We start from the raw sequence: 57012 nt of genomic DNA, 5'->3' as shown, positions 1-57012 counted from the left end.
CTCCGCGCCGTAGGGCGTCAGCTCGACGCCCGACGTCTTCCGCTCGAACAACGGGTCGCCCAAATGCCGTTCGATGCGCCGGAGTTGAGAACTCATCGCCGGCTGCGAGTATCCCAGCTCCGACGCGGCCCGTCCCACACTCCCGGCATCGGCGATCGCACACAGCACCCTCAGGTGTCGAAGCTCCAGCTCCACGCCCACACCCCTCCCATCCGGCCGGCGCATGACGCACACCCGGCACGCTCGACGCGTACGTCATACCGTGCAACTCCAGCGCGGGTCCGTACCGTTCAGGCGGAATTATTGGCGATCGCCACCGGAGGGCAAGTGCCCGCGGGCGGGGCGAGCCACCAAGCCGCCCCCGAACGCACCGCCGACCGAGGCAGGGTCCGGGAGCCTGGCGATCGTGGCTATCCCCAGAGCCCCTGTGCCAGTGCGGCCCCCACGAAGGCCGAACCCAGGCCGGCGGTGATGCTGCCCACGACGTTGGCCCCGGCGAAGAACCACGCGCCGTCCTCGGACAGCCGCAGCGTCTCGTAGGAGAACGTCGAGTACGTCGTCAGGGCCCCGCACAGCCCGGTGCCGACGAGCAGTTGCATCGAGGAGGGCGCCGCTCCGGCGGCCACCGCGCCGGTGACCAGCCCGAGGACCAAGCTGCCGAGGACGTTGACGGTGAAGGTTCCCCAGGGGAAGACGGTGTCGTGGCGCCGTTGGACGGCCCGGTCGGTCAGATACCGCAGCGGGGCTCCGATCATCGCGCCGATGAGGACGAGGACCCAGTTCACGCCTTGTTCTCCTGTTGGCTGGTGTAGTGGACGGCGTCGACCTCGTCGAGGGTCGCCACGCCCCGGTCCATGAGGTCGTCGAGCCGGGCGAGGAACGCCCTGGTGGGGGCCTCGTCGTCGACGATGACGATCGCCACCGGTAGTTCCTCGCTGAGCGAGAGAATCCGCATCGTTCTCCCCGACGAAGATCGTCAGCCGTAGTGCGTTGCTGTTCGGCCGGGTCATCGCCTCCTCCGCTTGATCATGCGCCGGGTCGGCGCGGCGCCCAGCCACACGGCCGCCAGTGCGGACAGGGCGGTCAGGGCCAGGTAGGCCAACGCGGCGCCGGCACGGTGCTGCCCGACCAGGACCCGGATGTCCACCACATACGTCGAGAACGTCGTGAAACCCCCGAGGACACCGGTGCCGAAGAAGGGCCGGACCAGCCGGGGGGCGGTCCACAGGTCGGTGATGACGACCATGAACACGCCGATCACCGCGCATCCGAGCACGTTGATGACCAGGGTGGTCCAGGGGAAGGCGCCAGGCACGGTGGGCCAGGTCAGGGACGCTCCGTAGCGCGCGGCGGCGCCCAGCGCCCCGCCGACGCAGACCGCACCGACCACCGGCCATTGACCCGTACGCGAAGGACGCCGCGGCCGGCCCGAATGATCTCGCGGGCCGCTCTCGGGCTCGACGGGCTCCTGCAGGGCCTCGACCTGAGGGGGTTCCACGCGCACTTCTCCTACTCGCTGGGCACCCGTGAGTGGGCGCGCTTGATCGCAAGTAGGGACCGTTGGCGGCACGAGGTGCTGCGGTTCGGGTACGGCGGGCCCCACCGCCGCACGGCAACGAAGAGCGGTTGCCGTCGGGGTCAGCGTAACGGCTGACGGGTGGGACTCCCACACGGACGGTTGTCTGCGATTGCGCCGCGCGGACGTTCGCCCAGCTCAGGTGGTTGTCTGTGGCTGGACGGACTGCGTTGTGACGGCGAGCGGATCGCCGTGCTCCCGGCCGTGCGGCCGAGCGAGGCCGCGGCGCGGTGCCTGGCATAAGGTGCTAGCGACCATCAAGATCGCGTCCGCGCCGTGGACGGATCCCAACTCAAGGAGTTTCCTTGCCGATCGTCGTTGCCACCCTCCGGACCAAGCCCGGCCGCCGGGAAGAGGTACTCAAGGCGTTCCGCCGGCACGCCCCTGCCGTGCACGCCGAGCCCGGCTGCCTGCTCTACGCCGCCCACGCCGGCGAGGACCGGGTCACTGTCGTGGAGAACTGGGCCGACCAGGCGGCCCTCGACGCCCACTCGTCCGGGCCGGTGCTCGCCACGCTGGGCGGGGAGATCGCGGACGCGCTGGACGGCCCGATGGACGTCGCGGTGCTGGAGCCGGTGCCCGCCGGCGAACCGGACAAGGGCCGGCTGCCCAACACCTGAGCCGGATCGGCCCACCGGCCGGGGCGGGTCCCGTCCGATCCGACGGCGGATGGGTGTGCGGCGTTCCGGGCGCGTTCAACTCCCGGCCACGCGTACCGAGCATCCTTCGGAACGAGAGATTCCGATTGGTGACACCGCTGTGGTCGGGCGCGCCCGCCACCGCACGGAGGGCCCCATGGCCGGAATTGCATCCACCACCGACCGTCGTCGATTCCTCCTCAGCTCCGGTGCCGCCGTCGTTGCGGTCGGCGCCGCCTACGTACTCCCGGGCCAACGCAGCAGCGCGCACCCGGTCGCCGGCCCGGCACCGGGCGACACCGGCGCGGCACCCGCCCGCCCCGCCGTGAAGCGGGCCGCACCGTACGGCGCCACCACGCTCCAGACCACCGCCCGGCTCACCGGCAGCGGAGGCTACCGGCACCTCGTCTCCGGCCCCGGATGGCCCCTGGTCGTACGGGGCGAACTCGCCGCCGCCCGGCGCGGACGCGAGGACCGGCGGGCCGCGCTGGCGTGCTTCGTGCAGTTCACCGACCTGCATGTGGCCGACGTCCAGAGCCCGTTGCGGACCGAGTACCTGCGCGCGGGCTCGCCCGGATCGTGGCGGGGGCAGGAGGCGCTGTCGGTCGCCGGCGCGGTCTCGCTGGTCGAGCAGGTCAACGCGCTCGGCGGCGGCCCCCACACCGGTCGACTCCCGGCCTTCGTGATGTCGACCGGCGACAACATGGACAACAACTCGATGGTGGAGCTGGAGTGGTTCCTGACGCTGATGAGCGGCGGCCGGATCACCCCCAACACCGGTGACCCGGCCGCGTACGAGGGCGTCCAGAACTGCGGCCTCCCGCTGTACTGGCACCCCGACGCCGGCCTGCGCGACCAGGACAAGCTGCGCGGGATGCCACGGATCCCCGGCTACCTGGAGGCCGCGATACGCCCCGTCACCAGCCCGGGCCTGCGCATCCCCTGGTACTCGACGCCCGGCAACCACGACGATCTGCCGGGCGGTTGCCTGGCCCCGCAGGACCCCTTCCTGAGCGACTACGTCACCGGGGCGCGCAAGCTGTTCTCCGTGCCGGATGCCGACGTGGCCGCCTTCAACAAGGTGCAGGAGTCGGGCGACGACCCCAAGAGCACCGTCCTGAAGGAGATCCTGCGGCACAACGCCCGCCGGGCGCGGACCGTCACCGCCGACCCGCGCCGGCGCCTGGCCACCCCGCACGACTACCTCAGGGCACACCTGGACCCGGCCTACGCCGGCGCGGGGCCGATCGGGCACGGGTACACCGAGAACCACCTGGACGGCGACCGGATGTACTACACCTTCCGCATCGCGGACGGCGTCGTCGGCATCAGCATGGACACCACCTACCGCAGCGGCCACTTCGAGGGCTCGCTCGGGGCCGGGCAACTGCGTTGGCTGGAAAGGACCCTGGCCGCCCACAGTGCGCGCCACTACGACGCCGACGGGCGCCTGGTCCGCAACCCCGCCGCCGACGACGCGCACGTCCTCGTCTTCAGTCACCACCACAGCCCGAGCATGACCCGGCGCCCCGACGCGGCCCGCACCGACGAGATCCGGCACGACGGCGCGGAGGTGATCGAGCTGCTGAGCCGGTTCCCGAACGTGGTCGCGTGGATCAACGGGCACAGCCACGTCAACCGCATCACGCCGCACGCCCATCCGGTGCCGGCCCGCTCCTTCTGGGAGGTCAACACGGCCTCCCACGTGGACTATCCCCAGCATGCCCGGCTCCTCGAACTCGTCGACAACCAGGACGGCACGCTGTCGCTGTTCACGACCCTGGTGGAGTCCGCCGCCCCGCACCGGGCGGACTTCGGTGACCTCTCCGCCGTCGGCCTCGCCTCCCTCTACCGCGAGCTCGCCTACAACGCGCCCGGACTCGCCGTGGGAATGGGTAGCGGGGTCCATGAGGAGATGGCGGGTACGGCGGCGGACCGCAACACCGAGCTCCTGGTCCGGCGGGGATAGCGGCGCCGTCGCGGTCCGCTCGGACCGGAACGCGGGTATCTCGCCGGGGCTCGAATGGGGCTTATCGGATGGGTTTTTGGACAAGCCCTTGTGTGAATTGGTGTTTCTCGCGTGATATTCCTGAGATCGCCGAGAGTGTGGGTTATCCGATAAGCGGGGCGGATTCGGGTCGTGGCAGTCGTGAAATTCAGCGTGTCACTGACGAGTTGGGGCAAATTACGCACTAGTTTGCATAGCCGTACGAAGTCGATCAACTTCTGATCGCTTCCGTTCGACCTACCGGAGATGAAATGCGCAAGCTTCGTAAGGCCGCCGTTGTGATCGCCGTACTGGGCAGCGTTGGCCTCCTCGGCGCCGGCACCGCAAACGCCCATGGCGGAAACCAGGGCGGGACGAGCTCCTTCTCCAGCGACGGGGAGGACGGCGGAAAGAAGGGTGGGAAGGATGGGATGTTCAACGTCTCCCAGGGCACACAGTGCCGCTCGCACGACCTGAACATCGACATCCTCGGTGCGGTCGGTGTCCTCGACGGCGCGCTGGGCAACGCGCTCAACGGCGAGGGCGCCGCGGGTGCGCAGGAGACCAAGCTGGGCTCCAGCATGGGTTGTAACAACGAGGCCTTCCACAAGTAAGGGCAGAGCGCCCCGGTATCGAGTCGCGGCTCGATACCGGGGCTTCCGCTTGCCCGGCGGCGGGCTCCGATGCCACGTCAGGGGCCCCGCGCGGTAACTCCCTTGCGCAGGAGGGATCTTGCAACTGCCAGGCAACCCTGGCCAGAGCTGTCCCGTTGCTCCTACGATGCCAGGGAACGGGGAGGGGGACTCGACGTGGGACAGCGTGTGGGGCGGGTGGAGTTCGTCGTCGCATGGGCGATCAGAAACCTGGACGGGCTCATCGCCGTGGGGCTCGGCCTGACCATCGGCCTGATGGACGTCTTCGGCGACGTCATCAGCGACAAGGTGTCGTCCGGCGCGACGCTGCTGGTGCTCGGCACGCTCGCGGTCGGCACGATGACGGAGCGGCTGCGCCGCAAGTCCGACATCCAGGGGGCGTCCGCGGAGACCCGTCGCGCCCTGGAGGACCTCGCCATGGTCCGCTCCCTCTCGGGGGACCAGGTCGGCGACGCGCTGGAACGGGCCCGCGCACAGACCAACCGCTGGTACTTCAAGGGCGGTACCGGCACATATCTGCGCGCCGTCACGCTGCCCCGGTGCGTCGAGGCCGCCACCCGCCAGCGCTCCCAGCTCAGCATCAAGATCGACATCATCAACCCGGCGGAGGAGCAGACCTGCGCCGCCTACGCCCGCTTCCGCCAGACCTTCGCCCGCCGCCGCAACGACGAGTCGGCGCACGCCTGGACCGCCGACCGCACCCGCAAGGAGGCGTACGCCACGGTCCTGGCCGCCTGCTGGTTCCGCCAGCGGCTGGACACCCTGGAGATCAGCGTCCACCTCTCCTCGGGCGTCCCCACCCTCCGCTTCGACCTCTCCGAGTCCTGCCTGGTCATCACCCAGGACGACCCGAACCGCGTCAACCTCCTGGTCGCCCGCGACCAGCCGCTCTACGACTACTACGTCACCGAACTGCACCAGAGCCGCGAACAGGCGGTCCGCCTCGACCTGCGCGGCGTCGCCCCCCTGGGCGACGAGCCCACCGTCGACGAGGTCCGCGCGGTCTTCGACGACGTCGACCTCCCCCTTCCCTCGGTGTTCAGCGACGCCGACGTCGCGGAGATCATCGAGAAAGCCCTGCACGCTGAGGACCCCTACCGGAGGTGAGACGCCTCGGGCGCGGCTCATGGACTACGACACGCTCGACCGACTGCTCCGGCCCGGCACCCCGCGGGAGGCACCCCGCGCCAGCGTCACCGGCGCCCTGGAGGACATCGCCTGCGGCAAAAGGGAGTTACGGGCGGTCCGCCACCCGCTCGGCTTCCTGTGCCTGCCGCTCGTCCGCGACGGCGCCCGCGGCGTCTGCGTCCACCTCTTCGGCACCGGCACCACCGCCGACCCCACCGCGGCCCCCATGCACGCCCACAGCTGGGAGCTGCGCAGCTACGTCCTCTACGGACGGGTCGGCAACCTCCCGGTCACCGTGACGGACGAGGCGCGCACCCCCACCCACCGGATCTTCGAGGTCTTCAGCGCCCCCTCGGGCGTCGACGAACTGCGGCCCACCACCCGCCTGGTGCGCTGCGAACCGGGCCCCGCCGCCTCCAGCGGCAGCGGCGAGACGTACAGCCTGCCGGCCGGGGAGTTCCACGCCACCGTCGTCACCCGCGGGCAGCCCGCCGCCACCTTGGTGCTCGGCCGGTCGCTGCCCGGTCACACCGACCTCTCCCTGGGCCCCCTGCACGGCCGCGGCCACCGTACGGTGCGCCGGCTGTGCGGCGCGGAACAGACCGAACGGACCGTCCGCACAGCACTCAGGAGGATCCATGCCGAGCAGCGCGAGTGACCGGGACGCCGCACCGTACGCCAGCGAGACGCGGGTGGCCGTCGCCGCAGCGGAGGAGGCCGGGGCCCTGCTGCACGGCCGGTTCGGCGCGGCGCGCGCGGTGGGCGTCAAGGACGCCGCGGGCGACGTCGTCACCGACCTCGACCTGGCCGCGGAGAAGCTCATCCTCGCCCGCCTCCAGACGCACTTCCCGCGCGACCGGATCCTGTCCGAGGAGGCGGGCCTCCTCGACGCGGTGGGCAGCCGCACCTGGTTGGTGGATCCGCTCGACGGCAGCAACAACGTCGCGATCGGCCTGACCGTGTACGCCGTCGGCATCGGGCTGTGCGTGGACGGGGCGCCGGTCGTCGGAGTGGTGCACGAACCGGTCACCGGCGCCACCTGGCGGGCCGTCCGCGGCCAGGGCGCGTCCTGCGGCCCGCACCGGCTGCCGGGTCCGTCCGGCGCGGTGCCGCGCAGCGGGCCGGTGGTGGCCTGGACCCAGGGCCACGCGGTGGACCGGGCCGACCCGGTGGCCGCGGGACTGCGGGGCCAACTGGAGCGCCGCACCCGGCGGGTGCTCCAGCTGTGGGCGCCGCTGCTGGGCTGGAGCATGCTGGCGCGCGGCGCGATCGACGGCTTCGTCGGCTACTGCGCGGAGGGCATCGACTTCCCCGCGGGCGCCCTGCTGGCCGCCGAGGCGGGCGTGGAGTTCCGCACCCTGGCCGGCGGCCCCTTCACGGTGTGCTCCGCCGGCCCGGACAGCGACCGCAGCTTCGTCGCCGCCCGCGGCGACACCCTGACCTACCTGCTCGACGTGGTCGCCGCCGCACAGGCGGCCTGAGCGGGGGCCGGCGGTCAGCCCACCGCCAGTGCCGCCGTCGCCGCCAGCGTCGCCGTCACGGCCAGCACGAACCCCGTCCCCATGAAGCGCCGCAGCGGGATGACGGTGCCCTGGCCGCGGCACCGCTCGAACCACAGCAGCGTCGCCAGCGACGCCCACGGCGTGACCAGCGGGCCGACGTTGGTGCCGATGAGCAGCGCCAGCAACTGATGGTGGTTGCCGACCGGCACCGCCGCCTCGCCCGCCATATAGACCGGCAGGTTGTTGAGGACGTTGGACAGGCCCGCGCCCACGCCCGCCGAGCGGAGCATGCCGCCGAGGCCGCCGTCCGGCCCGACCGCCGCCGTCAGCAGCGTGTCCAGCCCGTGTGCGTCCACCGTCTCGACGACCAGGAACATCCCCGGCACCAGCACCAGCAGCCGCCACGGCACCAGCGACCACCGCAACGCGGCCGGGCGCCGCACCGCGAACGCGACGACCACGATCAGCATCGTGGTCAGCGACGCCGACCACAGCGGCACGTCCACGACGAGGATCGCCACCAGGAAACCGGCACACGCCAACGCGCACACCCGGAACAGCAGCGGATCGGCCGACGCCCGCCGCTCCGGCGGTGTGTACCCGTCGGAGCCCCGCCGCCCGCGCCGCCAGTAGAAGCCCCACAGGCACGCCATCGTCACGGCGACGGCGGCCAGTTGGGGCAGGCCCATCGTCGCGGCCATCGCGGTGGGGGAGAGCCCGACCCGGTCCGACGCCAGCAGGTTCGTCAGGTTCGACACCGGCAGCAGCAGGCTCGCGGTGTTGGCGAGCCAGACCGTCGTCATCGCCAGCGGCACCGGCGCGATGCCCACCCGCCCGGCCAGCGCGAGCATCACCGGCGTCAGCAACACCGCCGTGGTGTCCAGGTTCAGCGTGATGGTGGTGAGCGACGCGAAGAGCACACACAGCCCGAACAGCCGCGGATAGCTGCCTCGCCCGGTCCGCGCCACCCACGACGCCACCGCGTCGAACACCTCGGCCCGGCCGGTCAGTTCGGCCATCACGATGACCGTCGCCAGGAAGACCAGCAGCGGCCCGATCCGGGCCATCGCGTCGCCGGCGGGCGCGGCCGGCAGCAGCCCCGTGGCCACGCACACCAGGCCGCAGGCGAGCAGCCCGGCGGCGAGCCAGTCCAGGGGATGCAGACGCTTGAGGAATCGCACGCCCGACAGCGTCGCACACACGGCCGGACGGGGCGGGGGAGAGGGGGAAGATCGGGACCGGCCCGTGCCCGAGCCGCCCACCGCCGCCCGTCCGCGCCCCAACGTCCGTGACCCCCACGCCGGTTGACCGAAATCCCACGTGTCATCCCTTCAACCACCTGCCCCGCCGCACCCCGACCTCCTACGATGGGGACATGGTGACTGACGGGGAACTGCTCGGCCGGACACGTGACTTGGACTTCTTCATCAGCTACTCGCCCGCCGACGAACAATGGGCGTCCTGGATCGCGTGGACCCTGGAGGAAGCCGGGTACCGCACCGTCATCCAGGCGTGGGACTTCGTCGCCGGCACCAACTTCATCGACTTCATGGACCGCGGCGTCAGCGAATCCGTCGCCGTCATCGCCGTCCTCTCCGGCCACTACGGCCGCTCCACCTACGGCCGCATGGAATGGCAGGCCGCGCTCCGCGCCGAACCCGAGGAGCCCGAGCGCAAGCTGCTCACCGTCCGCGTCGAGGACATCCCCATCGAGGGCCTCCTCGCCACCATCACCTACGTCGACCTCGTCGGCGTCGCCGACGCCGCGACCGCCCGCAGCATGCTGCTCACCCGCGTCGGCCAGGCCGTCGAGGGCCACGCCCGCCCCGGTCGCCGCCCCGGCTACCCCGGCTCCGTCACCGCCAGCGGCTCCTTCCCACTGCCCGGGCCCGGCACCCCCGACGACCGGCAGCGTCCGCTCGGCCGCACCGGCTGGTCCGGCCGCCGCCGCCCCGCCCGCGCGCCCCGCTACCCGCAGGCGCCCGGCGCGGCCCGCGACCAGAGCGCCCTGACGGTCCTGCACCTCGCCGGCCCCGATTTCGGCCGCGGCCGCGAACCGGACGCGCTGCGCCGGGAGATCCGCGGCGACCTCGTCGAGCTGAAGGACGCCGGCGCCCCCGCGCCCGACCTCCTCGTCGTCACCGGCGACCTCACCGCGTCCGGCAGCCCCCGCGAATGCGACCAGGCCCTCAGCTTCCTCACCGGGCTGCGCTCCCAGCTCGACCTGCCGCCGCAGCGCGTCGTGGTCGTCCCCGGCAACCAGGACGTCAGCCAGGCCGCCTGCCGCGGCTACTTCCACACCTGCGAGGCCGACGAGGTCCCGCCGCAGCCCCCGTACTGGCCCAAGTGGCGCCACTACACGCGCCTGTTCCGCGGCCTCTACGAGGGCCTCGACACCGTCTTCGACAGCGACCAGCCCTGGACCCTCTTCCCGGTGCCCGAACTCCACACCGTCGTCGCCGGGTTCAACTCCTCCATCGCCGCCAGCCACCGCCCCGACGACCAGTACGGCTTCCTCGGCCGCGACCAGGCCGCCTGGTTCGCCGAGGCACTGCGCGGCTACGAGGAGGAGGGCTGGCTGCGCATCGGCGCGCTCCGCCACCCGCTCACCGGCCGCCGCCGCCCCCAGGACGCCCCCGGCGGCCCCGGCACGCTCCGCGACGTCGACACCTTCACCCGCCTCGCCGCGCCCCGCCTGCACTTCGTCCTGCACGGCCCGAGCGGCGGACCCCGCACCACCGGCGGCGAGCCGTCCCACGACCACCTCCCGCTCCAGAACGGCAGCCTGCCGCTGTACGGTCCGGCCGCCCCCGCCGGGTTCGAGCTGCTGCGCGTCACCGCCGACGGCGTCACCCGCTGGACCGGCGCCGGCGGCACCGAACCGGCCGCCTTCCCCGTCACCTGGCACGGCGCCGGACGGATCTTCACCCCGCCCGGCGAGCCCGTGACCCCGCCCGCCGCCGCCCCGCCCTCCGACCACCGCGCCGTCGACGAACCCGTCGACTCCCTCGCCGAACGCGTCAAGGAGGTCTGCCGCGCCCGGCAGGAAGGCGTCCGCCTCCGCGACGTGCCCCGCGCGGCCCCCGACGACCTCGCCCAGCTCATGGTCACCTGGAGCGACGAGGGCGTGGTACGCCAACAGCGCATCGCCGTCCACCCCGGCACCCCCACCGACGCCGAACTCGACCGCTTCCTCGCCCAGGCGCACGCCACCGACACCGGCTCCGAGGCCGAACTGGTCCACGACGGCCCGCCGCCCGCGCAGTCCCTGCGCGAACGCGCCGGGCGCCGCGGCGTCCGGGTCCGCAGCTTCCTGGAGTTCCAGGGCCTCCTCGACCTGCGCGGCTACGTCACCGCCCAGACCGCCCGGTTGAGCAACGACGACCGCTACGCCCCCGACCTCTACCTCCCACAGCGCTACCGCGACGCCGAACGCTCCGAGGCCGACGAGCGCGACCACCTCGTCGAGGCCATGCTCCAACTCCTGGAGACCGACCACGGCCGCTTCATGCTGCTCCTCGGCGACTTCGGACACGGCAAGACCTTCGCCCTGCGCGAGCTGGCCCGCCGCATACCCGAACGCCTCCCGCACCTCACTCCGCTGCTGATCCCGCTGCACACCCTCGACCGCGCCCACAGCCTCGAAGGGCTCGTCGCCGCCCACCTCGCCGGCCACGACGTCGACACCATCGACCTGCGCGCCCTGCGCTACATGCTCGGCCAGGGCCGCGTCGTCCTCCTCTTCGACGGCTTCGACGAACTCGTCAACCGCGTCAGCTACGACCGCGCCGCCGACCACCTCCAGGTGCTCCTCAACGCCGCCGTCGACAACGCCAAGATCGTGGTCAGCAGCCGCACCCAGCACTTCAAGTCGCAGGACCAGATCCTCACCGCACTCGGCGAACGCGTCGGCCTGCTCCCACAGCGCCGCATCCTCGCCGTCGAGGGCTTCGTCCCCGAACAGATCCGCGCCTACCTCGTCAACCGCTACGGCGACGAGGAGACCGCCGACCGCCGCTTCGAACTCCTCGGCAACATCCCCGACCTGCTCGCGCTGTGCGCCAACCCCCGGCTGCTCAGCTTCGTCGCCGACCTCGACCCCGACCAGCTGCGCGCCGTCGCCGGCGCCGGGCGCGCCCTGAGCCCCGCCCGGCTCTACGAGGACGTCTTCACCGCCTGGCTCGCCCACGAGGAGCGCCGCGGTCAAGGCGGCCCCGGAGCCGCCCCCGGCCTCACCCTCGACCACCTCTGGGCCGCGGTCACCGCCCTCGCCCGCCGCCTGTGGGAGACCGGCCGCAACGGTCTGCACCTCGACGAGCTGACCGACACCGTCGCCGCCGCCCTCGCGGGACTCGCCGGCACCACCCTCACCACCCAGGAGAGTGCGCAGGCCATCGGCGCCGGAAGCCTGCTGATCCGCACCGACGACGGCCTGTTCCAGTTCATCCACGGCTCCGTCGTCGAATGGCTCATCGCCCGCGAGGCCGCCGACCGCCTCGCCGACGGCGACAGCACCCTGCTCGCCGCCCGCCCGCTGAGCGCCCTCGCCGTCGAGTTCTTCTGCGACCTCGCCGACCACGACCTGAGCACCGCCTGGGTCCGCACCGTCCTCAACGCCCCCGGGCCCGGCGTCAGCGACGCGGCCCGCGCCAACGCCGTCCGCGTCATCGACCGGCTCCGCGTCCCCGCCGGCGCCGACCTGCGCGCCGCCCGCCTCTCCGGCGAGGACCTCTCCGGCCGCGACTTCTCCGGCGTCGATCTCACCGGCGCCGACCTCACCGACACCCGCCTCATCGGCGCCAACCTCTCCGGCGCCGTGCTGCGCGACGCCCGTCTCAACGGCGCCCGCCTCGACCACGCCGACCTCTCCGACGCCGACCTCTCCGGTGCCGACCTGCGCGGCGCCCGGCTCACCCGGGCCGATCTGCGCGGCGCCCGCCTGACCCGCAGCCGCTGGCACCGCGCCGCGCTCATCGACCCGCTCACCGACCCGCAGGTCCGCGCCGCCCCCGAACTGCGTACCGCCGCCCTCGCCCCCGGCATGCCCGTCGAGGTCGGCTTCCGCCCCGCCGCCGTCGGTGTCCCGTACGGCTTCGACATGCGCACCAGCCGGCTGCCCGAACCCCTCTCGTACAGCCCCGAGGGCGAACTCCTCGCGGTGGGCAGCGAGGACGGCGGGGTGCTGGTCTGCGCCGCCGACACCGGCCGCGCGATGCGCACCCTGCACGGCCACGAAGGCCGGGTCTACGCCGTGAAGTTCCGCTCCCGGGTCCTGGCCACCGGCGGCGCCGACGGCACCGTGCGGCTGTGGGACCCGGTCTCCGGGCGCCAGCTGCACCGCCTGGACGTCCACCCCGGCGGCGTCTGGCCGGTCTCCCTCGACGAAGCCGGCACCGTCGTCGCCACCGGCGACGCCGACGGCCTGGTCACCCTCTGGGACACCGCGACCGGCGAACCGCTGCACCAGCTCCCCGGCCACACCGCCCCCGTCTACACGGCGGTGTTCGGCCCCGACGGGCACACCCTCGTCACCGGCGACGCCGCCGCCAACCTCCGCATCTGGGACACCCGCACCGGAGAGTGCACCGGCAGCCTCGACGGCCATGAAGGCGCGGTGTTCCGCGCCCGGTTCAGCCCGGACGGCACTCTGTTGGCCACCGGCGACCGGGGTGCCGAGGCCGGCGACGGGCTCCGGCGGCGACGTGGCCACGGCACGGTCCGCGTCTGGCGTCTCGCCGACCGCCGCCTGCTGCACACCTTCACCGGCCACACCGGACGCGTCTACACCCTCGACTTCCATCCCAAGGGCACCCTCCTCGTCAGCGGCGACACCGACGGCCAGGTCCGGTTGTGGGACCCGGTCGTCGGTGCCCCCGCCGGAGCCCTGGAACGCTGCACCGGCGCCGTCTACCAGGTGATGTTCGGCAACGGCGGACGCCTCCTCGCCGCCTGCGACAGCGACGGCACCGTCCGCCTGTGGCGGGTCGCCCTCTCCGGCGGTCACCGCGCCATCAGCCTGCTGCGCCAGCAGCCCGTCGAACACCGCGGCTCCGCCTGGGCCTGCCGCTTCCGCCCGCAGGACAGTCAGCTCGTCACCGTCGGCAACGACGGCGGCGCCCAGATCTGGGACGCCGACACCGGCCAGGGCAAGCGCATCCTGCGCGGCCACGGCCGCCGGGTCAACACCGTCGCCTTCAGCGCCGACGGCTCCCGCCTCGCCACCAGCGGCAACGATGGCATCGTCCGCCTGTGGGACGCCCGCACCGGCCGCCGCACCGCCGAACTCACCGGCCGCGGTGACCGGTTGATCTCCGCGGTCTTCAGCCCCGCCGGCCCGATACTCGGCACCGCCAGCAACGACGGCGACGTCTATCTGTGGAACGCCGTGACCGGTGAGTACCTCCGCGAGATCGACGTGGAGACCGACCACACCTGGGCCGAGGCGTTTAGCCCTGACGGCACACTGCTCGCCACCGCCAACGACGACGACTCCGTCCGCCTGTGGTGGCGCGCCACCGGAGCTCACCTCGCCACCCTCTCCGAGCACCGGGGCCGGGTGCGCTCCATCGCCTTCCGCGGCGACGGCACCGCCCTCGCCACCGGTTGCGACGACGGCCGGGTCCGCCTGTGGGAGCAGGAGAGCGGCCGTCTGGCGGCCGAACTCGACGGCCACGGCGACCGCGTCTACGCCGTCGCCTTCGGCGCAGGCGACGACTGGCTGGCCAGTGCCTCCTGGGACGGCACCGCCATCATCTGGCGCGACGGCGCCCCCCGCCACGTGCTGGCCGGACACTACGGACGGCTCTGGACGGCCGTCGCCCACCCCCGGCTGCCACTGCTCGCCACCGCCGGTGACGACCGCGTCATCTGCCTCTGGGACGCCCGCACCGGCACTCGCCTCGCCCGCCTCACCGGCCACACCGGGCGGGTCTTCTCCCTTGCCTTCAGCCCCGACGGCACCCGCCTGGCCAGTGGCGGCGAGGACGGCACGGTCCGGCTGTGGAACGTCCCCGCACCGGACGGCCCGCCCACCCCGCACGCCACGCTCCTCGGCGTCCCCGGTGGCTGGGCGGCGCTGACCCCCGAGGGCGGCTACAAGTACGAGGGCGAGGTGGACGGCGAGTTCTGGCACGTCGTCGGCATGGCCCGCTTCACCCCCGGCGAACTGGACGAGTACCTTCCGGGCGTTCACCGCCTTCCGCTCGACGCGGAGTTGTGACACCGCGGGACGCGACGGACCGCGCCGCCGCGGTGGGCCGGGCGCATGGGGCGTCCGGCCCGCTCCCGCCCCGGTGAACGGGGCCACTCATCAGGGCCCGGCCGCGTCCGCAACGGGCCGATCGTCGCTGTATCGATCGCTGCTGCACTTGATGTTCGGCGACACCTGCTGATGTCCGCCGGCGGGCTGTGGGCCCTCCGGATCCAGCGCGGACGCCGCAGGTCGCGCTCTCCTCCCGTCCGTCGTGAGGGACGGACGCACAGGCGATGCCGCATCCACGGAATACCCCCCTGGGTATCTCTGTTAGGGTGAAGGAAATACCCCCCGGGGTACCTCATCCGGAAGGAGCCGTCACCGTGTACTTCGTCGACACCCTGGAGATCGCGGGCCTGGGCAACCGCAGCTATCTGGCCGGCGGGCCGCGGACCGCGGTCGCCGTCGACCCGCCGCGCGACATCGACCAGGTGATCGCCGCCGCCGCCCGTCGCGGAGTGCGCCTCGCCTATGTGGTCGAAACGCACCTGCACAACGACTACGTCTCCGGTGGGCTGGAACTGGCCCGAGTCACCGGGGCCCACTACCTGGTCCCGGCCCGGGCGCAGGTGTCGTTCGCCCGCACCGCGGTCGCCGACGGCGACACCGTCACCGTGGACGAGGGACTGGTGCTGCGCGCGATCGCCACACCGGGCCACACCCCGCACCACACGTCCTACGCGCTGGAGGACGAGGGGCGCCCGGTGACCGTCTTCACCGGCGGGTCGCTGCTGATCGGCGCCGTAGGCCGTCCGGACCTGGTCGAACCTCGACTGACCGAGCGGCTGGCCCGTGCCCAGCACGCCTCGGCCCACCGGCTCGCGGATCAGCTCGGCGACGAGGTGTCGGTACTGCCCACCCACGGGTTCGGCAGCTTCTGCTCCGCCACCCAGGCCGAGGGGAGCCCCACCACGATCGGCCAGGAGCGCAGGACCAACGACGCACTCACCCTGGACGCCGACACCTTCGTCGCCCGACTGCTGGCCGGTCTGGACGACATACCGGCTTACTACGTGCACATGGGCCCGACCAACGCCGCCGGCCCCGCCCCGCTCGACCTCACTCCGCCCGAGCTCGCCGACGCCGCGCAGATCGCCGAGCGACTGGCGGCGGGGGAGTGGGTGGTGGACCTCCGCAACCGGATCGCGTTCGCCGAAGGGCACGTTGCCGGGTCGCTCAACTTCGAGGGGGAGGGCCAGCTCGCCACGTATCTGGCCTGGCTGATCCCCTGGGGCAAACCGGTCACCCTGCTCGCCGAGACACCAGGACAGATCGCCGAGGCGCAGCGGGAGTTGGTCCGCGTCGGCATCGAGCGACCGGTCGCGGCCGCCATCGGCACCCCGGCGCGCTGGGTCCCCGAGGGCAAGGCGCTCGCGTCGTTCCCGCGCGCCACCTTCGCCGACCTCGCCGCCGCACTGACCCGCGGCGCGCGTCCGGTGGTCCTCGACGTGCGCCGGCACTCCGAACGCACTCAAGGGCATGTCGAGGGCTCGACGCACATACCCCTCCACCAGCTCCACCACCGCCTGGACGAGGTGCCGGACGGCACGGTGTGGGTGCACTGCGCCGGTGGCATGCGCGCGGCGATCGCGGCCTCCCTGCTCGACGCCGCGGGGCGGCAGGTCGTCGCCGTCGACGACGGTTTCGCCGCCGCGGCCGCAGCGGGACTCCCGCTCGCCCGCCCCTGAACTCCCGCCCCCCCTCACGCGAAGGCACGTCATGCTCCACTTCCGCCGCGGCCCGGACGGCCGCCACATACCCCGACCGGCGCCCGCTCCGACCGGCGTCGGCGCGCCGTCACGACACCCGGTCCCGGAGCCCTGCGGGCGGAGCGGACCGCTCTCGTGACCGCCCTGCTCCTGGCCCTGCTCGCCGGGGCCCTGGTCGGCCTGGCGCTCGGCGCCCTCGGGGGCGGCGGCAGCGTCCTGGCCGTTCCCGCGCTGGTCTACCTGCTCGGGTTCACCCCCGCGGCGGCCACCACCGCCAGCCTGTTGATCGTCACCGCGACCTCGCTGACCGCGCTCTACGCCCATGCGCGCGCGGGCCATGTGCGGTGGCGGACCGGCGTCGCCTTCGCGGTCGCCGGGATCCTGCCCGCCGCCCTCGCCGGAGCCGCCGCCGCGCACCTGCCCCAGGCCGTTCTCACCCTGGCCTTCGCCGTCATCGCCATGCTGGCCGCGGCCCGGATGCTCCGGCCGGCCCGCCCGTCGGAGTCGACCGGGGACCGTCGACCGCGGCCGGCGAAAGCGGCGGGCGTCGGAGCGGGACTGGGGGCCCTGACCGGGCTGCTGGGTGTGGGCGGAGGGTTCCTCGCGGCCCCGGCCCTGGTCACCGTTCTGGCCTTCGACATGCAGGCCGCCGTCGGCACCAGCCTGCTGGTGATAAGCGTCAACTCCCTGGCCTCGCTGGCCACCCGCGCCGCCTCGACGGTCACCCTCGATTGGGCGGTCGTCGGCCCGTTCGCCGCCGCGGCGATCCTGGGCGCCTGGGACGGCAAACGCCTCGCGGCGAAGGTCTCCGGCCGCGGCCTGCAGCGGCTCTTCGCACTCGTGCTGCTGACGGTGGCGGCGTTCATGCTCGTCGACGCGCTGCCCCGACTGGGTCGGCCGACATGACCGGGACCGGGGTCGGTCCGCTGGGTCAGAGCCGGCCCGGGGCCCGTCCGACCCTGACCCAGCGGGCAGACCCTAGGCCAGCGACAGGAACAGCTTCTCCAGGCGGGCCCGCATCTGGTCGCGATCCCCCGGGGCCTGCGCCCCGTCGGCCATACAGTGCTGCAGACCCGTCGCGATGATCGCGAAACCGGCCCGGTCCAGTGCCCGTGAGACCGCCGCGAGCTGCGTGATCACGTCCTCGCAGTCCCGGCCGTCTTCGATCATCTTGATGATCCCGGCGATCTGCCCCTGCGCCCGACGCAACCGGTTGAGCACACTCTTGAGCTCATCGGCCGCCATCGCCATCTCCATGACATCCTCCTGAAATACCCCCCAGGGTATACTACTCCGTGTGGTCCCCCCACCGGACGAAGCGCAAGGAAAGGGAAACCCGCACATGAGCGCCTCCGCCTCCGTCACGACCGTAGACATCGCCCGTGCCGCCGAGCACCTGCACCATTACACCGTCATCGACGTGCGCACCCCCGGCGAGTACGCCGCCGGGCACCTCCCCGGTGCCCACAACATCCCCCTGGACCACCTCGACGCCGCCCTGCCCACGCTCAAGGTCACGGCGGCACGCGCCGGACTCCTGATCGTCTGCGCCTCCGGCAACCGCTCCGGCACCGCCTGCGCGCAACTCGCCGCCGCCGACATCCCGGCCGCCTCGCTCACCGGCGGCACCGCCGCCTGGGCCCAGCAGGGCCACCCGGTCGACCGGGATGATCGTGCCGCAACCAGCTGGCCCATGGAGCGCCAGGTCCGCCTCGCCGCCGGCTCCCTCGTCGTCGCCGGCCTCGCCCTGGGCACCCGCTACCGACGCGCCCGCTGGCTGTCCGCCGCCGTCGGCAGCGGCCTGGTCTTCTCGGCCGTCACCAACACCTGCGGCATGGCGGTCCTGCTCGCCAAGCTCCCCCACAACCAACCCCGCACCGCCGACCTCGACGCCACCCTGGCGGCCCTCGGCCGCTGACCCCCACCACCGGCCGCCCCGACCGGGCCGGCTCAGGGGCGGGGCTGCTGCTGGGTGACGCAGTGGATGCCCCCGCCGCCCGCGCCGAGACCGTCGATGTCGAGCTGTTCGACGACCCGGTCCGGGAACAGCCGCTGGAGGGTCGCCTTGGCCGCGGCGTCGGCGCGGGCGTCGCCGAACTGGGCGGAGATCACGGCACCGTTGCACACGTAGTAATTCGCGTACGCCGCGACGAACTTGGGGTCGGTGGAGCGGATGAGCTTGTAGTCGGGGCCCTGGAGCCGGGTGACCGCGAAGGGCGTGCCGTGGGCGTCGGTGGACGTGGAGAGGATCCGGTACTGCCGGCGGGCGTCCTGCGACCAGGCGTCGGTGTCCGTGGCGAGCGGCATCTGCACGAGCCCGGCGGCGGTGGCCGGGAACCTCGACGTGGCGTCGACGTGGTCGTCGGTGATGTCCCGGCCGGCCACCCCGTCGAACCAGATCACCTGGTGCGCCCCGTAGGCGTCGCACAGCGCGGATGCGATCTGCGCCTGGGTCAGGTCGGGATTGCGGCGGGTGTTGATGAGGCTGCTCCTGGTGGCCATGAGCGTGCCGTTGCCGTCGGTCTCCACGGCACCGCCCTCGCCGACGAAGCCGGCGGCGGTGAAGGGGACTCCGAGGTGGGCCGCGATCCGTTCGGCGACCAGGGCATCGCGGCCGTGGGGCTGCCTGTTGCCCCAGCCGTTGAAGTTCGTGCCGATGGCGTCGAGACCACCGGCGCCGTCGGTGCGGAAGACCGGGCCGGTGTCCCGCATCCAGCAGTCGTCGACCGGGATCGTGTCGAGCACGGTCACGGAGGGCCCGCAGGTGCTCCGGGCGGCCGGGGCGCCGGCGGGGTTGGCACACAGGGTGACGGGTTCGTACTGCGCGACGGTGCGTGCGATCAGGGCGATGTTCGCCTGGACGTCCGGCAGCTTCGGCCCCCAGACGTCGGTGCTGTCGGGCCAGGCCATCCAGGTCCTGGTGTGGGCGACGGTGTCGATCGGGACGGCGAGGCCGGACGCCGCGGCCGGTGCCGGGTCGGCGGCGGCCAGGGCCCTGCCGGCGCCGGACGCCGCCCAGGCGGCACCGGCCGCGGCGAGTCCCGTGGCGGCCAGGAAGCTCCTCCTGCCGAGCGGACGGTGGGAAGGGGTGCGGGGCGCGGAGCGGTCGGTCATCTCGGAACTCCGATCAGTCGTGCGCACGGTGGTCGTGCGCGGGCCGGCGGTGTACGGGGCGGTGGTGCAGGGGCCGGTGGTGTACGGATCGTTCGTACGGATCGGTGGTGTGTACGGGACTCGCGTGCGGTGCCGGTGCGGCTACCGGGTACGGCGGGCCGTGGCGATGGCCCGGGGATCCCACCCGGGGCGGGGGACCGAGTCCAGCAGCAGCTGGGTGTAGGGGTGTTGGGGTGAAGCGAGGACGTCGGCGGTGCCGCCGGATTCGACGATCCGCCCCTGGTGCATGACGACGATGTCGTCGGTGACGCAGCGGACCACGCCGAGGTCGTGCGTGATGAACAGATAGCTGGTGCCGGTCTGCGCGCGGATGTCGGCGAGCAGGTTGAGGATCTGTGCCTGCACCGAGACGTCGAGTGCGGCGACGGCCTCGTCCAGGACGAGGACGGCAGGCTCCACCGCCAGGGCCCGGGCGATGGCGACCCGCTGCCGCTGGCCGCCCGAGAGCTGCCGGGGCAGTGCCCCCGCGGCCCGGGTGCCCAGCCCGACCTGGTCGAGCAGCTCGGCCACCCGACGGGAGGGGTCGGCCCGGGGGAAATGAAGCCGCAGGGTCTCCCGCAGCGCCGCGTCGACGCTGACTCGCGGGTCGAGCGAGAGGTAGGGGTCCTGGAAGACCATCTGCACCTCGCGGGCGCGCGCCAGCCGGGCGACCCGTCCGCGGGCCCGGCCGCCGCGTTCCCGGCCGCGCACCACGACCCGGCCGGCGTCCGCGCCCTCCAGGCCCACGACGATGCGGGCGGTGGTCGTTTTGCCCGAGCCGGACGCGCCGACGATGCCGAGCGATCCACCGGTGCGCAGGGCGAACGTCACGTCGTCCACCGCACGGACCGTGCCGTACGCGCGGCACAGCCCGATCACCTCCAGCGCGGGCTCAGTCATGGCCGGGGCTCCCTTCGAACCGGTCGCTGTGGTGGCAGGCCACGAGGTGGCCGGGTTCGCCCGGCACCGCGCGCTCGCCGGGCGCCTGCTCCGCGCAGACGGCGGTCGCGGACGCACAGCGCGGCGCGAACGGACAGCCGGTCAACTCCGTGCGCAGGTCCGGAGGTTGGCCTTCGAGGGCCGCCAGCCGTCCGCGGGGCGCGTCGAGCCGCGGGGTGGCGGCCAGCAGCGCGCTCGTGTACGGGTGCCGCGGCCGGGCGAACAGCGCCTCGGCGGAGCCGGACTCGACGATCCGCCCGGCGTACATGACGCACACCCGGTCGCTGATGGCCGCCGCCAGGCCGAGGTCATGGGTGACGAAGAGCAGCCCGGTGCCGAAGCGTGTGCGCAGGTCCGCGAGAAGGGCGACCACCTCGGCCTGGCTGGTGACGTCGAGGGCGGTGGTGGCCTCGTCGGCCAGGAGCAGGGCGGGTTCGCCCATCAACGCCGCGGCGATCATGACGCGTTGGAGCATGCCGCCGGAGACCTGGCTCGGGTAGCGGCGCAGCACCGCGGGCGGGAGACCGACGGCATCGAGCATCTCGCCGGCGCGCTCGTCGGCCTCGGCCGCCGGCGCCTTGGTGTTCAGGCGCAGGCTCTCGGTGAGGAAGTCGCCGATGCGGCGCAGTGGATTGATGGCCGCCCTGGGGTCCTGGAAGACCATCGCCGCGGTGCTGGTGCGCAGGGTACGGAGCTGCTGGGGCGGCAGGGTGAGGACGTCCGCGCCGGCGACCTCGATGCGGCCTTCGACGGTGGCGCCCGGTGGCAGCAGACGCAGGACGCTGCGCGAGGTGAGGGTCTTGCCGGAGCCGGACTCGCCGACCAGGGCGACGGTCCCTCCGGCGGCGACGGCGAGGTCCACGCCGTCCAACACCGGTCGGGCGGTGTGGGGAAGGCGCAGCCGCAGACCTCGGATGTCGAGGACGGGCGGGACGTCGCGCGCGGGAGGGGCGAGCGGGGCGTTCATCGTGGATCCCTCCTGGCAACCTCGTCCGCCCAGCGTTCGCCGACCACGTTGAAGGCGACGACGGTCAGCACGATCGCCGCGCAGGGCAGGACCGCCGACAGGGGGTAGCCCTGTTGGACGGCGGTCTGACCGTCGAAGACCATCCGGCCCCAGTCGGGGGTGAGCGCCGGGACGCCCAGGCCGAGGAAGGAGAGCCCGGCCAGGTCGATGAGGGAGTATCCGAAGTTGATGGTGGACTGGGCGAGGACGACGGGGGCGATGTTCGGCAGCACGTGGCGCAGACAGACCTGGACGCCGGAGTGCCCTTGCACCACGTAGGCGCTGACATAGGGGCGTTCGCGTTCGGCGAGGACCAGGGACCGGGTGAGCCGGCTGACGTACGGGAGGTAGGCGACGGCGAGGGCGAGGACGGGCGCCATGAGCCCCTCGCCGTACACCGAGACGATCAGGATCGCGAGCAGCATCCCGGGGAAGGCGAAGACCAGCTCCGCACTGCGGGAGAGGACCGAGTCCAGCCAGCCGCCCCGCCACGCCGCGGTCGCGCCGACCACGACGCCCGCCAGGGACGAGAAGGCGACCACGCCGAGCGGGCCCAACAGCGAGGTGCGGGCGCCGATGAGCAGGCGGGAGAGGGTGTCGCGGCCGGAGGCGTCGATGCCCAGCGGGTGGGACACCGCCGGTCCGGCGAGCGCGTTCCCGAGATCGACCGCGTTGGGGTCGGCCGGGACGAGCCACGGGGCGAGCAGTGCCGCCAGCACCAGCAGGGCGACGCATCCCAGGCACAGCAGATACAGCGGTGCGCCCGCGGTGCGGATCCGGACGAACCCGGGCCTGTGCACGAGGAGGTCCGCGGTCATCCGGCCGACCTCCCGGGAGCGTGGGCGACACGGGGGTCCACCAGTGGATGGAGCAGGTCGACCACGAGGTTCACCGCCATGAACAGTCCGACCATGATCAGGGAGATGGCCTGCACGGTGGGGAAGTCCTTTGTGGTGATGGACAGTTCGAGGAGCTGGCCGATGCCCCCGACGCCGAACGCCGACTCGACCAGGACGGTGCACACCAGCAGGGTGGAGACGATCAGGCCAACGGTGGTGAGCACCGTGCCCAGCGCGTTGCGGAACACATGGCGGCTGATGACCTTGTGCCTGGGCACGCCGCGGCTGAGTGCCACGGTGACATGTTCCTGGCCGAGGACGTCGAGCATGGCGCTGCGGCCGACCCGGGCCAGCATGCCGATCAGGTACAGCGCGAGGGCGACGGCGGGCAGCGTCAGGTGCCAGAGCATCTGTCCGAGGCCCTCTCCGGTACCGCCGGCGGGGAACCAGTGCAGTCGCAGCGCGAACAGGCCCTGGAGCAGGACCGCGGCGACGAAGGACGGGGTGCCCACGGCGAGCGCGGTGGTCACCAGGATCGTTGCGTCCACGACTCCACCGCGGACCGCGCCGATCCGGCCCAGCGTGAGACCCACGACCAGCACCAGGACCAGCGCCATGGCGACCAGGAGCAAAGTGGCCGGAAGCCGGTCCGCGAGGAGCCGGGACACATCGGTGCGGTAGGTGATCGAGCGGCCGAAGTCGCCGTGCAGCAACCGGCCGAGCCAGCGGACGTACCGGACGGCGAAGGGGGCGTCGAGGTGGTACTGCGCGTTGATGGCCCGGAGGGCCGCCGGGGAGGCGGACCGCCCCGCCAGGAGGAAGCTCGCCGGGTTGCCGGGCGCCAGATACATCGCGCCGAAGATCACGAACGAGGCGCCGAGCAGCGTGGCGACCATCTCGGCCAGCCGCCGGAGCGCGAAACGCAGAACGCTCATCGCGCGGCCCCGACGTCCGCGGCCCAGGGGTAGTACAGGTAGGAGATGGTGGTCGGTGCTCCGGTGATCCGCTTGTTGAGGAAGACGGCGGTGGGCCACTCGGCGACCGGGATCCACAGGACCTGCTCGGCCGCCTTCCGCTGTAGCTCGGCCTCGATGCCGAGCCGCCGGGCCGGGTCGTCGGTGGCGCGGGCCCGGTCGACGAGGGCGTCGTAGGCGCGGTCGTGGTAGCCGGCGTAGTTCTGGTAGGCGCCGGTCCGGAAGTTGCTCAGCAGGTCCAGCGGATCGGTGATGGAGTCGTAGTACGTCTCCGGGAACATGTCGATCCCCTCGCGCGCCTCGGGATCGGTGAACAGCGCGGTGAAGGCGTTCGGCGCGATGGTCTTGAGCCGGACCCGTAGCCCGATCTGGGTGCCGGCTGCTTGCACCGCGGTGGCCAGCAACGACACGTCCTGGCCGACGGAACTGGTGGCGATGGTGACCGTCTTGCCGGTGGCCCCCGCCTCCTCGACGAGCTTCCTGGCCGCGTCCACGTTCCGTGCGGTCGGCGGCAGTCGGTCGAAGGCGGCGCGTCGGACCGCCGCGGGGGCGGCGGACCAGGCGGCCTTGGTGGTGAGGGAACCGGTGGCGGCCCCCGCGCCGCTCAGGCCGGTCCTGACGAAGCCCCGCCGGTCCAGCGCCAGGGACAGCGCACGACGGACCCGGACGTCGCCGAGCGGACCGCGCATGTTCGTGATGTTGACGTTGACGGTGCTCAGTCCCTCGCCGAAGGAGAGGGTGCCGACACCGCTGGAACGCAGCGCGGCGTAGCTCTCGGTGGGGATGAGGTACCCGCCGTCCACCTCGCCACCGAGCATCGCCTTGGTCCGCGCGGAGGAGTCGGGGAGGAAGCGGAACAGTACCTTCGCGGCCTTGGCCCTGGTGCCCCAGTAGCCCTCGAAGCGGCGCAGCTCCAGGGACTGGCCCTTGCTCCAGGTCCCGAGCCGGAAGGGACCGGTGCAGTCCAGGCTGCCGGAGGTGCCGTAGTTCTGGCCCGCCGCACGCACGCCGGACCGGCTCGCCACCACTCCGGCCGCGGTCGCCATGTACTGGGGGAACTGCGAGTCGGGCCGCTTGAGTCTGACGGTCACCTGAAGCGGTCCGGTCTTGGTCAGGGCGGCGACGTTCTTGAAGACCGAGGCCCATGCCGCCCCGTTGGCCGGGTCCGTCTGCCGGCCCAGGCTGAACACCACGTCGTCGGCGCTCAGTACGCCGCCGTCGTGGAAGCGCACCCCCGGCCGAAGGTCGTAGACCCAGGTCAGCGGGTCGGGATGGGTCGCCTTCCGCGCCAGGCCCGGGGCCAGCGCCAGCCGGGGCGTCCACCGCATCAGGCTCTCGCAGACATTGGAGAGGATCATGTTCTGCGGGTAGTCGAAGGCGGAGAGGTAGTCGAGCGTGGGCGGTTCCGCATACAGCGCCCAGCTGAACGAGTCGATCTCGCCCCTGGCGGCGGGGGTGTTCGCGGACAGCCGGAAGTCCGTTCTCGTACCGGACGCCCCGACACCGGGCGGTCCCGCGCAGGCGGACGTCAACAGGAGGGCGGAAAGGGCCCCGGCCGCGAGGGCCCGCCGGGAGGGGCGGCGGCTCCCCGGCCGGGGTGGTGGGATGGGCATCGATGCGGTTCCTCTCCGTATACGGCGGAACGGGTCGGGCAGGGAGGGGCGGCCGGGGCGCAAGGGCGGCGGACGTCCCCGGCCGGCTCGGGTGACAGGTGCTCAGGCCCGGGGAGCCACGGCGGGGACCTGCTGCGTGATGCAGTGGACCCCGCCCCCGCCGTGGGCGAGCGCGCGGGCCGGTACGCCCACCACCTTGCGGTCCGGACAGGCCGCGGCGATGACGGCCAGCGCCTCCGCGTCCTGCGGCAGGCCCGCGACCGGTACGACGACACCGCCGTTGGCCTGGTAGAAGTTGAGGTACCCGACCTCGACCGGCGCACCGGCGACCTCGACGAACGCGCTCTGCGGGAGGTCGACGATCTCCAGGCGGCGCCCGTGGGCGTCCGTGCTGGCCGCCAGCACCGCGCGGTTGGCCCGCATCCGCGCGTAGTCGGGGTGCGCGGGGTCGTCGGGCAGCTGCACCACGACCTTGCCTGGAGCGACGAACGCGCAGACGCCGTCGACATGCCCGTCGGTCTCGGTGTCCAACAGGCCGCCGTACGGCAGCCAGATGACCTTGGTGACACCGAGCCGGGTCGCCAACTCGGCCTCGATCTCCGCCCGGCTCATCCCCGGATTGCGGTTGGGGTGGAGCAGGCACTGCTCGGTGGTGATGAGTGTGCCCGCGCCGTCCACGGTGATCGCACCGCCCTCCAGGATCATCTCGGAGCGCACGGCACGCTCGCCGAGCAGTCCGAGCAGCAGGCCACCGACCCGGTCGTCGGCTTCGAACGGATGGTGCTTGCCGCCCCAGGCGTTGAACCGGAAGTCCACGCCGGCCCGCCCGCCGTCGGGGCCGAGCACGAAGAGGGGCGCGGAGTCGCGGAACCACGAGTCGTCCAGGGGCAGTTCGAGCACCTCGATGCCCGCTCCGCACCACGCGCGGGCCTCGGCGCCGTGGCCGGGCGGCGCGACCATGGTCACCGGCTCGAACTCCGCGATGGCACGGGCCACGTCCGCGTACTCCTGTCGGGCCGTCTCCAGCACGGTGCCCCACAGGTCGTGCCGGGTGGGCCAGGCCATCAGGCAGCGCTCGTGTTCGGTCCACTCGGCGGGCATGCGGAAGTCCATGGGAACTCTCTCTTCTCCGGCTTTTCCGGGGTGGTGGGAGGGGGCGGCCGCGGGTGAGACGCGGCGGGTGCCGAGACGGCAGAGGCGCGGGGCGGACCGTGCGTCGGCCCGTATGCGGAGGCCCGGCACAGGGTGGGCCGGCGGTGTGCGGGAATCCTGCCCCGAACTGAAAATTCAGTCAAGGAGTGGCGCGTGAAGAAGCCTGCGGGTTTTCACGCGAAGCGGATCGTCGGAGCGCGACATCCGAGTCGCGGTGCAGCCGGGCCTGCCGGACGGCCCCGGGGCGAGCGCGTCGCGGCCACGACGGGGCCCGCTCCGCGCGCAGAGCCGCACGGAGCCTCCGGCGCGGCCGGCTACAGGAAGTACAGCCGGCCGAGCGACGTCTTCTGCTGCGGATCGGAGCGGATCGGTTCTCCGTCCAGCGTCACCAGTCCGCTCTCCCCGTCGACCTGCACGGCGCCCAGACGTGCGTTGTGCACCAGGTCGGCGGGTCCGATACCCCGCGTGCCGTGCACGGCCACCCTGCGGCGCCGGGTGGCCAGCGCGTCGTACGGTCGGCCGAACGTCCCGGACTCGGCGGCGGCCCGGCTGACGAACGCCACCGACAGGTCGGCCGCCGTCGCACCGTGCGCCCCGAACAGCGGTCCCAGCACCAGGGGTTCACAACGGTCATTGGCGGCGTTGGGGTCGCCGGTGACGCCGTAGGCGGGGAAGCCGGATTTGAGGACGAGTTGGGGTTTGGCGCCGAAGTACTGGGGTTTCCACAGCACGATGTCGGCCATCTTGCCGACTTCGATGGATCCGATCTCGTGGGAGAGGCCGTGGGCGATGGCGGGGTTGATGGTGAGTTTGGCGATGTAGCGCAGTACCCGGGCGTTGTCGTCGTGGGCGCCGTCGCTGGCCTCCCCGTCACGGGCAAGCAGGGGCCCGAGTTCGGCCTTCATCTTGCCGGCCATGGCGAAGGTGCGGCGGACCGTCTCGCCGGCCCGGCCCATGCCCTGGGCGTCGGAGGAGGTGATGCCGATTGCCCCGAGGTCGTGCAGCACGTCCTCCGCGCCCATGGTGCCGGCCCGGATACGGTCCCGGGCCATGGCCGCGTCACCGGGCAGATCGGTCTTCAGATCGTGCACCGAGACGATCATGCCGTAGTGCTCGGCGACCGCATCCCTACCAAAGGGCAGGGTGGGGTTGGTCGAGGAACCGATGACGTTGGGGACACCAGCCATCTTCAACACGTTGGGGACATGCCCGCCGCCGCAGCCCTCGATGTGGAAGGCGTGGATGGTCCGGCCGTCCAGGACCCGCAGGGTGTCCTCGACCGACAGGCATTCGTTCAGCCCGTCGGAGTGCAGGGCCACCTGGACGTCGTACTCCTCGGCGACCCGCAACGCGGTGTCCAGCGCGCGGGCATGCGCACCCATGTCCTCGTGCACCTTGAAACCCAGGGCACCGCCCTCGGCCAGCGCCTCCACCAGCGGCGCCTCACCGGAGGACGAACCACGGCCCAGGAAACCGATGTTGACCGGCCAGGCATCGAAGGCATTGAACGCATGCCCCAACGCCCAGGGCGAGTTGACACCGACACCCCACACCGGACCGAACTCCTGGCCGATGATGGTCGTCACGCCGGAGGCCAGCGAGGCTTCCATCACCCGCGGGGACAGCAGGTGGACATGGGTGTCCACCGCGCCCGCGGTGGCGATCATGCCCTCGCCCGAGACGATGGACGTGCCGGTACCGACCACCACCTCCACCCCGTCCAACGTGTCCGGGTTCCCAGCCCGCCCGATGGCGTGGATACGGCCCTCGCGGATACCGATGGAGGTCTTGCGGATGCCCTGGATCGCATCGATGACCAGCACATTACTGATCACCACATCGCACGTCTCCCGCACCGAGGCGGCCTTGAGATGCAGACCGTCACGGGCAGTCTTGCCAAAGCCCGCCAGGAACTCCTCACCGGGCTTTTGCGAGTCGGCCTCGACCCGGACCACCAGCCCACAGTCACCAAGGACCACCCGGTCCCCGGCCCGCGGACCATGCACCGACGCGTACTCATAAGGGTCAATGCTCCTGGTCATCCCTGCTCCTTAAGCTCCCAGGTAGCCACAGGCGACAGCCCGCCGCAGCGCTTCGGCCCGAGCCCCCGGCGCATCGAGCGGCCCGTCGACCAGACCGGCGAACCCGATCGCGATCCGGGCACCACCGATCGGCACCAGACCGACCCCCAAGGACCCACCGGGATCGAACCGCACCGACGAACCGGCCGGCACACACAACCGCATCCCATACGCAGCGGCACGATCGAACGCCAACCGCGGATTCGCCTCGAAGAAATGAAAGTGCGAGGTGACACTGATCGGCACGCTCGCGGTGTTCCGCACCTCGATCACCACCGCCGGCTCAGGCTCCGGATCAGCCGGACCGGGCAACACCGCCCCCGGCGCCAACACCACCCCACCACCGACCGACCCGACACCCTCCACCGGCTCGACACCGATCGGATCCGTGACCACCGCAAGCCGAGAACCGTCATCAAAAACGGCCTCCACATGCACCTCGGTCACCACATCCGCCACCCCCGGCAACACATCCTCAGGGCCCAACGCACTCCGCGCCGCCTCAATGGCCTCAGCGAGGCGACGCCCGTCCCGCGCCGCCTCGCAGACTGTGTCCGCGATCAACGCGGTCGCCTCGGGAACATTCAGCTTCAGGCCGCGAGCCCGACGCGCCCGCGCCAGCTCGGCCGCACCGAACAGCAACAACCGGTCGCGCTCCGTGGGGGTCAGTCGCATGGTCGCGGCTCCCGGGGGTGGATCAGGGCGGGCGTACTGGGCGCGGTGTCTTCGGGCATGACGGCGTTGGCCCTTCCTCTGGGAATGACAGGTCGAGTGATCTGGGTCGAGCCTGCCATTGACTGAAAATTCAGTCAATGTAGAAGGCGTGACTTTCGAAGGTCGCCTGCGCTCATCGATCAGTTGCCGACGCCTTGGTGAGGCGACGGGGGACGGGTCAGGCGTCCTTGGCGTAGCGACTGAGGGCGACCGTCACCGAACCGCCTCCGGGCACGGCCTCCACCAGTCGCACGATCCCGATCTCCCGGCCGTCGGCGCTCCGGACGCAGAAGGGGTGCTGGTCATCGAGTTCGCTGAACTTCAGCGAGGTCACCGGGTTGCGGTCGATGCCCTTGAGGCAGTCGGCAGGGGTCAGACCGTCGCCGGGAGCGATGAAGGCGTCGCTGTCCTCGGGGATCACGAATGCGGTGGCCGTGCGCGACAGGTACCAGTCGACGCTGGACTCCGGTACGACCTTGCCGTTCCGCAGGTCGAACTCGTAACCCGGGTCGGGGGAGGTCAGCTCGGCGCCCGCGTACCCCGGGCGGAACCCGTCACCGGGCGCGTCCTGCGCCTGCTCGGCCCCCGAGGGCGGCGCGGAATCCTCCGGGGGGTAGTCGAAGTAGTAGACCGCGCCGCCGCCGAGCAGCAGCGCGGCGATCGCGGTCAGGACCAGCCAACGAACGGGTCTCCTGGTGCGCCGGGCCGGGGGCGGCGGCGGAACCGGGCCGGGCACCTCGGCCCGGGGGAGGGGCACGGCCGTGGCGGTGACGGTGGGCCGGGCGTGCGGTGAAGCCGGAGGTTGGGGCAGGCCGTCGTGGCGGGACAGCTCCGTCCGTACAGCGGTCGGCAGCCAGCCGTTGGTGAACCGCACCGGTGAACCCACGGCGGGGTGGCGGCGCACGGCCTCGATCAGCGCGCCGGTGGTGGGACGCGCGGCGGGGTCCTTCGCCAGGCACTGCCCCACCAGGGCGTGCAGTTCGGCCGGTACGCGGGTGAGGTCGGGCTGTTCGTGGACCGTCCGGTACAGGGCCACGGATTCGGGGCACTCGCCGAAAGGGGGTGCGCCACCGGCGGCGTACACGGCCAGCGCGCCGAGCGCGAAGACGTCGGTGGCCGACGTCGGGGGCCGTCCCAGGGCCTGTTCGGGAGCCATGAAGGCGGGTGTGCCGATCCGCAGGCCGGTGCCGGTGAGCGCGACGGCGTCGGCGGCGCGCGCGATGCCGAAGTCGATCACCCTGGGGCCGTCTGCGGCGACCAGCACGTTGGCCGGCTTGAGGTCACGGTGGACCACTCCGGCGCCGTGGATCGACTGGAGCGCCTCCGCGATGCCGGCCACGAGCAGCAGCACCGTCTCCACCGGCAGCCCACCGTGCCGACGGAGCACCTCGTGCAGCGAGGGGGCGGGTACGTAGGCCGTCGCCAGCCACGGTGTCACCGCGTCGACACCCGCGTCGACGACCTGGGCGGTGTACAGGCCGTGGATGCGTCGGGCGTTGGCCACCTCCTGCACGAACCGACGGCGGAACTCGGGGTCCCCGGCGAATTCCGGCCGTACCACCTTGAGGGCCACCGGCCGGCCGCCCGGCGTGTACGCGAGGTACACGTGCCCCATGCCGCCCGAGCCGAGCCGGGCGTGCAACCGATATCCGCCGATCTCCTGCGGGTCGTCGGCGGTCAGGGCCGCGAAGGGGGGCAGCGCGCCGGGGTGCTCGGTGGTCATGCGAGGGCCCTTTCAGAGGGGAAGCGGCGGACGAGGGCCGACGGAGGTGCGGGGTTCGTGGACAGGGTGCGGTGACTCTAACTGAAGTTTTAGTCAATCCCTGTCCACCCCCGGCGGAGAAGGTGCGCGAGGGCTGGTTAAGCTGGGTAACTGTGAGCGACCGGAGAACAGCGATCATGGAGGCGGCGGCGCGGGTCATCGCCCGGCGCGGGGTCCGCGGACTGCGGGTCGAGGAGCTGGCCGCCGAGGCCGGCGTGTCCACCGCGCTCATCTACTACCACTTCAAGGACCGGGCCGGCATCCTGCGCCGGACCCTGGAGTTCATCAACGACCGCGCCGGGAGCTACACCACGGAGCGCGCCTCGGACGCCGCTCCCCTCGATCCCCGGCAAGAGCTGGAGCAGACCCTGCTGTTGGAGCTCCAGGACGACGACATCGTCCGGGAGAACAGCACCGCTTGGGGGGAACTCCGCGCCAGCGCCATCTTCGAGCCTCATCTGCGCGAGGACCTGGCCAAGGCCACACTGGTCTGGGTCCAGGAAATCGCCGACCTGCTCGGCCGGGTGCGCCCCATGGCGACCGCCGCCGCCCTGGCCGTCGCCGCCGAGCGGCTGACGGCGTTGGTGGAAGGGCTCAGCATGCGCTGGCTCAGCGGCATCCTGCCCTTGGACCACGCTCGTGAGCTGGTGCTGGACGCCGTAGAGGCGGAGTTGGAGCGGCTGGGACGCCGGTAGGACCAGCCGTTTCCGGCATCCTGCGCGAGTCCCCCGCCGCACCCCGGTGGTTACTGTACGAACGTGACTACCCGACGAGCCAAACTGCTGGAAGCGACCTGCCGAGTGATAGCCCTGCGGGGGGTCCGGGGGCTGCGCGTGGAAGACGTGGCCGCCGAGGCGGGCGTCTCCAAAACACTGATCTACTACCACTTCCGCGATCGTGCCGGCCTGGTCACCAGCGCCCTTGAGTACGTGAACGACCGGGCCGAAGGCTATGTGGCCGGTGCGGACGATGACGAGACCCCCGTCCGGGAACTGCTGCTCGACCTCCTGTCGGCGGAGTTCCAGGACGACACCGCCGTGCGTGAGAACTCCGCCGTGTGGGGCGAGGCGCGGGCGGCCGCGACCTTCGACGAGGGGCTGCGGCCGACGCTGGCGTCACTGACCGAGCGTTGGATCGTCGACATCGCCGAGCTCATCGCGGACGGCCAGGACGAGGGGAGCGTCCCCGCGTCGGTCGACTCGCGTGCCGCCGCGGTCCGGCTGACCTCCCTGGTGGAGGGGCTGAGCGGGCGCTGGCTGGCCGGCCTGCTCACCACTGCCGAAGCCCGGGCGCATGTGGCCGCCGCGCTGGAGCGCGAGCTGGCCGAGGGCCCGCAGGGCTGACGCCGGACGGTTGCCGTACGGATACGGGGGACATGTCTGCGTCTCGCATTGACTGAAAATCCAGTCAGTGTCATAGTCTGAGACAGAGCGGCGCCGCGCCCCGACCCGCCTCGGGCGCACGCACCACGCCTGCCCCGACGGCACGGAGGGGCACGGGCCGTCGCCGCCGCAGGTCCCGCAGCACGCCTCGTCGGCGTGAACGCCGCTGTACGCCACGGGACGCCGGTGAGCGGGACGTCCCGTCCCTGGTCCGGCCAGGACTCGGCGGCCGACGCCGTCCGACATCACGGATTCGATGTGGAGCCCCCATGAACGACCTCCCCGCGGGCAGGTGGCTGCTCGACGCCTTCCTCGGCCCGCGCCCGTCGCGAGGAGCCTCGTCCGATGGCACGGACGGCGCCAGGTGGCGTGTGCCGGCCGACGACGTTCCGCACACCCGAACCTGGATGTCCTGGCCCTCCAGGAGGTCCGTCTGGGGACGACAGCTGGCAGGCGTGCAGCAGGACATCGCGCTCATCGCCCGCACGGTCGCGGCATTCGAGCCCGTCGTCCTGTGCGCGCCGGACGAATCCGCCGTAGGTGAGGCCCGTGCCGCCTGTGGCCCGGGGGTCACCGTGATCGGCTCGATCCCCACGGACGATCTCTGGATGCGCGACACCTGTGCCGTCTTCCGGCGCGACGGCCGCGGAAATCTCGACGCCGTGAGCCTCAACTTCAACGGGTGGGGCGGAAAGCAGAAGCACCGCGACGACGCCGAGGTGGCCTGGTGCGTCGCCGAATTCAACGGAATTCCCCTCACCGAGGCGGAATTCGTCGGAGAAGGCGGGTCGATCGAGACCGACGGTGACGGCACGGTGCTGGCCACCGAGAGCAGCCTGGTCAACAAGAACCGCAATCGCGGGATGAGCCGGGACAAGATCGAGGAGGAGGTCCTCGCGGCCTACGGCGCCGAGAAGATGATCTGGGTTCCCGGCGTCCGCGGCCGGGACATCACCGACAACCACATCGACGTCACATCCCGTTTCGTCCGGCCCGGCGTGGTCATGGTGCAGGTTCCCCCGGACGACCGGAACGACGTCTGGGCCCGGGACGCGCGTGAGCAGTTCGCCATCCTGTCCGCCGCAACCGACGCGAAGGGGCGGCGCCTGCAGGTCATCCGCGTGGACGGGCCGGACACCGTCCGCTCGCGCAGCTCGACGTTCGTGGATTCGTACCTCAACTTCCATCTCGTCAACGGCGCCGTCGTCACCGCGCAGTTCGGCGATCCGAGGACGGACTCCGCGGCCCGCCGCGCCCTGGCCGAGGCATTTCCCGGGCGTCGGGTCGTACAGCTGGATGTCGACCGGCTCATGGGCGGCGGCGGTGGAATCCACTGCGCCACCATGCACGAACCCATTCCGTAGTCCATCAACACGTACACCTCTTTCGACAGGCGCCGCCCCGAAATGGCGCTGGCCGTCGGATACCCTTCGCCCTCAGGGCTCGAATTCAGGATGATTCCCCTCTCCTGAAAACAGGCTCGTCAGCTGAATGCCGGAGTTCTCTGTGTCGCTTTCCCCCATGTCCCGCCGCAACGTCCTGCGCTCCTTCGCGGGTGTCGGTGCTCTCGCCCTCGGAGCCGCGGCCTGCGGTCCGCGCAACACCCCGGCCGCGGCGCCCTCCGGACCGCCCGCTCGGAAACGGAACGGCCGCTGGTTCGGCGCCGAGTGGGAGAGCCACGCCCGCACCTTCATGTCCTGGCCCGCCCTGGTGTCGGTCTGGGGCGAGCAACTGCCGTCCGTACAAGAGGACATCGCCCGGGTCGCCCGTGCCGTCGCGGAGTACGAGCCCGTGGTGCTGATGGCCCGCCCCGAGCAGCAGGATGCGGCCCAGCGGGCCTGCGGCTCCCAGGTCGAGGTGATCCCGCTCATGGTCGACGACCTGTGGGCGCGTGACACCGTTCCGCTGTTCGTCGAGGAATCCGGGGGCATCCTGGGCGTCGACCTCAACTTCAGCGGCTGGGGGAACAAGCAGGAGCACCGCAACGACGCCCAGGTCGGCCGCCGCCTGCTGAGCAAGTACGACATCCCGCGCGCCGAGGCCCCGTTGGTCGCCGAGGGCGGTTCCTTCGAGACCGACGGCGAGGGCACCTTGTTGATCACCGAGAGTTCGGTGGTCAACAAGAACCGCAACCCGGGGAAGAGCCGCGACCGGATCGAGGACGAGATCAAGACCAGTCTGGGCATCGAGAAGGTGATCTGGCTGGCCGGCGTGCGCGGCAAGGACATCACCGACGCGCACGTCGACAGCATCGCCCGGTTCACCGCGCCGGGTGTCGTCCTCGTGGACCGTGCCTTTCCCGACAGCCCCCCGGACGTCTGGTCCCGCGCGGCCGACCAGGCCAGGACGGTGCTCAAGGACGCCACGGACGCTCGTGGCAAGTCCGTGCAGGTCATCGACCTGCCGCAGCCCGATCTCGACAAGATCACCGGTCGGGGCGACGCCTTCGTCTCCACCTACGCGAACTTCTACGTGGCCAACGGCGCGGTGTTCATGCCCCGCTTCGGCGACGCCAAGGCCGACGACCGCGCGAAGGGCATCCTGCAGGAGCAGTTCCCCCAGCGCGACATCGTTCAGGTGAAGATCGACACCATCGCCTCGGGCGGCGGCGGCATCCACTGCTCGACCCACGACCAGCCCGGCAAGCCGGCCAAGTAGAGGCGACACGGGCGGCTTGGCCTCTCGGCGAGGACCGCTGGCCTGGACCCGTGAGGCCCGGAGTCACCGAAGTCGACTCCGGGCCTCACGCGGGCAGTGGGCCCGGCACGGCCGGTCGAGCCGCTGACGGGCCGCGTCAGGCGGCGTTCGACTTCTTCTGGAAGTCGGCGTTGAATGCCTTCTCGATGCCGCTGACGACTGCGGAGTCGCTGACGATGAGGCCGAGTTCGCGGTTGTGGTTGAGTGAATTGCTGGAGAAGTTCTCCGAGCCGGCGAACACCTTGGCGGAGGACGTTCCGTAGTCGGTGACGATCACTTTGGCGTGGATGTAGTAGCCCGTCGAGCTCGTGTAGGTGGTGACCTTGCCACCCGCAGCAGTGACCTTTTTCAGCTGCTTGCTGTACTTGGCGGACTGGTTTTCCGCGACGACGCGGACCTTGACACCGCGCTTCGCGTCCGCGACGACCGCATTCACCAAGGTGGTGTCGCCGAACTCCTCCTGCTGCACATCGAGGGAGCGCTTTGCCCCCTTGATGAGAGCCAGTAGATGGCTTTGCGAATCCGTGGGCGACCAGACCAGATCGGTGCCGTCGGACGGCGTCACGGACGTCTTTGCGTAGTCGGCGTCGAAGACCTTCTCGATCGCCGCGACATCGGCCTTGTTGGTGTCGAAGACGCCGTAGTCGCGTGACGTTGCGTAGTACTTCGTGTCGAAGTTGCCGGTGCTGATGTACGACTTGGCCCCGTCGACCGTGATCGTCTTCTGGTGCGTGTAGACGTACGACGAGGACGAGTACGTCACTCCGGCACCGGCCGCGGACAGCGCCTTGTAGGCGGCGCCGTCGATGGCCGAGTGCTGGGAGTCGAACACCACGCGGACCTTCACGCCCGCCTTCTGCTTCTTCACCAGGGCGTTGACGAGAGTGGTGTCGCGCAGCTCGTAGATCGTCACGTCGATCGACTTCTTCGCCGAGTTGACGAAGTCGTAGATGGCGCCCTCTTTCTGGTCCGGAAGTATCACCAGGGAGAACGGGCTTGTGGCGTGCGCGGTCGCGGGTACGACGGCGACCGCCGCGGCCAAGGCGCCTGCGCTCAGGGCCGGTATGAGAAGACGGCGGGTGGGGCTCACCGGAACTCTCCTGACGTAGGGGGGAAGTGCGCAACGCGCGTAGCGCACCCCAGTAAGACACAGGGGCAAGGCTCGCTGAAGCCCAGTTCGGTGAAGAGAAGGGCAGCGTTGTGCAAAAGTCCGCTGCGTTTGATGACGAATCAACTGTCGGGAAAGTCAAGGTGTTTACAGTGCGATTCAGGTCGGCGATGGTCAGCGTCCGGCCGGCATTTGCCCGATGTTCGTCCGGCGTTTCTCGGCTCGTTGGCGCAGGTCGCGGAGTGGTGAGGGGGAGCTGGCCGCCCGGTTCGACTCGCCGGAGCAGGCCGAGTTCCCGCACGGGCAGCGCCGCACCGCCGACTCCCTCGTCGCGACGATCGCGACGCGCGCAGGGATGCTCGTCATGCCGGAACAGGAACAAGAGGCCACGCTGGGCCGCATCCACGCATTCCTCGCCAGCAGGCCGGAAACCGCCTGCGGCGAGTTCACTCTTCCGATGCTGACCGGAGTGCTGCGCGTCCGGCGCCTGTGAAGCATCACGTCGACACCGGAGCCGGACGCACGGCCCACGAGCGCGGGGTTGAACAGATCGTGCCCGGGGCGTGGACCGTCCGCCGGCCTACGCCCCGGCCTTCGGATCACGGTTCGGCCGTCACCTGACCTCCGCGCGCCCGGGCACCCTGGTGCTCAGCTGGACGGGGTGGGGTGGGGCAGCGCGGTGCGAGCGGTCTGTGCGTACTGGGCGGCCTGCAGTTCGTAGAGCGTGCGATAGTGCCCGCCTGGCAGGGTCATCAGGTCGGCGTGGGAGCCGCGTTCCACGACACGGCCGCGGTCGAGCACGTAGATCAGGTCGGCGGTCGCGGTCGCGGCCAAGCGGTGAGTGATCAGCACCACCGTCGTCCCGTCGTCGGTCAGCGAGCGCAGTGCCTGGAACGCCTCGATCTCGGCCCGCGGGTCCAGAGCCGAGGTCGGTTCGTCGACGATCACCAGCGGTGCCTGGCGATACCGGGTCCGGGCGCTGCCGATGCGCTGCCACTGGCCGCCGGAGAGCTGGGTGCTGCGCTCGAAGCCGCTGACGATGATGCTGTCCCACCGGTCCGGCAGCGATTCCACCACGCCCAGGGCATCGGCCTCCCGGGCGGCCCGCTCGATCCGCTCTTGGTCCACGTCGATCTCGGGCCGGCCGATGTGGACGTTGGCACGGGCGGTCATCGCCCAGTGGGGGAAGTCCTGGCAGAGCAGGGCCACCTTGTCGAAGACGGCGTCCCGGTCCGCCTCCCGCACGTCGACGCCGTTGACGAACACCCGGCCCTGTGTGGGCAGGTACAGGCCGGCGAGGAGCTTGGACAGTGTCGTCTTGCCGGATCCGTTCTCCCCGACCAGCGCCACCACCCTCCCCGGAGGGATCGTCAACGACACGCCCTCCAGCGCGAGTTGATCGGCTCCGGGGTAGGAGAACGACACGTGTTCGCAGCGGACTTCGACCGGCCCTTGGGGAATCGGGAGGCCGCCGGTGGGGATGGCGTTGCGCTCGGCCAGATCGTAGGCGATCTCCAGATCGGCCAGATACATCGACTCCTCGTACAGCCGGTTCATGCTCATCACCAAACTGCCCAGGCCCTGACTGGAGTTCCGCACCGCGATCACTGCGGTGCCGGCCGCCGCCAGCGGGATGCCGCCGAACCACAGCAGCGCCCACAGCGCCCCGTAGGAGACGAGCGAAGCCGCCCCGGACATCGCCGAAGCCGCCAGGTCCGTGCCGGCCTCGGCATAGGCCAGGCGCTGCTTCTCCCGGGCCGAGGTTGCGGCCATGTCCTCGTAGGCGCCCGCCAGCAGTTCGCCGGCGCGGTGCGCCTTCACCTCCGGGCCCGCATCCGGCCGCGACAACTGATAAGTGATCATGTCGGTGGCCCGCACGTGATCGAGCCAGGCACTGCGGGAGGCGTAGTTGCGGCGGACGACGGCGACCGCTCCCCACGCCCTGGGGGCCGCGATCAGCAGCAGCGCCAGCACGAGGGCGGGATGCAGCAGGAACAACACCCCGGCGGCCGCGACCAAGCCGATGAAGACGTTGATGACCTGGATCGACGAGCCCAGCATCGTGCGGATGGAGCGGATGCCGTACCGTCCGGCGTCCAGCGCCCGTTGGGATCTCTTGTCGACGAGCGTCGCCAGCTCGACCCGGGCCAGCCCGCGGTAGTACCGCGCTGTGCAGGCCCGCTCGATCTTCGGTTCCAGACGACCGGACGCCGCCACGCTCACCGCGGACAGCGTTGAGGACAGCGCGGTCACCGCGGCCGCCGCGACCAGAGCCGGGGCCGCCTCCAGCAGGCGCTCCGTAGTGGGACCGGCCGAGAAGATCGCGATGAGGATCTGGTTGGTGGCCACGAGCGTGAAGGCCCGCATGAGGCCGATCCCCAACTCCGCGGCAAGGAGCACCAGCAGGGCCCGTCGGTCTTCGCGCCATGCGGCTCGCGTGACCGTGCCCATCATCGCCGGGAACTGCCGGGCCATCTGCCAGAACGACAGCCTCAGCAGCGGGTTCTCGTACCGGGCCCATGCTTTGTCATGTCGTAGAACGCCGCTGAACAGCAGCTTTTCGCTCTCGGAGAGCGACGGTTGCTGGGACTTCCTGGGCCGGGGGAACGCCATCATGCCTCCCAGATCGGGTCCGGACGTGCTGAGCGGAGCGTGCCGGTGGTGGGTCGGGCGCGCGGAGCGGCGCGGACCGGGGCCCCGACGGCTGCGGTCCGGCCCGGGGCGTCAGCAAGTGGCGGGGGAGTGGTTGGGCGCGCGGGACAGGAACGGATGGCGACCTCCAGCGAGCGGGCGTTGGGGTGTCGTGGCGTTCAACGAGAGGACCCGGCATCTCGAACTCATGTGTTTCGGACGTGATGTGACCGCACGGAAGAGGGAGCGCATGTCCGTTCCGTGCGCACCAGCCCTTGCCGGAAGCGGCTCGTGCTCTGTACCGACGTGGCCGAAACGCCGGGGTCGAGACCTGGGTGGCCGAAGGGATTTTGAGTGCGCAGCGGGGGTGGTGTGTTCGGCCGGCGGCCGGAAGGCTGTGTCCGGGTCCGGGTCCGGGTCCGGGTCCGTGGTCCCGGTGGTTTGAGCGGTGCGGCGGGTGGTTGGCGATGCCGCACAGCGTGATCGACTTTCCGCCTGAACGGATCGGCCTCCCGCCCAACAATGAGTGGCTTTCCGACCAAAGGCGAAAGCCCGGGCACTCAGCCTTCGATGGCGCCGGCGATCAGCATCTGGAGCTGCTTTGCGGTGCGGTCGAGGGGCTGCACGCTGCGCTTGGCGCGGCACAGGGCAACGGTCCCCTCAACGGCCGCCACGACGAGGGTGGCGAGCTGCGCCGCCTGCTCCGTTTCGGCACCGTGCTCGCGGAGGGAAGCGGCCAGCAGGCTCTCCCACTCGTCGAAGACCTCGGCCGCCGCAGTCAGGGCTGCGGGGAGCTCGTCGGTGGGAGGCTCTTCGATGGCGACAGCCAGGACCGGGCAACCGGCGCGGAAATCGGTGTCGACGACGATCTTGCGCCACAGTGCGAGGAACGCGCGGAGCCCGGCTACCGGACCCGCCTCCAGCTCCTTGCGCAGGCTCTGGGCGACCCGTGTGCCGGTGTAACGGACCGCCTCGGTGGCCAACTGCTGCTTGCCCTCGGGGAAGTAGTGGTACGTGGAGCCGAGCGGCGCCTCGGCGTGTTTGGCCATCTCGCGGATGCTCGTTGCGCTCAGGCCGCGCCGGCTGATCATGTCCGCGGCGCCGGCCACGATCCGCTCGCGCGCCTCCGAGTTGCTCCTCGTCACGTGCGGAACCCCCTCTGACACCCCTGGTTATAACGACCGACATAGTCTAGCGTGACGCCTGGTTATAACGACCGTCATAATCCGCTGCTGACTGCTGACTGCTGACTGCTGACTGCTGACTGCTGACTGCTGACTGCTGACTGCTGACTGCTGACTGAGGAGTTGCCATGCCGACGATCAAGCTGACTGTCCCGGCCGGTTCCCTGACCGACCAGGGACGCGAAAGCATCCAGCGGGACCTCGCGGCGGTCCTGCTGCGCTGGGAGGGAGCACCCGACACCGCCTTCTTCCGCGCCTAGGCGTGGAGCTACCTGATCGAGCTGCCGCAGGGGGCGCAGATCACCGCGGAGGACGACGCGCCACGCTTCCTCGTGGACGTCACCGTTCCGCAGGGCGCGCTGTCCGAGCGGCGCAAGGCGGGACTGGTCGAGGAGGCGACCGCAACCGTGCTCCGGGCCGCCGGACTCGCCCAAGGCGATGCGCTGCGGGTATGGGTGCTGGTGCACGAGCAGGCGGACGGCACCTGGGGCGCGGGTGGTTCCGTCGTCCGCTATGCAGATCTCGCGGGCCTGGCGCAGGGGCAGCGGTCCGACGCGTGAGCTGTCGCAGCTTTGGTACGTCGCGGTGCTCGGCAGACCTCATTGCGAGCCGTCGATGCCTGCGGAAGGACGGCGCTGATCCTCGGGCTCCGGCCCGTGGTCCGAGTGAGGGCGCCGGGCTTCCTCCATGATGCGGTGCCATGAACGGATCACATCGGGAACCTGGTCGAGCAGGCCCTTGAGGGCAAACAGAAAGGCGGACATGACGCCCGCCGTGCCCAGAATCGCCAGGACGATCTGCAACTCCATGCTCGGGTCCTCCCCAAGGACGGAGGGGGCCGAGCTGAGTCAGGATCTGCAGGCAGGATGGCAGGTGTCTCAGGCCGACCACCCTGAAGACGGTGATCAACTGAGGCCCTGCCGACGCACAGGCCGCGTGTGCAATTGTCGCGATTGACGCGGCGCCAACTGCTGTGACAACCACGCCCGAAAGGGACGTCGGACCCATTCCCGTCGCAGCCAGCGTGCTGGCCGTGCCCTACGGACTCTACTCGCGGGAGCCCCCGCTGTCTGCTTCCCTCCCGCACTCCTCAACTTCCCAGTGGCTCAGCAGACTTCTCCGGAACTCCCTCGACCGCCGGCGCAGCGTCCACGCGGAGCACATCGAATCCGCCGGTGACGACTTGCGGCCTGGTCGTCGATGGCCACCTGCCCGCCGACGACCTCGCTCGACAGGCCCGGCAAGCGCTTACGACGGAAGAACTCCCTCACGAGTCCTGACGGTTACTCCGCCCATGCGTCACTCCTCCCATGCGTCACTCCGTGAGATGCGCACTCCCGCGGGGCGAGGTTGCGGCAGCCCCCCGGACCGGGTGCATCATGGGCGTGGACATTGATGGGATATGCGTAGAAGAGTGGAGTGGAGCGTGACACGGATACTGGTCATCGGTGGCGGGATCGCCGGTACGGCGACCGCACTGGCCCTGCACAAGGCAGAGTTCGAGGTCGCCGTGCACGAGGCGCATCCCGACACGGCGGGGGACATCGGGGCGTTCCTGACCTTGGCGAGCAACGGTATGCGCGCCGTGGCGCAGCTCGACGCCTCGGATGTGGTCACCGGGATCGGCTATCCGCTGCGCTCGATGCGCGTTCTCGACGGTCAGGGCGCGGAGATGGCCCATGTGCCGTTGGGAGAGGCCGACGACGCTCTCCTGCGGTACCGGTGCTTGCGCCGTGGCGAGTTGAACGCCGCCTTGCAGGCCGAGGCCGTCCGCCGGGGCATTGGGCTTTCGCACGGATCGCGGTTGGTGTCTGTCGAGGACGGCCCGGATCAGGTGACCGCACGGTTCGCCGACGGCAGCGTCGCGACCGCTGATCTGCTCGTTGGCGCAGATGGCCTGAATTCGACCATTCGGCGCGCGATCGCCCCCGGTGCGGAGCCCGTCTACGCGGGGCAGTCCGTCTTCTACGGATACACCCGCAGCACCCCGGTGGCGGAGGAGACGGGCCACATCACCATGGTGCGCGGCAGCACCGTGGCCTTCGGCTACGCCGTCTCGCCGGACGGGGAGACGTACTGGTTCGCCCGTGTCGCCGGTGAAGCGATCCCCGTCGAGGAACTCGCCCACCCTTCGCCCGCCCGTTGGCGTGAGCGACTCGTCGAGTTGCTGAGTAAGGACGCCACCCCCGCGGCGAGCATCGTGGCGGCCTCCACCGACAGCCTGATGGCCACCAACGCCACCGAGATCCCGCCAGGCACGCCCTGGCGCTCGGGCCGGAGGCTGATCGTCGGCGATGCCGCACACGCGGCGTCACCGGCGACCGGCCAAGGGGCCTCGATGGCCTTGGAAGACGCTGTCATCCTCGCCAAATCCCTGCGGGACATGCCCGATCTGGACAGCGCGCTCGCCCTCTACGAGGCCTGCCGCCGTCCCCGCGTCGAGTACAACATCACCGTCAGCGGAGAGTTGTCCCGCGGCACCCGCAACCCGTCGAGCACCGGTCGGGCACCGTCCGCCCAGCGTCCCGGTGACGACACGCTCGCCTCCCAGCTGGACTGGGACCTCGATATGCGCACCGTCGCCGGCGACACGGACCAGGGCCCGTCCGATGGGTCAGGGTCGGACGGGCCCTGACGGCTCGTTTCAGGCGGAGTCGAGTGTCGGCCTCGGCCCGACACTCAACTCCACCAGACACGGAAGTCGGTGGAGAGCGAGCCCAGCGCGGCCAACTCGGCGGCCAGCTCCGGCGCGGCCACCTCGATCCGCTGCCCTTCCACCAGCGGCGCGGAGCTGTAGATCTTGCGCAGCGAGAAGTCCCAGCCGGGACGATCCCCGGGTGCGGGTTGAGCCGTGACCCGCAACCGGTGCAGCTCGTATCGGACCATGATGCTCTCCGCTCGGGTGACGTCGCACGAGTCGAGCGCGGACCACAGTTGCGGATCGGTCATCCGGGCGAGTTGCGCAGGGGTGAGGGTCGAGCTGTCGAGCAGTTGGCGGGCCAGGCGTCGGACCACCGAGACCGGACCCACGTTGTCCCACGAGGTGTGCAGCCGCGCTTCCGCGCAGACCAGGTCGACGAGCGTGGCGGCGGTCTCGGGGCCAGTCGACACCGCCGAATCCTTGAGGTCGAGCTGGTCCAGCATGACGGCCGGATCGATGGCCAGGCGCCCGGCGGCGCACGACTACTGCGCACGTAGGAATCGAGATGGTCCAGATTCAGCAAGCCGGTGCGGCCGGTGAGCGGCGACGGCGGCTGCCCGCCGAGTGCGGCGACGACGGCCCCGGTGCGCACCCGATGCTTCTCCAGTACGGACCGGATCGGCTCGGCCCGCAGCAACTCCACGCCGATGGCGTGGTGGTCGAGGCCGCAAACGCCTTCGAAGGTGTGACTCAACGGCAGATGGCCGATGTCGTGCAACAGCGCCGCGATTCGCAGGAGTTCGTCCTCCGGATGGAAGTGTGCGACCAGCGAGAGGACGCCGAGGGAATGCTCCAGCCGTGAGTAGGACTGCAGGGTGCTGATGGTCGAGGCCCCTCCGTGTGCGACGAAGTGCAGGCGCCTCCGCCGCGATGTGATGTGAGGCACCGGCACCCGCTGCCGGCGGCCGGGGTGTGGTTTTCCGAACCTTCGATTCGGGGGCGGGCGGGATCGATCGCCGTGCCCCGCGCGCCGAGGATGAGGGCATGGCTCAGACAGCGACGGCTACGGCACCGGCTACGGCAATGACAACGGATGCGGGAACAGACATCGGGGTGGGGATCGCTGCGCGGGCGGTGGATCTGCATCGGGAGCATGGGCGCGGCAGTGCCGCCGTGCGGGCGTTGCGCGGGGTGTCGGTGGCGTTCGCGCCCGGGACGTTCACGGCGGTGATGGGGCCGTCGGGTTCGGGCAAGACCACCTTGCTGCACTGCCTTGCGGGGATGGATCGGCCCACTCGGGGTTCTGTCTGGTGGGGTGGTACGGAGGTGTCCCGGCTGTCCGAGCGGCGGCTTGCGGTACTGCGGCGCAGCCGGGTCGGGTTTGTGTTCCAGGCGTTCAACCTGATGCCGGCGATGACGGTCGCGCAGAACGTCGAACTGCCCGGCCGGCTGGCCGGCGAACGGCCCGACCCGGATCGCGTAGTGGAGGCGCTCGCCCGGGTGGGACTGGCCGGGCGCGAGCGGCACCGGCCCGGGCAGCTCTCCGGTGGACAGCAGCAGCGGGTGGCGATCGCCCGGGCGCTGGTCACCCGCCCCCAGGTGCTGTTCGCCGACGAGCCGACCGGCGCGCTCGACCGGGCCACCGGCCACGAGATCCTCGCCCTGCTGCGCGCCGGCGTCGACCGGGACGGCGGGACGTGTGTGATGGTCACCCACGATCCGGTGGCCGCCGGGTACGCGGACCGGGTGCTGCTGCTGGCCGACGGCGTGGTGGTGGACGAGCTCGATCGGCCCACCGCCGCCCAGGTCGGCGAGCGTCTGAGCCGGCTGGGGGAGTGCGCGTGATGGTCGTCCCGATGTCTCTTGGGCAGATGCGCCGGCGTCCGGCTTCCTTCGCCGGATTGGCGATCGCGCTCTTCCTCGCCGTCGCCACCGTGACGCTGTTCGGTTTGCTGTTCGCCGCCGGTGCCACCGCCCCCGCGGCGGCCCGGGAGGCGACGGCCGGGCCGGGGCTGATGGTGATCGCCGGTGCCTTCGGCGAGATCGCCGTGCTGGTGGCGTTCTTCGTTGTGGTCAACGCGTTGGCCTCTGCCCTTCGTCAGCAGCATCGCGAGCTGGCTCTGCTGCGTACGATCGCGGCGACGCCCCGTCAGGCGCGACGGCTGGTGCGCGGCCAGGTCCTTGCGCTGACGTTGTTGGTGGCTGTGCCGGGTTGGGTGGTCGGCGCGGCGGGGGCCCGTGGCTTCCTGGCCGAGTTGCAGCGGCGGGGGATGGCGGCGCCGGGCGTGCGGGTGCCGGGGACACCGCTGCCGATGGTGGTCGCGTTGGCCGTCGCGCTCGCCGTCGCCCTGGCGGCCTCGGCCGTCGCGGCCCGGCGGATCTCCCGGATCGCGCCCACGGCCGCCCTCACCGCGAGCGCGACCGAGCACGGACGGACGGGCGCACCGCGTCTGCTCGCCGGAATCGGCGCGCTGGCGGGCGGCGGTCTGCTGCTGCGACTGGCCGCGACCCGGCCGACGGCGCAGCTGGACAAGGCGGGGCAGGCGGCGCTGTTCGGTGCGTTGCTGCTGCTGGTCGCCCTCGCCCTGGTGGGGCCGCTCGCGGCGCGTGTGCTGGCTGCCGCGTTGGGTACGCCGGCACGGGTGCTGGCTCCCGGTGCGGGGTGGCTGGCCGACGCCAACCTGCGGGGGTACGCGCGCCGACTGTCCTCCGCCGTGGTGCCGGTCGCGCTGCTCGTGGGCCTGTCGGGCACCATGGTGATCATGACACGCACCGCCGAGCACGCCGCGAGCGCGAGCCCGACCGGCGTCACCACCGCCGGCTTCGTCACCTCCGCCAGCGATGTCTGGTTGCGTCAGATCGAGTTGGCGCTGCTGGTCTGCTTCGCCGCCGTCTCCACCGTCAACACCCTGGTCGCCGTGACCGCCGACCGGCGGCGGGAGTTCGCGCTGTTGCGGCTGGTCGGCGCGACCCGGTCGCAGCTGATGCGCATGTTGACCGCGGAGGCGGTGCTGACCACGGCGGTGGGCGTGCTGCTCGGCGCGGCGGTCGCGGGTGCCGCGTCGGCGGCGTTCAGTACGGCGGTGACCGGCTCGGCGGTGCCGTCCGTCCCGATGGCCGTCTGGTGGATCGTCGCGGGCGCGGCGGCGCTGACCGTCCCGGGCATCCTGGCCACCGGCCTGCGGGCAGTTCACGGCCCGGCCGCGGAACTGGTGGGCGGTGGCCGTGACTGAGCACGAGGCCGGGACGGCCGCCGAGGGTGCGGCCTGCGCACCGACGCCCACCCCCACCGGGCCGCGGACCCGCGCGAGCGTGCCGCCCGCCGGCTCGGCGCCCTTGCCCGCCCCGTGCGGGCCGGCTGAGACGCCCGAGGACGGACGTGGCTGAGCAGCGGCGATACCTTGCCCTCCGAGGCGGCGAATGGGCCTTCGCCGTCGTCGGACTGCCGCTCGCGCTGCTCGGCGGTGTCTACGCACTCGCCGTCCTGTACGCGGGCGCGCTGCTCTCCCTCACCGTTCTCGGCCTGCCGTTCGTGGTCGCCGCGCTGCTGGGCGCGCGGGGCCTCGGCACGCTGCACCGGCGGCTGGTCGGCCGACTGCTCGGCGCACGCGTCGAAGCGCCGACCGGGCTGCCCCGCCCGGTGGGCGCGATCGCCCGCGGCCGTGCCGTGCTGACCGACCCGGTCGCCTGGCGGACGCTGCTCTATCTGGTGCTGCGGCTGCCGCTCGGCGTGCTCGGGTTCGCCGCCGCCGTGCTGCTGCCCCTCGGTTGCGGCTGGCTGATCGGCTTTCCGCTCTGGGGCCGCCTCCTGCAGCCGGGCCAGCCGCCGGCCTTGTGGCTGGACGCCGTCGCGATCCCGCTGGGCCTTCTTCTCCTGTGCGCGGTACCCGGCGCCATGCGGGCGTTGAGCGGAGCGAACCGGCGGCTGGCCCGGCTGCTGCTCGGCCCGGCCCGTGCCCAACAGCGCGTCCGGGAACTGGAGACCGCCCGCGCCACCCTGCTCGCGGAGAACACCGACCAGCTCCGCCGCCTGGAACGCGATCTGCACGACGGCACCCAGGCCCGGCTGGTCGCCCTGGCCATCACCCTCTCGCTGGCCGAGGACACCCTCGCCCCCGACGCCGGCCCGGACCTCGGACGGCTGCGCACCCTGGTGGAACGCGCCGTCGGCCAGACCGACGACACCATCGTCGAGCTGCGGCGACTGACCCGGGGCATCAACCCGGTGGCGCTGGACGGCGGCCTGGACGAGGCGCTGCCGGGCCTCACCGCCACCTCGCCGGTGCCCGTCACCGTCCGCCTGGACCTGCGGGAACGCCCGGACCAGGTGGTCGAACGGGCCGTCTACTTCTGCGCCGCCGAGCTGCTCACCAACATCGCCAAGCACAGCGGTGCCCGCTCGGCCGAACTCGCGGCGAGCGCCGCCGACGGCCGGGTGCGCCTGATCGTGCGCGACGACGGCCGGGGCGGCGCGGCGCTCGGCGTCGGCACCGGCCTGACCGGACTGGCCGAGCGGATCGCGGCTGTCGACGGCGTCCTGGCGGTCGACAGTCCGCCCGGCGGACCCACCGTGATCACCGCCGAGCTGCCTTCGCGCCTGTGACGAAAACTCAACTGCCGCTCTCCGCAAGGTAGGTGAGGACGGCCTTGACCCGCCGGTTGTCGGCGCCCGTCGCCGGCAGGTCGAACTTGGTGAAGACGGCCGCGACATGCTTCTCCACCGCACGCTCCGACACCAGCAGCAGTGCGGCGATGGAGCGGTTGGAGTGGCCCTGTGCCATCAGTTCCAACACCTCGCGCTCACGCGGCGTCAAGGTGTCCACCCGGCTGTGCTGCCCGCCGCGCATCAGCTGGGTGACCACCTCCGGGTCGAGCGCCGTGCCCCCGTTCGCGACCCGTTGCAGCGCGTCGACGAACTCGGAGGTGCGGGCGACGCGTTCCTTCAGCAGGTATCCGATGCCCCCGGCACCGTCCGCCAACAGCCGGGAGGCCCAGGCGGTCTCCACGTGTTGGGAGAAGACCAGGATGCCGACCTCGGGTGTCCGCGCACGGACCTCGACGGCGGCGCGGATGCCCTCGTCGGTGTGGGTGGGCGGCATCCGGATGTCCACCACGGCCACGTCGGGCCGGTGCTCGACCACCGCGGCGAGCAGCTCGGGTGCCGTCCCGGCGGTCGCCACCACCTCGCATCCGCGGGCGCTGAGCAACTCGACCATCCCGTCACGGAGAACGACGGAGTCCTCGGCCAGTACCACGCGCAGGTTCCTGTTGATCACCACGCCATTATCGGGCCGACCGACGTCCGTCGCCGGCCGGTGATCCCCGCACGGGAAATCCCCACGCCGGAACGGCGAGTCACCCGAGGCCGATCCCTCCCGCCTCGACCCGCCCGTCACGCAGGCCGCCGCCCTGTCACCTCATCGACGCTTCGCACGCCCGGCTACGAAGGCCACGACCCCTGCCGAGATCACCACGGCCACCTTCGCCGTCAGCAACCCAAGACCGGGGCTCCACCACTCCAGCTTCCACGTCGCGACCCAGATCACGCCCCCGACCACCAGCGCGACGACCGTGGACAACAGGACACGCCTGGATGCGGGCTTCTGATGCTCACCGCTGCTCTTCTCCTTCACATGCAGATGCTATGAGCAAGCTCGCGAACCGCGGTCATTTCGAGAACATCTGGCTCCGCACCAAGCGCCACGACGAAAAGAGCCAGGTCAAGAACGGTTCCGGGGGTGTCTACTACCTCTACTTCCCCGTCAACTCAGCACCAACTCAGCACCGTGTCCTGCGCGAGCTCGGAATCCGGTGACAGCTCACGCCGCCAAGCCGACCGTCAGCTCTTCCGGCAGGTAGCCCTGGAAGGTCGTCGTCACGACCTGGCGGCAGCGCTCGCGGCCTTCCTGGGCGAGACGGCCGTACTCATCGACCGTGACCTTGGTGGAATGGGGCCCGAGCCAACGGGACACCTCATGAATGGCAACTCCATTCGTCAAGGTTACGGTCGTCCCTTTACGGCGGAGGTCGTGCGGCGTGTAATCGCGGAGCCCCAGCCGCTTGACGGCACGGTCCCATGAGTTGCGGACGAGCCCGGGGTAGGTCATGCCGCCTTGCTGGTTGAGAACGGGGAAGCGGTCGGCATAGGCGGCGAAGAATTCCAGCAGGGGGACATCGTGCCACTCCCCTTCCTTCCGGTGCTTCAGGGGTGCATAGCGTGCTGTGTAGAGTCCGTCCCTATCCCTATCCCTATCCCTATCCCGATACCAGACTATCTGCCGCCGCAGACGCAGCGTGCCGTCCTGAAAATTCTCGGGAAAGACGTCAAGCGATTCGCCGATACGGAGACCGCCGCAAGCCATCAGCCGTATAGCCGGTTTCAGGCGCGGCCCGATCGAGTGCGCTATGGCCTGGCTCTCGTCACGGCCTGGATCTCTTCAAGCCTTGGAAGGCTCCGCTCGTCGACCGGAACCACGGGACCAGCGGGCTTCTCCGCTTCCTGAACGGGGTTGTTGGCGATGCGCTTGCGGCGCACCGCGTGCGAGAGGAGTGACGACAGGGCGATGCCGCGGGCCTCGATCGTGTTCGGCTTGGCCCCCGCCTTGTACAACTCCTGCATATCGGCTGCCGTTACCTGAGCGATGGTCTTGCGCCCCAGGCGCGGCAGGACGTGCAGCCGCAGGATCCGCTCATACGACTCCCAGGTGCCGCTCGACAGGATCACCGCGTTGAGCCAGTCCTCGGCGTACCGGCGCAGTGAGACCTTCCCGGCGTTCGGGTCGATGTAGGTGTTTTCGTGCTTGTCGTTCTCGACTTTGGTGGCGAAGTCCACCGCGTCTTTCTTGCGGTCGAACGACTTCTCACGTTGCCGGGCGCTGCGTCCGCCCGGCTCGCGGTGGCGGACAACCCAGCGCTTTCCGAGTGCCGTCCCTGACGGGTCATCCCGTCAGGGGGTGCCGTTGTAGCTCAGAATTCCGACCGTGCCAAATGCGGGATGGGGCTGGTCATTTGGTTACGCGGTAACTCGGGGCTGGGCATGGAGGTCGCATCATTGGTGAGGGGTACCGACTCCTGCTGTCGAAGCATCTGCAGTGTCCGCACGTCTGCAGGATTGGGACGGCACTGGTGTGGCGGACAGTCGCAGTCGGCGCGAGCGATGCTCGGCTTCCAACGTCCGGCAGCGCGCAGAAGCCGAAGATTGGGCTGTACCCGGCGTACAGGCCGACTCGTCCGCTCCTACCTGGGACTTCACCGTGGGAAGGGTCTCTGACCTGTATCGGAGGCCCTTTCCGGCCTTTCAAGCGCTTGTCGCTTTGGGCAGCCGAAAGTCCCTCGAAAGCCCCTCTGGCAGAGCTGAAAGTCCCTGAAGAATCCTAGAGGTGGGCGGCCGCCGGAGGCGTCTGAGCAGCCGGTCAGTATGGTGGCGCCCATGGCCGATCTTCACCAGGTTGTCGTGGAGCCACGCGTGCTTGCTCAGGCCGAAGCCCTCTCCAATGGGTGAGTCCTCGGCGGTGACCCGGTCGGGATCTCAGAGCGTGCTTGGCGAGGGCTGAAACCGAACCGGATCAGGCAAGCTGACTGGAGAGGAATCAGCGGGAAACTGCTCCGTCGTGTTCGCCCTGATCTCTATGTGGTGGGCCGCTGAGGCTCACGACACCGATCGCGAGGCGCTGGCGACGTCCAGCTGTACGCCAGTTGCCGCTGTGTTTCAGCCCGTCCGGGCCGGCCGCGCACCGCCGCCTTGCGGAGTGGAACACTGGACCGGCCAGGCGTCGACTGACTGGGGCCGAACGAGGTTCTGCCGCCGGACTCGCGACGGCGACTCATAGGCATGTCTACGAGTCTGGCAGAAGAAGGCACTGGCGCGAGGCGGGTTGCCGAGGTTATGGGGAGCGGCCCCTTCCCCCAGAGCGGAACTACCGTACGTCCCCCGAGAGCCTTCTGGAGCAGCCCAGTCGCGCACAGCCCCCGTGCGCTACGTCCCTGAGGGCGCCTGCCGGGCTTGCTTGGCACTGTTGCATCGAGGTGTCATCGGAGGTTATGGCGGATGAGGCCGGCGAGGCGTCGGTGGGTCTCGCGCGGGCGAGTCAGACGCCGGCCGAAGTCCGTGCGCTGCCCGGTGTGGTCGTAGGCGTCACGCAGCTCCATGAGGAGGGCGACAGTTGTGTCGTAGGTGCTGGTCTTCTTGGTGGTGGTCTGCGCCTCGATCTGCCGTCAGATACGGGGTCGGCGATCAGTCGGGTGAGGTCCTTGTTCGTCGGCCCGGCCGGTTCCTTGGGGGCGGCGGGGCTGACCTGGGCTGCGACCGCGAGCAGGTCGGTATCGACGCGCAGGAAGTCGGCGCGAGCGCGCTGAGGGGCGGTCAGAGCGTCGAGTCCGGCCGTGATGGGCAGTTCGAAGGAGGCTGCATCGAGGGGCAGTTGCCCGACCTCAAGAGGCGGACGGAGGCTCAGGGAGACCTCCCAGAGGCGTCCGAGATCGACTGAGGGTGCCGGACGTCTTCGACACGTATGAGACACAGCCACCCGTCGAACCGGTGACAGCCGGACAGTGCCGGACCTTCCCTCGAACGTCGGGGGAAGGTCCGGCGTTTCCTTTTCGCTGGCCAGCCCCTGGCAGGACTCGAACCTGCGGCCAAGCGCTTAGAAGGCACCTGGCCGTGATCCATCAGGAGGGCTTCTGACCTGCGTGGATGCGCTGACCTGTGGAGCTGGCGGCGGTATTTTCTGTGCTTTGGGGAAGTGTCGGCGCCCGGCATCGGGAGCATGAGCCCTCAATGCTGATCCGCGGCTGGTAGTGGCGGCGCCTGGGCGATCACGCGCCAGGTCAAAAGATGGCAACGGGTTTCATTTTTGATTGATGTGAAAATCATTTCCATCTAACGTGTGGGGTGTCGTCATGTGGCTGGATCGCACCGCTCCGCGTCCGGCATCGCCCGAAGGAGTTCCGTATGTCCCCCCGCCCTGTTCCCGCCCCACGTTCCGTCCGGCGAGCCGTACGCATCGCGCTCGGTGCCACGGTGGCGGTCGTGACCGCCGCGACGGCAACAGCCTGCTCGACCTCGTCGCCGAAGCCCGCCAACACCGGCAATGCCGCCGCCGGTGGCGGCTCGGGCAAGACGATCCAGGTAGTGGCGGGGGAGAACTTCTGGGGCAGCATCGCCACCCAGCTCGGTGGCAGCCATGTGAAGGTGACCAGCATCATCACCAACCCCGCCACCGACCCGCACGACTACGAGCCGACGGCCGCCGACGCCCGCACCGTGGCCGGAGCCCAGTACGCGATCGTCAATGGCATCGGCTACGACGCCTGGGTCGACAAGCTGCTCGCTTCCAATCCCGGAAGCGGCCGTATCGAGCTGAAGGTGGGCGACCTGGTCGGGATCAAGCCAGGAGGCAACCCGCACCGCTGGTACTCCCCGGCCGACGTCCACAAGGTGATCGGGAAGATCACCGCGGACTACAAGAAGATCGACCCGGCCGACGCCGCCTACTTCGACCAGCAGAAGGCGACCTTCGAGACCAAGACGCTCGCCGGCTACAACAAGCTCATAGCCGACATCAAGGCGAAGTACGCGGGCACCCCGATCGGCGCTTCCGAGTCGATCGTCACGCCCCTCTCGGAGGGCCTGGGGCTGAAGATGCTCACCCCTGAGACGTTCCTGGACGCGATGAGCGAGGGCTCCGACCCCACGGCCAAGGACAAGGCCGCTATCGACGACCAGATCAAGAACAAGCAGATCAAGGTCTACGTCTACAACTCCCAGAACTCCACGCCGGACGTGCAGGCGCAGGTCAAGGAGGCCAAGGCGCAGGGCATCCCGGTCGCCACCGTCACCGAGACCCTCACCCCTGCCGGGGCGACCTTCCAGCAGTGGCAGACGAGTCAACTCCAGGGCGTCGAGCAGGCTCTGGCCAAGGCGACCGGGAAGTGAGGTGACGCCATGAAGCCGACAGCGAAGGTCCGTGAAGCCGTGGCCCACGGGGCGCACTCCGTCCCCGCACCCCGAGCCCACGACACGCCCGCAGAAGTGGGAAGCGGTCCGGTGGCCGTCCTGCGTGACGCCGCCGTGCGCGTCGGAGGCCGCACCCTGTGGGCGGGCGTGGACCTTCGTATCGAGCCCGGCGAGTTCACCGCCGTCCTCGGCCCCAACGGGGTCGGCAAGTCCACCATGATCAAGGTCCTGCTCGGTGCGCTGCCCGCCGCAGGTGGCGAGGTCCGGGTGCTCGGCACTCGTCCGGGGCGGACCAACCACCGTATCGGCTACCTGCCGCAACGCCGCAGCTTCGACACCTCGATGCGCATTCGCGGCATCGACGTCGTCCGCATGGGCCTGGACGGTGACCGCTGGGGCGTGCCCCTGCCGTTCCCGACGGCTCGCCGCCGGGTTGAGCGTGCACGCGTCGCCAAGGTCGTCGAGTTGGTCGGGGCGTCGGGGTATGCGCACCGGCCGATCGGGCAGTGTTCCGGTGGTGAGCAGCAGCGGCTGCTGATCGCACAGGCGCTGGTCCGCCGCCCCGAACTGCTGTTGCTGGACGAGCCGTTGGACAGTCTGGATCTGCCCAACCAGAGTGCGGTGGCCGCGCTGATCGGCCGGATCTGTCATCAGGAGGGGGTGGCGGTGGTGATGGTCGCCCACGATGTGAACCCGATACTCCACCACCTGGACCGGGTGGTGTACCTGGCCGAGGGCGGCGCGGCCACCGGCACCCCGCAGGAGGTCATCACCTCCGCGACGCTGACCCGGCTGTACGGCACGCCGGTCGAGGTACTGCGGGCCTCGGACGGCCGACTGGTCGTGGTGGGCCAGCCGGAGGCGCCCGCGGTGCACGCCGACCGGCACGACACCCCGGGGAGCGGTCATGGTGCTGGCTGACGCGGGGACCGCGCCCGTCTGGTCATGGGATCTCCTCGCCGACTTCCAGGCGATGTGGTCGTACCCGTTCATGGTCAACGCGTTCCGGGCGGGCGCGGTCGTGGCCCTGGTCTCCGCGCTCGTGGGGTGGTTCGTGGTGCTACGGCGGCAGACGTTCGCCGCGCACACCGTCTCCACGGTTGCCTTCCCCGGCGCGGCCGGGTCGGTCCTGCTGGGGGTCAGCGCGGTCTACGGGTACTTCGCACTGTGCGTGGCCGCCGCCCTGGTCATCGCTGCCCTCCGAGGCAGCGGAGACCACGAGGAATCCGCGCTCACCGGAACCGTCCAAGCCTTTCTCCTCGCCTTCGGCTTCCTCTTCGTCGCCCTGTACAAGGGGCTGTTGGAGGGGCCGCAGACCATCCTGTTCGGTACGTTCCTCGGCATCACCTCGACGCAGGTGACCGTGTTGGCGGGTGTGGGCATCGGGGTGCTCGCCGTGCTGGCGCTCATCGGGCGCCCGTTGCTCTTCGCGTCCATCGACCCCCAGGTCGCCGCCGGACGGGGAGTCCCGGTCCGCGTTCTTTCCGTGCTCTTTCTCGTTCTGCTCGGCGCGGCGACCGCCGAGGCCAGCCAGATCACGGGGACCCTGCTCGTCTTCGCCCTGATGGTGATCCCCGCCGCCACCGCCCAGACGATCACGGCCCGTCCGGGCCTGAGTCTTGCGCTCGCCGTGCTCCTGGCGTTCGCGGCCACCTGGCTCGGACTGACCGCCGCCTACTACTCGCCGTACCCGCTGGGCTTCTTCGTGACGTCGTTCGCCTTCGCCGGGTATGTCATCGCTCGGGGCGTGCACGCGCTGCACACGCTCCGCGGCCGGACCGCAACGCCCCTGCCGGCCAAGGAGGTTGCTGCATGACTGGTCTGCTGGCCGCATCGCCGCTCGCCCAGCCCTTCTTCCAGCACGCCGTGCTCGCGGGGACCGCCATCGCCGCGGCCTGCGGGCTCGTCGGCTGCTTCCTCGTCCTGCGCGCCCAGGTCTTCACCGGCGACGCCCTCAGCCACGTCGCCTTCACCGGCGCCATGGCCGCCCTCGCCTTCGGCTACGACCTGCGCCTTGGGCTGTTCGCCGCCACCGTCGCCATGGCGCTGCTCTTCGGCACCCTCGGCCGCAAAGCACGGCCCGACGACGTCGTCATAGGAAGCGTCTTCTCCTGGATCCTGGGCCTGGGGGCCTTCTTCGTCACCCTCTACACCACCTCCCGTAGCACCGCCAACGGCACCGCCGGGGTCAGCGTGCTGTTCGGCTCGATCTTCGGCATCTCAGCCGGGCGGGCGACCACGGCGGCGCTGGTAGCCGTCGGAGTCTGCCTGCTGGTACTGCTCATCGCCCGCCCGCTGCTGTTCGCCACCCTCGACGAAGCCGTGGCCGCCGCCCGCGGCGTGCCGGTCCACCTGCTCGGATACGGCTTCCTCGCCCTGGCCGGCATCAGCGCCGCCGAGGCCACCCAAGCGGTCGGCTCCCTGCTGCTGCTCGGCCTGCTGGCCGCCCCCGCCGGCGCCGCGATCCGGCTCACCGACCGCCCCTACCGGGCCATTGCCCTCTCCGCCGCACTGGCGGTTCTGGAGATGTGGGCGGGGCTCTTCGCCTCCTACGCGGCCCCCACGATGCCACCGAGCTTCGCCATCATGGCCGCCGCCACCGCCGTCTACGCCGCCACCTTCCTGATACGCCGTCCCGCCACCCGCACCCCCACCCCAGCCCCCGCGGGGGCCTGAACGAAAGCACGGTGATGGCAAGCAACCGACCGCACACCGCCGCGCCGGCGCGGGATCGGCATGCCGACGGGCTCTCGCGCCTGGGACCCGTTCCGCCAGGCGGTACTGGTGCCGCGGCGGTTCCGAGAACACGGCTGCGTACACTGCCTGGCCCGGGACGCCGGGATCTCGCAGGCTACCGGCTACCGCTACCTCCATGAGGACATCGGCGTGCCGGCCGCCCAAACTCCTGAGCTGCACGAGGTGTTGGACCTCTGTCGCGCCGAGGGGATGACACACGTGGCGCTGGACGGCAGGCTGGTCGCCTGCGACCGGCTGGTCGGGGCGGATGCCGCGAGGGGGGCTGCGGCGGATCGCTCAGGAGGACGCGTCGCGGCAGGCGCAGGGGCCTCCCGCCTCGGCGTGAGCGGGTGTGCCGACCGGCGCCAGATGATGGACCCTGGCCGGTGGCAGGTTCCCCAGCACCACTTCGGTACGGAACGTGTGTCGGCGCAGGATGTTGCGCATCACCGCTTGTCCGGCGAGCGTGTGCTCGCGGTCCGGTCCGCTGGCGAGCGTCCGGCGCACGGTCGCGCCGCCCACGTATCCAAAGAAGGACAGGGTGCCGCCGGGGCGCAGTGATCCGAGCAGCCGGTCGAATATCTCCGCCGTGGTCCGGGCGTCGAAGTTGGCGAACGGCAGACCGCACACGATCGTGTCGTACAGGCCCAGTTCGTGTTCCTGGACCAGACCGGTGAGGACCCGCAGTCGCGGATCGCGGCCGTACGTCCCGCGCAGCAGGGTGGCGAAGCGCGGGTTGGCCTCGACCAGGTCCAGGGTGTCCGACTGGCCGAGTGAGTCGGCGATGTGGCGGGTCACCGCTCCGGTGCCGGATCCCACCTCCAGCACCGCGCGGGAGTGGCCGGGGCTGGGGATCACATACCGGGTGAGGGCCCTGCCGAGCCTGGGGCTGCTCGGAGCGATCGCCCCGACGTCCTGGCGGGTCCGGGCGTACTCCCGGAGGAACAGGGTCAGTTCAGCCATAGGGCGACTCGCTCTCTGGTGATAGCGGAATTATCGGTGGCGCAAGTCATCGCTGCCGAGGTGGCCGGCTCGGTGATAAATCACCGATGAGCGTGCCCTGACCTGGGGACACAACCACTGAACGACCGGGGAGGTACCGGGCAGGAAGAAGCCGGTCAACAGACCGGATTGGGCGAAGACGATCGCCCGGATGCCGAGCAGGCGACCTGGACGGCGTTCCAGCCGACCGCCACCAACAGGAACGTGGATGCCGCGTCGTAGGGCCGGTGGCGGATCACCAGTAACCAGAGCGTCCAGAGGCCCAGAATGAGCAGTCCGCCATCCGGCGAGGCCACGTAACTGACGCCCAACATAAGCGTGTTGAGCCATCCGGTGCGCAGGTCGATCTGGATCGACCGATCCAGCTGTAGGCCATGGGGCTGGACCAGGGAGGTGTGCGCCGCGATCAGCCCGAGGGCGATCGCCACTGCGAAAGCCAGTACAGAGTTGCGCAGCTGGCGCACCTGGGGCATGAGGGACGTCCTTACGTGAGACGCGGCCTGGGCGTGAGGCGGCAACCGCCCGGCACGTCATCGGCAGGCGAGACCACGCCATCAAGCTACTACATGCTGTAGAAAGGTGGTCGCCCCGTCGCGTTCCTCGCGGTCCCGCAAGAGGTTCGCGACCTCCGGGCCCGGCAACCCGCGTCTCCATAGCCGCCCTGGCGAACCGGCTCCTGTTGCCGACGACGCAGGTGGGGTGGATGGCCATGGCGCTACCCGCCCGGCGCGCCGGGTGTGCACATCGGTCCGGTCGGCGGCGGTGCGTCCCCGGGCGGGAACGCCCCGAGGCTTGGCGGTCGATACGTGAGCCCACCAGTGCCGCTGCACGTGAGCCCACCAGTGCCGAAGCCGTACGTGAGCACGTTGTGGCGGAGCCGCGTCCGTCGGCGAGCCTGACGAGCGACGGGTCGATACGCAACCAGCTGGTGAGCGGGTGGATCTGTCCGATCAGCCCAGCGATGCGCTCACTGCGCGCAGCTCGTCCAGGGCCGCCAG

52 protein-coding genes, 1 tRNA gene and 3 pseudogenes (2 of these 56 cut by a window edge) are annotated in these 57012 nt (G+C 71.1%); 26 read left to right on the top strand and 30 right to left on the bottom strand.

Going from position 1 to position 57012, the window contains the following annotated elements; translation table 11 throughout:
* The 4 genes from MOV08_RS01785 to crcB (MOV08_RS01770) all read right to left on the bottom strand — a co-directional run.
* Window positions 1-195, bottom strand: partial view of a LysR family transcriptional regulator gene (locus MOV08_RS01785; RefSeq protein ID WP_039639924.1) — the 5' end (the start) only. 765 nt of this gene lie to the left of the window's left edge; 195 of the gene's 960 nt are visible here — the first part of the coding sequence; its start codon is at window positions 193-195; its stop codon lies off the left edge, out of view.
* Between the two features lie 215 nt (window positions 196-410).
* Window positions 411-785, bottom strand: coding sequence for a fluoride efflux transporter CrcB (crcB, locus tag MOV08_RS01780; protein WP_039628949.1), 375 nt, complete (start codon window positions 783-785; stop codon window positions 411-413).
* Entirely contained in the window at window positions 782-955 is a 174-nt protein-coding gene (locus tag MOV08_RS01775) for a DUF190 domain-containing protein (protein ID WP_338057124.1), read from the bottom strand. Before MOV08_RS01775 ends, crcB (MOV08_RS01780) begins: the two co-directional genes overlap by 4 nt.
* Before the next feature lie 51 nt (window positions 956-1006).
* Window positions 1007-1498, bottom strand: a complete 492-nt coding sequence (gene crcB / locus MOV08_RS01770) for a fluoride efflux transporter CrcB (RefSeq protein ID WP_239009881.1) — start codon at window positions 1496-1498, stop codon at window positions 1007-1009.
* 383 nt (window positions 1499-1881) lie between these two features.
* Here crcB (MOV08_RS01770) and MOV08_RS01765 point away from each other — a divergent pair, with 383 nt between their 5' ends.
* From MOV08_RS01765 to MOV08_RS01740, 6 genes are all read left to right on the top strand, one after another.
* Window positions 1882-2196 carry a putative quinol monooxygenase gene (locus tag MOV08_RS01765; protein WP_039628943.1) on the top strand — a complete coding sequence of 105 codons (315 nt, stop codon included), beginning with the start codon at window positions 1882-1884 and terminating at the stop codon, window positions 2194-2196.
* A 175-nt stretch (window positions 2197-2371) separates the two neighbouring features.
* Window positions 2372-4183, top strand: a complete 1812-nt coding sequence (locus tag MOV08_RS01760; protein WP_275305883.1) for a TIGR03767 family metallophosphoesterase — start codon at window positions 2372-2374, stop codon at window positions 4181-4183.
* A 290-nt stretch (window positions 4184-4473) separates the two neighbouring features.
* Complete coding sequence (locus MOV08_RS01755) at window positions 4474-4815, top strand: hypothetical protein (protein WP_275305882.1); 342 nt, start codon at window positions 4474-4476, stop codon at window positions 4813-4815.
* A 195-nt stretch (window positions 4816-5010) separates the two neighbouring features.
* A complete protein-coding gene (locus tag MOV08_RS01750) occupies window positions 5011-5961 on the top strand; it encodes a hypothetical protein (protein WP_239009880.1) in 951 nt (316 codons plus the stop codon).
* Between the two features lie 19 nt (window positions 5962-5980).
* Window positions 5981-6640, top strand: coding sequence for a hypothetical protein (locus MOV08_RS01745; protein WP_275305881.1), 660 nt, complete (start codon window positions 5981-5983; stop codon window positions 6638-6640).
* On the top strand, window positions 6621-7463 hold the full coding sequence (locus MOV08_RS01740) for an inositol monophosphatase family protein (RefSeq protein WP_275305880.1): 843 nt from the start codon (window positions 6621-6623) through the stop codon (window positions 7461-7463). Before MOV08_RS01745 ends, MOV08_RS01740 begins: the two co-directional genes overlap by 20 nt.
* A 14-nt stretch (window positions 7464-7477) precedes the next feature.
* Here the strand turns inward: MOV08_RS01740 and MOV08_RS01735 are convergent, their stop codons facing one another.
* Window positions 7478-8665 (bottom strand): ArsB/NhaD family transporter, encoded by a 1188-nt coding sequence (locus tag MOV08_RS01735; protein ID WP_275305879.1) that lies wholly within the window; start codon window positions 8663-8665, stop codon window positions 7478-7480.
* 194 nt (window positions 8666-8859) lie between these two features.
* Here MOV08_RS01735 and MOV08_RS01730 point away from each other — a divergent pair, with 194 nt between their 5' ends.
* The 3 genes from MOV08_RS01730 to MOV08_RS01720 all read left to right on the top strand — a co-directional run bounded on the left by MOV08_RS01730 (window position 8860) and on the right by MOV08_RS01720 (window position 17351).
* Entirely contained in the window at window positions 8860-14703 is a 5844-nt protein-coding gene (locus tag MOV08_RS01730; protein ID WP_275305878.1) for a WD40 domain-containing protein, read from the top strand.
* 356 nt (window positions 14704-15059) lie between these two features.
* Window positions 15060-16424 carry an MBL fold metallo-hydrolase gene (locus MOV08_RS01725; RefSeq protein WP_275305877.1) on the top strand — a complete coding sequence of 455 codons (1365 nt, stop codon included), beginning with the start codon at window positions 15060-15062 and terminating at the stop codon, window positions 16422-16424.
* A 156-nt stretch (window positions 16425-16580) separates the two neighbouring features.
* Window positions 16581-17351: a sulfite exporter TauE/SafE family protein gene (locus MOV08_RS01720; protein ID WP_039628927.1), complete on the top strand. Its 771-nt coding sequence runs from the start codon at window positions 16581-16583 to the stop codon at window positions 17349-17351.
* A gap of 72 nt (window positions 17352-17423) precedes the next feature.
* On the opposite strand, the gene MOV08_RS01715 is transcribed toward MOV08_RS01720, so the two are convergent.
* Window positions 17424-17702, bottom strand: a complete 279-nt coding sequence (locus MOV08_RS01715; RefSeq protein WP_275305876.1) for a metal-sensitive transcriptional regulator — start codon at window positions 17700-17702, stop codon at window positions 17424-17426.
* A gap of 85 nt (window positions 17703-17787) precedes the next feature.
* Between MOV08_RS01715 and MOV08_RS01710 the strand changes: the two genes are divergently transcribed.
* Window positions 17788-18363, top strand: a complete 576-nt coding sequence (locus MOV08_RS01710) for a rhodanese-like domain-containing protein (protein ID WP_275305875.1) — start codon at window positions 17788-17790, stop codon at window positions 18361-18363.
* 32 nt (window positions 18364-18395) lie between these two features.
* Here the strand turns inward: MOV08_RS01710 and MOV08_RS01705 are convergent, their stop codons facing one another.
* The 10 genes from MOV08_RS01705 to MOV08_RS01660 form a co-directional block, all read right to left on the bottom strand.
* Entirely contained in the window at window positions 18396-19559 is a 1164-nt protein-coding gene (locus MOV08_RS01705; RefSeq protein WP_275305874.1) for an agmatine deiminase family protein, read from the bottom strand.
* Window positions 19560-19700: 141 nt separating this feature from the next.
* Entirely contained in the window at window positions 19701-20498 is a 798-nt protein-coding gene (locus MOV08_RS01700) for an ABC transporter ATP-binding protein (RefSeq protein WP_275305873.1), read from the bottom strand.
* Window positions 20491-21504: an ABC transporter ATP-binding protein gene (locus MOV08_RS01695; protein WP_275305872.1), complete on the bottom strand. Its 1014-nt coding sequence runs from the start codon at window positions 21502-21504 to the stop codon at window positions 20491-20493. Before MOV08_RS01695 ends, MOV08_RS01700 begins: the two co-directional genes overlap by 8 nt.
* Window positions 21501-22361: an ABC transporter permease gene (locus MOV08_RS01690; protein WP_275305871.1), complete on the bottom strand. Its 861-nt coding sequence runs from the start codon at window positions 22359-22361 to the stop codon at window positions 21501-21503. Before MOV08_RS01690 ends, MOV08_RS01695 begins: the two co-directional genes overlap by 4 nt.
* Window positions 22358-23317: an ABC transporter permease gene (locus tag MOV08_RS01685; protein WP_039628915.1), complete on the bottom strand. Its 960-nt coding sequence runs from the start codon at window positions 23315-23317 to the stop codon at window positions 22358-22360. The genes MOV08_RS01690 and MOV08_RS01685 overlap by 4 nt, the downstream gene beginning before the upstream one ends.
* Complete coding sequence (locus MOV08_RS01680; RefSeq protein WP_275305870.1) at window positions 23314-24969, bottom strand: ABC transporter substrate-binding protein; 1656 nt, start codon at window positions 24967-24969, stop codon at window positions 23314-23316. Before MOV08_RS01680 ends, MOV08_RS01685 begins: the two co-directional genes overlap by 4 nt.
* Window positions 24970-25071: 102 nt before the next feature.
* A complete protein-coding gene (locus MOV08_RS01675) occupies window positions 25072-26082 on the bottom strand; it encodes an agmatine deiminase family protein (protein WP_275305869.1) in 1011 nt (336 codons plus the stop codon).
* A gap of 353 nt (window positions 26083-26435) precedes the next feature.
* Window positions 26436-28163, bottom strand: a complete 1728-nt coding sequence (locus tag MOV08_RS01670) for an urease subunit alpha (protein WP_275305868.1) — start codon at window positions 28161-28163, stop codon at window positions 26436-26438.
* 9 nt (window positions 28164-28172) lie between these two features.
* A complete protein-coding gene (gene ureA, locus MOV08_RS01665; RefSeq protein WP_275305867.1) occupies window positions 28173-28877 on the bottom strand; it encodes an urease subunit gamma in 705 nt (234 codons plus the stop codon).
* A 217-nt stretch (window positions 28878-29094) separates the two neighbouring features.
* Window positions 29095-30639 carry a serine/threonine-protein kinase gene (locus MOV08_RS01660; RefSeq protein ID WP_275305866.1) on the bottom strand — a complete coding sequence of 515 codons (1545 nt, stop codon included), beginning with the start codon at window positions 30637-30639 and terminating at the stop codon, window positions 29095-29097.
* 176 nt (window positions 30640-30815) lie between these two features.
* On the opposite strand from MOV08_RS01660, the gene MOV08_RS01655 reads away from it, so the two are divergent.
* The 4 genes from MOV08_RS01655 (at window position 30816) to MOV08_RS01640 (ending at window position 34718) form a co-directional block, all read left to right on the top strand.
* Complete coding sequence (locus MOV08_RS01655) at window positions 30816-31373, top strand: TetR/AcrR family transcriptional regulator (RefSeq protein ID WP_420834274.1); 558 nt, start codon at window positions 30816-30818, stop codon at window positions 31371-31373.
* A gap of 63 nt (window positions 31374-31436) precedes the next feature.
* Window positions 31437-32021, top strand: coding sequence for a TetR/AcrR family transcriptional regulator (locus MOV08_RS01650; RefSeq protein ID WP_275305864.1), 585 nt, complete (start codon window positions 31437-31439; stop codon window positions 32019-32021).
* Between the two features lie 308 nt (window positions 32022-32329).
* Window positions 32330-33424 carry an agmatine deiminase family protein gene (locus MOV08_RS01645; protein WP_275305863.1) on the top strand — a complete coding sequence of 365 codons (1095 nt, stop codon included), beginning with the start codon at window positions 32330-32332 and terminating at the stop codon, window positions 33422-33424.
* A 157-nt stretch (window positions 33425-33581) separates the two neighbouring features.
* On the top strand, window positions 33582-34718 hold the full coding sequence (locus MOV08_RS01640) for an agmatine deiminase family protein (RefSeq protein ID WP_275305862.1): 1137 nt from the start codon (window positions 33582-33584) through the stop codon (window positions 34716-34718).
* Between the two features lie 136 nt (window positions 34719-34854).
* Here the strand turns inward: MOV08_RS01640 and MOV08_RS01635 are convergent, their stop codons facing one another.
* Complete coding sequence (locus MOV08_RS01635) at window positions 34855-35847, bottom strand: phospholipase D-like domain-containing protein (RefSeq protein WP_275305861.1); 993 nt, start codon at window positions 35845-35847, stop codon at window positions 34855-34857.
* Between the two features lie 217 nt (window positions 35848-36064).
* Here MOV08_RS01635 and MOV08_RS01630 point away from each other — a divergent pair, with 217 nt between their 5' ends.
* A complete protein-coding gene (locus MOV08_RS01630) occupies window positions 36065-36358 on the top strand; it encodes a hypothetical protein (protein ID WP_239009877.1) in 294 nt (97 codons plus the stop codon).
* A 155-nt stretch (window positions 36359-36513) separates the two neighbouring features.
* Here MOV08_RS01630 and MOV08_RS01625 read toward each other — a convergent pair whose 3' ends face one another.
* Entirely contained in the window at window positions 36514-38481 is a 1968-nt protein-coding gene (locus tag MOV08_RS01625) for an ABC transporter ATP-binding protein (RefSeq protein ID WP_275305860.1), read from the bottom strand.
* A gap of 575 nt (window positions 38482-39056) precedes the next feature.
* Entirely contained in the window at window positions 39057-39641 is a 585-nt protein-coding gene (locus tag MOV08_RS01620; RefSeq protein WP_275305859.1) for a TetR/AcrR family transcriptional regulator, read from the bottom strand.
* A gap of 167 nt (window positions 39642-39808) precedes the next feature.
* Between MOV08_RS01620 and MOV08_RS01615 the strand changes: the two are divergent.
* Window positions 39809-40240, top strand: a pseudogene (locus MOV08_RS01615) (tautomerase family protein).
* A 39-nt stretch (window positions 40241-40279) separates the two neighbouring features.
* Here the strand turns inward: MOV08_RS01615 and MOV08_RS01610 are convergent.
* Window positions 40280-40489, bottom strand: coding sequence for a hypothetical protein (locus tag MOV08_RS01610; RefSeq protein ID WP_039628894.1), 210 nt, complete (start codon window positions 40487-40489; stop codon window positions 40280-40282).
* A gap of 617 nt (window positions 40490-41106) precedes the next feature.
* Here MOV08_RS01610 and MOV08_RS01605 point away from each other — a divergent pair.
* A complete protein-coding gene (locus MOV08_RS01605; protein ID WP_275305858.1) occupies window positions 41107-42315 on the top strand; it encodes an FAD-dependent monooxygenase in 1209 nt (402 codons plus the stop codon).
* Window positions 42316-42359: 44 nt separating this feature from the next.
* On the opposite strand, the gene MOV08_RS01600 is transcribed toward MOV08_RS01605, so the two are convergent.
* Window positions 42360-42824 (bottom strand): hypothetical protein, encoded by a 465-nt coding sequence (locus MOV08_RS01600; RefSeq protein ID WP_275312058.1) that lies wholly within the window; start codon window positions 42822-42824, stop codon window positions 42360-42362.
* Between the two features lie 227 nt (window positions 42825-43051).
* Window positions 43052-43267: pseudogene (locus tag MOV08_RS01595) on the bottom strand (HD domain-containing protein); the annotation flags it as partial.
* A 98-nt stretch (window positions 43268-43365) separates the two neighbouring features.
* Between MOV08_RS01595 and MOV08_RS01590 the strand changes: the two are divergent.
* The 3 genes from MOV08_RS01590 (at window position 43366) to MOV08_RS01580 (ending at window position 46924) form a co-directional block, all read left to right on the top strand.
* Entirely contained in the window at window positions 43366-44166 is an 801-nt protein-coding gene (locus MOV08_RS01590; protein ID WP_275305857.1) for an ABC transporter ATP-binding protein, read from the top strand.
* Between the two features lie 11 nt (window positions 44167-44177).
* Window positions 44178-45554 (top strand): FtsX-like permease family protein, encoded by a 1377-nt coding sequence (locus tag MOV08_RS01585; protein WP_275305856.1) that lies wholly within the window; start codon window positions 44178-44180, stop codon window positions 45552-45554.
* 146 nt (window positions 45555-45700) lie between these two features.
* Window positions 45701-46924 (top strand): sensor histidine kinase, encoded by a 1224-nt coding sequence (locus MOV08_RS01580; protein ID WP_039628888.1) that lies wholly within the window; start codon window positions 45701-45703, stop codon window positions 46922-46924.
* 7 nt (window positions 46925-46931) lie between these two features.
* Here MOV08_RS01580 and MOV08_RS01575 read toward each other — a convergent pair whose 3' ends face one another.
* Window positions 46932-47597 carry a response regulator transcription factor gene (locus MOV08_RS01575; protein ID WP_275305855.1) on the bottom strand — a complete coding sequence of 222 codons (666 nt, stop codon included), beginning with the start codon at window positions 47595-47597 and terminating at the stop codon, window positions 46932-46934.
* Window positions 47598-47738: 141 nt separating this feature from the next.
* Entirely contained in the window at window positions 47739-47954 is a 216-nt protein-coding gene (locus tag MOV08_RS01570; RefSeq protein ID WP_039628886.1) for a hypothetical protein, read from the bottom strand.
* 11 nt (window positions 47955-47965) lie between these two features.
* Here MOV08_RS01570 and MOV08_RS01565 point away from each other — a divergent pair, with 11 nt between their 5' ends.
* Window positions 47966-48136 carry a hypothetical protein gene (locus tag MOV08_RS01565; protein ID WP_275305854.1) on the top strand — a complete coding sequence of 57 codons (171 nt, stop codon included), beginning with the start codon at window positions 47966-47968 and terminating at the stop codon, window positions 48134-48136.
* 4 nt (window positions 48137-48140) lie between these two features.
* On the opposite strand, the gene MOV08_RS01560 is transcribed toward MOV08_RS01565, so the two are convergent.
* The 3 genes from MOV08_RS01560 to MOV08_RS01550 all read right to left on the bottom strand — a co-directional run bounded on the left by MOV08_RS01560 (window position 48141) and on the right by MOV08_RS01550 (window position 51034).
* Complete coding sequence (locus MOV08_RS01560) at window positions 48141-48683, bottom strand: site-specific integrase (protein WP_275305853.1); 543 nt, start codon at window positions 48681-48683, stop codon at window positions 48141-48143.
* 41 nt (window positions 48684-48724) lie between these two features.
* Window positions 48725-49153 (bottom strand): tyrosine-type recombinase/integrase, encoded by a 429-nt coding sequence (locus MOV08_RS01555; RefSeq protein ID WP_275305852.1) that lies wholly within the window; start codon window positions 49151-49153, stop codon window positions 48725-48727.
* Window positions 49154-50923: 1770 nt separating this feature from the next.
* Window positions 50924-51034 (bottom strand) — tRNA-Arg (locus MOV08_RS01550).
* 315 nt (window positions 51035-51349) lie between these two features.
* Between MOV08_RS01550 and MOV08_RS01545 the strand changes: the two genes are divergently transcribed.
* From MOV08_RS01545 to MOV08_RS01525, 5 genes and pseudogenes are all read left to right on the top strand, one after another.
* Window positions 51350-52255 carry a metal ABC transporter solute-binding protein, Zn/Mn family gene (locus MOV08_RS01545; protein WP_275305851.1) on the top strand — a complete coding sequence of 302 codons (906 nt, stop codon included), beginning with the start codon at window positions 51350-51352 and terminating at the stop codon, window positions 52253-52255.
* Window positions 52256-52264: 9 nt separating this feature from the next.
* Entirely contained in the window at window positions 52265-53197 is a 933-nt protein-coding gene (locus MOV08_RS01540) for a metal ABC transporter ATP-binding protein (RefSeq protein WP_275305850.1), read from the top strand.
* The gene (locus tag MOV08_RS01535) at window positions 53184-54092 is read left to right on the top strand and encodes a metal ABC transporter permease (protein WP_275305849.1); all 909 of its coding nucleotides are present in this window, start codon (window positions 53184-53186) and stop codon (window positions 54090-54092) included. Before MOV08_RS01540 ends, MOV08_RS01535 begins: the two co-directional genes overlap by 14 nt.
* Window positions 54089-54952: a metal ABC transporter permease gene (locus MOV08_RS01530; protein WP_275305848.1), complete on the top strand. Its 864-nt coding sequence runs from the start codon at window positions 54089-54091 to the stop codon at window positions 54950-54952. Before MOV08_RS01535 ends, MOV08_RS01530 begins: the two co-directional genes overlap by 4 nt.
* A 42-nt stretch (window positions 54953-54994) precedes the next feature.
* Window positions 54995-55267, top strand: a pseudogene (locus tag MOV08_RS01525) (IS5/IS1182 family transposase); the annotation flags it as partial.
* Between the two features lie 42 nt (window positions 55268-55309).
* Here the strand turns inward: MOV08_RS01525 and MOV08_RS01520 are convergent.
* The 3 genes from MOV08_RS01520 to MOV08_RS01510 form a co-directional block, all read right to left on the bottom strand.
* Complete coding sequence (locus MOV08_RS01520) at window positions 55310-55975, bottom strand: class I SAM-dependent methyltransferase (RefSeq protein ID WP_239009874.1); 666 nt, start codon at window positions 55973-55975, stop codon at window positions 55310-55312.
* 155 nt (window positions 55976-56130) lie between these two features.
* The gene (locus MOV08_RS01515) at window positions 56131-56487 is read right to left on the bottom strand and encodes a hypothetical protein (RefSeq protein WP_275305847.1); all 357 of its coding nucleotides are present in this window, start codon (window positions 56485-56487) and stop codon (window positions 56131-56133) included.
* A 477-nt stretch (window positions 56488-56964) separates the two neighbouring features.
* Window positions 56965-57012: the end of a TetR/AcrR family transcriptional regulator gene (locus MOV08_RS01510; protein ID WP_275305846.1), read on the bottom strand. It continues 531 nt past the right edge of the window; the window shows 48 of its 579 coding nt (coding positions 532-579); its start codon lies beyond the right edge, outside the window; it ends in the stop codon at window positions 56965-56967.

The organism is Streptomyces yunnanensis (assembly GCF_029011865.1).
Lineage (GTDB): Bacteria > Actinomycetota > Actinomycetes > Streptomycetales > Streptomycetaceae > Streptomyces > Streptomyces yunnanensis.
The sequence above is the reverse complement of the archived record's forward strand: the minus strand, read 5'-3'. Positions and strand labels throughout refer to the sequence as shown.

Coding starts and splice junctions, on each gene's coding strand:
- MOV08_RS01535 (WP_275305849.1), top strand. CDS start 53,184: ATGGTGCTGGCTGACGCGGGGACCGCGCCCGTCTGGTCATGGGATCTC.
- MOV08_RS01705 (WP_275305874.1), bottom strand. CDS start 19,559: ATGACCGACCGCTCCGCGCCCCGCACCCCTTCCCACCGTCCGCTCGGC.
- MOV08_RS01680 (WP_275305870.1), bottom strand. CDS start 24,969: ATGCCCATCCCACCACCCCGGCCGGGGAGCCGCCGCCCCTCCCGGCGG.
- MOV08_RS01730 (WP_275305878.1), top strand. CDS start 8,860: ATGGTGACTGACGGGGAACTGCTCGGCCGGACACGTGACTTGGACTTC.
- MOV08_RS01685 (WP_039628915.1), bottom strand. CDS start 23,317: ATGAGCGTTCTGCGTTTCGCGCTCCGGCGGCTGGCCGAGATGGTCGCC.
- MOV08_RS01695 (WP_275305872.1), bottom strand. CDS start 21,504: ATGAACGCCCCGCTCGCCCCTCCCGCGCGCGACGTCCCGCCCGTCCTC.
- MOV08_RS01690 (WP_275305871.1), bottom strand. CDS start 22,361: ATGACCGCGGACCTCCTCGTGCACAGGCCCGGGTTCGTCCGGATCCGC.
- MOV08_RS01590 (WP_275305857.1), top strand. CDS start 43,366: ATGGCTCAGACAGCGACGGCTACGGCACCGGCTACGGCAATGACAACG.
- MOV08_RS01645 (WP_275305863.1), top strand. CDS start 32,330: ATGAACGACCTCCCCGCGGGCAGGTGGCTGCTCGACGCCTTCCTCGGC.
- MOV08_RS01520 (WP_239009874.1), bottom strand. CDS start 55,975: ATGGCTGAACTGACCCTGTTCCTCCGGGAGTACGCCCGGACCCGCCAG.
- MOV08_RS01540 (WP_275305850.1), top strand. CDS start 52,265: ATGAAGCCGACAGCGAAGGTCCGTGAAGCCGTGGCCCACGGGGCGCAC.
- MOV08_RS01710 (WP_275305875.1), top strand. CDS start 17,788: ATGAGCGCCTCCGCCTCCGTCACGACCGTAGACATCGCCCGTGCCGCC.
- MOV08_RS01515 (WP_275305847.1), bottom strand. CDS start 56,487: ATGCCCCAGGTGCGCCAGCTGCGCAACTCTGTACTGGCTTTCGCAGTG.
- MOV08_RS01625 (WP_275305860.1), bottom strand. CDS start 38,481: ATGATGGCGTTCCCCCGGCCCAGGAAGTCCCAGCAACCGTCGCTCTCC.
- MOV08_RS01660 (WP_275305866.1), bottom strand. CDS start 30,639: ATGACCACCGAGCACCCCGGCGCGCTGCCCCCCTTCGCGGCCCTGACC.
- MOV08_RS01675 (WP_275305869.1), bottom strand. CDS start 26,082: ATGGACTTCCGCATGCCCGCCGAGTGGACCGAACACGAGCGCTGCCTG.
- MOV08_RS01600 (WP_275312058.1), bottom strand. CDS start 42,824: ATGCTGGACCAGCTCGACCTCAAGGATTCGGCGGTGTCGACTGGCCCC.
- MOV08_RS01565 (WP_275305854.1), top strand. CDS start 47,966: ATGAGCAAGCTCGCGAACCGCGGTCATTTCGAGAACATCTGGCTCCGC.
- MOV08_RS01530 (WP_275305848.1), top strand. CDS start 54,089: ATGACTGGTCTGCTGGCCGCATCGCCGCTCGCCCAGCCCTTCTTCCAG.
- MOV08_RS01585 (WP_275305856.1), top strand. CDS start 44,178: ATGTCTCTTGGGCAGATGCGCCGGCGTCCGGCTTCCTTCGCCGGATTG.
- MOV08_RS01655 (WP_420834274.1), top strand. CDS start 30,816: ATGGAGGCGGCGGCGCGGGTCATCGCCCGGCGCGGGGTCCGCGGACTG.
- MOV08_RS01760 (WP_275305883.1), top strand. CDS start 2,372: ATGGCCGGAATTGCATCCACCACCGACCGTCGTCGATTCCTCCTCAGC.
- MOV08_RS01630 (WP_239009877.1), top strand. CDS start 36,065: ATGTTCGTCCGGCGTTTCTCGGCTCGTTGGCGCAGGTCGCGGAGTGGT.
- MOV08_RS01740 (WP_275305880.1), top strand. CDS start 6,621: ATGCCGAGCAGCGCGAGTGACCGGGACGCCGCACCGTACGCCAGCGAG.
- MOV08_RS01755 (WP_275305882.1), top strand. CDS start 4,474: ATGCGCAAGCTTCGTAAGGCCGCCGTTGTGATCGCCGTACTGGGCAGC.
- MOV08_RS01700 (WP_275305873.1), bottom strand. CDS start 20,498: ATGACTGAGCCCGCGCTGGAGGTGATCGGGCTGTGCCGCGCGTACGGC.
- MOV08_RS01715 (WP_275305876.1), bottom strand. CDS start 17,702: ATGGAGATGGCGATGGCGGCCGATGAGCTCAAGAGTGTGCTCAACCGG.
- MOV08_RS01640 (WP_275305862.1), top strand. CDS start 33,582: ATGTCCCGCCGCAACGTCCTGCGCTCCTTCGCGGGTGTCGGTGCTCTC.
- MOV08_RS01775 (WP_338057124.1), bottom strand. CDS start 955: ATGCGGATTCTCTCGCTCAGCGAGGAACTACCGGTGGCGATCGTCATC.
- ureA (WP_275305867.1), bottom strand. CDS start 28,877: ATGCGACTGACCCCCACGGAGCGCGACCGGTTGTTGCTGTTCGGTGCG.
- MOV08_RS01745 (WP_275305881.1), top strand. CDS start 5,981: ATGGACTACGACACGCTCGACCGACTGCTCCGGCCCGGCACCCCGCGG.
- MOV08_RS01560 (WP_275305853.1), bottom strand. CDS start 48,683: ATGGCTTGCGGCGGTCTCCGTATCGGCGAATCGCTTGACGTCTTTCCC.
- MOV08_RS01610 (WP_039628894.1), bottom strand. CDS start 40,489: ATGGAGTTGCAGATCGTCCTGGCGATTCTGGGCACGGCGGGCGTCATG.
- MOV08_RS01670 (WP_275305868.1), bottom strand. CDS start 28,163: ATGACCAGGAGCATTGACCCTTATGAGTACGCGTCGGTGCATGGTCCG.